Origin of the sequence: Geosporobacter subterraneus DSM 17957, from assembly GCF_900142145.1 — a bacterium.
Taxonomy (GTDB): Bacteria; Bacillota; Clostridia; order Peptostreptococcales; family Thermotaleaceae; genus Geosporobacter; species Geosporobacter subterraneus.
On the sequence record NZ_FQZV01000022.1, the window covers coordinates 1 to 57,671 of the forward strand.

The window sequence follows — 57,671 nt, forward strand, 5'->3', positions numbered from 1 at the left end:
TAAATACCTAGATTTTGTACAAACAAGACCATAGCATTTTCCTAAGTTTACCATGGCAACATTACCAAAAAACAACTAAAGGTGAGAATACCCCGCCCATAGAAGTATTTTTTATCCAAAAAAAACTCTAAGAAAGGCGGTATCTCACCTATGAAAAGTATATCATTCAAACTAGATGAGAATAAAGTGGTAAATACTTCTGCGTGGCTTGTTTCCTTAATTCAATTTGCTAATAAACTTAACTTCTTTGATGCTTTTAAATATTTCAACCTAAAAATGAAAAGCGTCAACTATACAAATCTGAACAGATTACAAACACTAGTAGCTTCCATTGTAATGGGGTGCAACTACACTAGTGATATCAATGAAAAATTAGTTCCTGATACAACGGCTGCTAAACTCCTAGGAATGAATAAGTTTCCTGATCAATCTCAAATTAATCGTTTCTTGAGTAGGTTTGATGAGACTAATATAGATCAACTAGAATTCATTCATCACAACTTCTTTATGGAAAATGCCCTAGCTCTATCAAGTAAAGATCCTGTCATTGTAGACTTTGACATGAGTGGCCTTGTAGCTTCTGGCAGAACCTATGAATTAGCTGAAAAAGGCTACTTTCCTAGAAAAAGAGGCGAAAAGGGCTATCAACTATCTACTGCTTTTGTAGGGGATACAGGTGAAACCGTATCTATGTTCCTTGACCCAGGTAATACCTCCTGCACCAGTAGATTTGAAGATTTATTAAAATCAACTACCCTTAAATTCAGGGAACATGTATCTAAAGATAACTTGATTATTCGAGCTGATTCAGGCTATGGCTCCTTTGAAAATATCCAATTACTTAAAGCTACAGGAGCCAAATTTGTAGTAAAGGGCTTTTCAACTCAGCAATCTAAAAACCTTGCAAAATCAGTGCAAAAACACCAGTGGCAAAAAATTAATATCCAAGTACACGTTGCAGAAATCCCTAGCTCTACAGGTTTAAGAATTATTGTTTGTGAATTCGTTGGTAAGGATGGAAAAATTAAATACTCTCATTTACTCACCAACATAGGCTCTGAAGAAATGGATGCTATTGAACTATTTCACTTTTACAATGAACGACAAACCATAGAAGCCTTCTTTAGAACCTGTAAAGAAGTATACGGCATTAAGAATTTAAGAACATCTAAATTTTATGGAATCTACGGATTTTTGTGGTTAGTATTCATCAGTCATAACTTGATTACTTTGATGAAAAATACAGCCTTTAGCACTTCTAAGCTTAAGGATATGGGTATTAATTCACTGATAAAAAAACTAGGGACAATTTCTGCTAAGGTAATAGAATTAAAAAATCATGTTGAGATTATTATACCTAGCCTATCAGAACTGGCAAAATTATTTGTTGAAGCATTACAGCCTAAGTATGTTCAATTAAGTTTCCATGATTTTCTAAATACAGCTTAGTTATTTGTACAAAACTTAGGTAAATAGATTATATGATGAAAGTGCAATAAAATATTACTCATAAGTAAATTTATAAAGTTTGTTTATTAAAAGAGCTTAAGATATATAAGGGGGGATTGAATGAGAATACAGGAGCTGTTTCAGAAGGGTGTTTCATTTGTTGAGTTTGTGAATCAAGATAAAGATACCTATCAAGAAAAAACGCTGGAAATATATCATCAAATTATTTTGGAAGAATCTTTACAAGAAGCGATTCAGCGAATCAGCAGACCCATCAATGTGTTAGTTTTTGCAGAAATCTGGTGCCCTGATTGCATGATTAATGTGCCGGCTCTACAGAAAATTGCAGATTATAACAGTCATTTCAACATCCGTATTGTGTCCAGAGAGGGTAACGAGGCTTATATGGAAAGGTATCGGATCAACGGAAAACCTAAAATACCTACCTTTGTTTTTATGGAAAAGGATTTTACGGAAATTGGGGCTTTTATAGAACAACCTCAAATGATTAAAGGAATTGAAGCTAAAGGGAATCAGGTAGAGATTATTGTAGCCAAGCGTAAGTACAGAAAAGGAGAATATATTTCTGAGACCATACGAGAAATACTAGATATTTTGGGATAAATATAGAATAGTGGACGGCATTTTGCTGTCCTTTGTTTTTTATTCTATTAAAAAAACAAAGGGAGAAAATGAAAATCCTATTAAATCCTTCTTCTATTCGCCAAAATCCGATAAATAGGTTTTGACAACCAAAATGGCAAGTGATACAATATTTGGTACACGAATAAAGTGCAACATACTAAATATTGTTATTGGAGGTGTATTCATGCAACTCTCAGAAAATGCATTGAAGGTACTCGAGAAGAGATATTTGGCAAAGGACGAAACAGGAAAAACCATAGAAACAGTAGATCAGATGTTTTGGAGAGTAGCCATCCATATTTCCAAGGCGGATCATATATATAAGCCCGATGCAGATATTCAAGGGTTAGCGGAGCAATTCTATCAGATGATGACCAACTTAGAGTTTTTACCAAACTCACCTACACTGATGAATGCAGGAAGGGAGCTAGGGCAGCTTTCTGCCTGTTTTGTACTGCCGGTAGAGGACACGATGGAGGGCATTTTTGACGCAATAAAAAATGCAGCAATTATTCATAAATCCGGGGGCGGTACAGGTTTTAGCTTTTCCAGACTCCGTGCAAAGGGAGCTACAGTAGCCTCAACAGGTGGCGTTGCTTCCGGCCCTATAAGTTTTATGAGGGTCTTTAATGCAGCTACAGAGGCTGTTAAGCAGGGTGGAACCCGAAGAGGCGCCAATATGGGTATTTTAAGGGTAGACCATCCGGATATATTAGATTTTATTAAATGCAAGGAAAATAATGAGGAAGTTACAAACTTTAATATCAGTGTTGCCATAACCGAAGCTTTTATGGATGCAGTAGAAACCGATGAAACCTATCCTCTCATTGATCCCAAGACCGGAGTCCCTATAGGCGTGCTAAAAGCCCGTGAAGTATTTGAGCAGATTGTACATATGGCCTGGACTAATGGAGAACCGGGAATTATTTTTATTGATCGATTAAATCGGGATAACCCTACGCCGCAGCTGGGGAGCATAGAAAGTACAAACCCTTGTGGTGAACAGCCGCTGCTTCCTTATGAGTCTTGCAATCTAGGCTCCATTAATCTAATGCGAATGCTCAAACAAGAAGGCAGTAAAAGAGTTATAGATTATCCTAAGCTTGAGGAGACAGTCCATCTGGCGGTTCACTTTTTGGATAATGTTATTGATATTAATTGTTATCCCCTTAAAGAGATAGAGGAGATGACTAAAAGCACAAGAAAAATTGGTTTGGGTGTTATGGGCTTTGCGGATATGTTAATTGCTTTAGGAATACCCTACAATTCTGAAGAGGGTGTGAAGATGGGTGAAGAGTTGATGGCATTCATCAATACAAAGTCTAAGGAAGCATCTATGAGGCTTGCTGAAGAAAGAGGGGTATTTCCAAGTTATCCAGGAAGCATCTATGAAAAACAAGGTGTTCGGCTTAGAAATGCTACTACGACCACCATCGCCCCTACAGGAACAATCAGTATCATAGCAGGAACCTCCAGTGGAATAGAGCCGCTCTTTGCTCTATCCTATTTTAGAAATGTTATGGATAACGATAAGCTGGTAGAAACTCATCCAATCTTCGAGGATATAGCCAGAACAGAAGGCTTTTACAACAAGGAGATTGTGGAAAAAGTGGCGTCCCAAGGATCAGCAGCGGAAATCATGGAGATTCCTGAAAAATACCGAAATATATTTGTTACAGCCCATGATGTATCTCCCTATTGGCATATTCGCATGCAGGCTGCATTTCAAAATCATGTAGACAACGCGGTTTCTAAGACGATTAACTTCCCACACCATGCCAGTAAAGAAGATGTCCATCAGGCTTATCGTTTAGCTCACCAATGGGGATGTAAGGGGATTACCATTTACCGTGACGGAAGCAGGGAAGGTCAGGTGCTAAATATAGGAACTATTAAGAAAGAAGAAGCCGCAGCAGCTCCTGTAAATAAATTGGATATTGTGCCGAGGCCGAGACCGGATATTACTACAGGATTAACAGAAAAGGTACGAATTGGGTGCGGAAATTTATATATTACTGCAAATTATGATGATGAAGGAATTTGTGAGGTATTTACAAATCTTGGAAGAGCAGGAGGCTGCCCAAGCCAGAGTGAAGCTACCAGCCGATTGATTTCTATTGCCCTGCGTTCGGGTATCCGCGCTGAATCTATCATCGAACAACTTAAAGGTATTCGATGCCATTCAACCTTAAGACAGAAAGGCAAGGATCAAAAGAACATTAAAGTACTATCTTGTCCAGATGCAATTGGAAGAACACTGGAGAAAGTATTGAATATGTGTGTCAAATCTGACGAACCCAACGTATTGGATATTGCGCTGGCTATGGAGGAAGAAAAGAGTGACGGCTGCAGCAGCAACTGCTCCTTATGCAGCATGTCTGAGTTTTGTCATAACGAATACCGGGAAGAACTTACCTTAGGTTTGGATAGTACGGATAAAAAGGGAGATACCCATTGTCCAGATTGCGGAATGAAGGTTGAGCATGAAGGCGGCTGCATGATCTGCAGAAGCTGTGGTTTTTCTAAGTGCGGGTAAACTACCTTTGCCATATATTTATCTTTGTTCACAGATATCTAAATAAGCCTGTTGCATATAATTTTAAATTAATATACAGTATATTTATAACTAGTTATTTTATGATTGGGAGGACGAAGGATGAAAATTAAGCTATTGGAGCCACTAGGAGTAGATGAAAAGATTATTGATGAGCTTTCATCGGGATTAATAGCACGAGGACATGAATTCGTATATTATAATGAAAAAACGACAGATATTGATGAATTAAAAAAAAGGGTTGAAGATGCGGATGTATTAATGATTGCGAACAATCCACTACCCAATGAGGTAATTAAGTCTGCAGAGCATCTAAAGATGCTGTCTGTTGCATTTATAGGTATTGATCATGTAGGACAAGAGGAATGTAAAAAGAAAAACATCATCATCTCTAATGCCGCCGGATATTGTGATGCAACTGTAGCAGAGCTTGTGATAGGATTGACCATCAATGTATTAAGGAATATGAATGCGGGAGATGCTGCCACCAGAAATGGAAGAACAATTGCGGGACTCATAGGGAATGAAGTGAGCGGAAAGACCGTTGGGATTGTTGGAACAGGAAGAATAGGCAGAAAAACCGCTGAACTTTTTAAAGCTTTCAATTGTAAGCTGCTGGGGTATGATGCCTTAGCGTCAGAAGATGCTAAGAATATTGGGATAGAGTATGTATCCATTGAAGAATTGTTAAAAGAAAGTGATATTGTTTCCCTGCATTTACCGTTAACAGGGGAGACCAGGGGATTTTTAAATGCTGATAAAATCTCATTGATGAAGAAGACTGCAATACTAATTAATGCAGCGAGAGGCCCTATTGTAGATAATTCAGCATTAGCAGCTGCACTAAATGAGAATAAAATAGCAGGAGCGGGACTGGATGTATTTGATATGGAACCGCCGATTCCAGAGGATTATCCATTACTCCATGCAAAGAATACAGTTTTAACGCCTCATGTAGCATATGCCTCTGAGGAATCAATATATAGAAGAGCAAAAATAACCTTTGACAATGTGTATGGCTGGTTAGAAGGCAAGCCAACGAATGTTATGAAATATTAGCAGGAGATTCAAACACGTTGCTGTTTCGAGAGCAAGTCATAGGGATTCTAGTGAATAGAAAATAATACTGTAAAAGTAAATGATATTTTAGGTATAATTAAGACAGGTATGGAAATGCCTGTCTTTTTTACTAAAAAAAGCCCAGAAGGATATGGAAGTGATTAGCGTTATAGAAATAAACATATCATAAAAAACAGAATTCATATGAATATTTTAAAATTGTCTACATAAAAAATTTACTAAGCAAAGGATGGTGCAAATATGAAGGTAAAGTTAATTTATAATCCTGTTTCCGGTCACGGAACCTTTAAAAATCATTTGGATTATATTATAGATCGCTTTCAGCAGGCCGGGATGCAGATTGAACCCTTCAGAACCGGAAGGAAAGAAGAGTTAGATAAAATGATTGCTTCCATGAATGCAGAAGCGTATAAAAAAGTACTCATTGCTGGCGGCGACGGCACGATTAATCAGGTTGTAAACAGCCTTTTGAAACATGATATTGACTTACCTCTAGGAATTTTCCCGGTTGGAACTGCCAACGATTATGCTGCCTATTTCAATCTTCCCCATGAAATCGAAGATATTGTGGATATTCTTTTGGGAGATCATTATACATTATCTGACATCGGGCTTGTGAACGAAAAGTACTTTGTCAATGTGGCAAGTCTGGGAGTATTGATCGATATTAGCCAAAGAACAAATACTGAACTTAAGAATAGTTTGGGGATTTTAGCCTATTATTTACATGGTATAGGAGAACTGCCAAAGCTCAAACCTGTTCAGATACAGGTAAACAGTAAAAATCTAGCATATGATGGTGAGATCCTCTTTATGTTGATCATGAATGGTAAATCTGCTGGAGGCTTTAATAGGATAGCACCCTGTGCATCGGTTGATGATGGATTATTAGATGTTTTTATTTTCAAGAAATGTCCCATCTATGAATTAGCGCCCATGTTGCTGTCAGTGATTAACGGAGAGCATATTAACAATCCAAACGTTATTCATTTTAGGACCCAGGAACTGACTGTAGATACAATAAATGAAGTAGGAACTGACCTAGATGGGGAAGAGGGGCCGTCCTTTCCTTTAAAAGTTACTGTGATCCCTAAAAAACTAAAGATCATTACATAGACCATATTTAAAAAATGAAGTTTTACTGATGACATGAAAGAGAAATAGTCAAATTTCAGTGCCAGGGGGAGTGATGATGTTGTTTGCCAAAAAAATAACCTTTATATACCTATGTATATGCTTATTTTGTCTAATCATCATTTTCAAAGAAATAGCGGGCGGATATACACAACCGATAAAGGATGAAAAGGGAGATATCATACAGGAGAGCATAACTTCATTAGAAAAGGTCATGCTAGGGGATATGGAGCAGTGGATTCTCATCCGTGGGAAAGATATAAAGAATCCTATATTGTTGTGGCTTCATGGAGGCCCTGGTGCTGCCCAGATGCCCATATCATATTATTTTAACAGCAGCTTGGAGGAGACCTTCACTGTGGTTCACTGGGATCAGCGAGGTGCTGGAAAGTCAAACCCTGGTGACTTTGATGAGGAGACTATGAGGATAGAGCAATTTATCTGTGACGCCCATCAATTGACGAAATACTTGCAGACTAGATTCGGAAAGGAAAAAATTTACTTATTAGGGCACTCCTGGGGGGCAAAGCTTGGTATTCTGCTGGCAGAGGAATACCCTGAGGATTATTATGCCTATATCGCGGTGAGTCAGCCAGTGGATACGAAGATGAGCAATGAGGTTGCCTATGGATGGCTTAAGGAGCAGGCGGAAGATAAGAAAAACAAAAAGGATATAGTGCTTCTTAATGAACTGGAGCTTTCCCAACTGGAGGATCATAAAAACTATGTTGTCTTCGCAGGTTTAGTAGACCGATATGGCGGGGGCATGGATATTGGGATGGGCAAGCTGGCTACAATTGCCCTCCGTGCGCCAGAGTATCGCCTATCGGACTATATTCGCTGGATTAGAGGCGCATCAAGAGGCAGCGGGCCTATGTGGGAGCAGTATATTGATACGAATCCCATAGAGAGGGTAACTGCATTATCACTACCAATTTACTTTTTCTCTGGAAGAAAAGATTATAATACACCTTTTGAACTGGTTGGCCAGTACTATATAAAACTAAATGCACCTGTAGGAAAGCAGCTGGTTGTGTTTGAAGAATCTGCCCATGCTCCCTTTATGGCCGAGCCTGAGAAATTCTATCAGGAAATGTTGAGAGTAAAGGAAGAAACCTATCCCTATTAGGATATAAACTTACAGAATACTGCCTTCGTGAAATATAGAGACTTCTGGTATAAGCCAGGAGTTTTTATTTGCGTTAAGATATACCTGCATGTATATATGCGAATATAAAATATTTGGAGAAAAACCCATTTATCGGAAACTTATGGTATAATATTTTCGTAAAATCTACTGTGAGGTAATTATATAGATAATTGCTCTATCAAGAAATATAATCGTAGGGAACGGCCTCTGTGCCGTTCCGAAAAACGGGTAGACACAAGGCCTGCCCCTACATGAGTATATTTATTTTTAACGGCGTAAATCTATATGGACTGACCTTTTGTAGTTTATTTTTTTAAACAAGTACTTGTCCATAAAAGGGGGAATTCATTATGATGCATTTGGTTTATTGTGATGACAAAGAAAAAGTTCTAGAGAAAATTCTTGCCGGAGAAAAAACGATGGTTGTCAGAGGCGCAGCTGGGAGAAAAATTCCACATAGCAGGGTATTTGAGGGTGAAACGATATATTTTATGAAAAAAGGAACGGGAAAAATTTCTGCAACAGCCACCGTTGAAAGTGTTCAAAATTATGTTAAATTGACAGAAGATGAAATCGTAAAAATACTTGAGGATAATCAAAGTAAGCTCAATCTATCTAACAAGCAAAAAGAAAGATGGCATAAAAAATGCTTGTGCTTGGTTGAATTTAAAGATGTTAAGAAAATTAATGCGCTAGACTTTGACCATCAGAGCAATATGGACGACTGGCTAATTATAGAAAAAATTGAAGATGTAGTAGTAGGTACAAGCATTCCATACAATTATGACAATTCAAAGTTTTAATAAAGCTGATGATCAAAGATTCAACAGATCAGAACACATTATGTACAAGCTATGGCACAACAGTAGATAAATGCGTCATAGTACGGTTCTATATGGTTGTCATCCTGAGTGAAACGAAGGATCTTGGCTTTAAATCATAGACCCATTCGTTGCGCTCAGGGTGACATTCTTATAGTGGTGACAGATGTAGGGGCGAACATTGTGCGCCCCTACTTTACCAACATGCTGCTGTAGGGTAGATCTTAATTTAAGGAAAAACAATTCATTTTGAAAGTAATACCAAAAGGATTAAATTCAGTTTTATCTCTGTTTCTGCTGCATTAAACGCTATAATTTCGCGGTAAACCAATACACCCCATAAACACAAACTTGAAGAAAGAGGCAGAAAAATAGAGGCCTGCCTTTTAAAAGACAAGCTCTAATCGCAATAACCTCCTCTTCAGTTCTTCCATGATTTTCCTCTCTTCTATTTCACTCTCAGCTTCATAGGTGACACTTAGACGAAGATAGGCACCCGCATCATCCCAGGGAACCGTAGAGATAAAAGCATTTTTAAGTAAATATGCTGCTGCCTCCTCTGCATCTTTAAAGGAGACTCCGGATTTAGTTCCCTTTGGGATAGGAACATAGCAATAAAAGGTTGCTTTTGGCTTTTCAACATCAAATCCAATTTCTTTTAATACCTCTGCCAATAGGCTGTGTCTTCTGCTGTAACGCTCACAGTTTTTTCGAACAATTTCAGGTTGCTTCAGAGCGCAGATTCCAGCTTTTTGTATGGCCATAAACTGCCCAGAATCTGTATGGGCTTTCACAAAACCATAGGCTTCGATAATCTTAGGATTCCCTGCTAGGAATGCCAGCCGCCAGCCGGTCATATTAAAGGATTTGGATAGAGAGTGTATTTCTACCCCTACTTCTTTGGCTCCCGGTAGGGATAAAAAGCTTAAAGGTTTTTGCTCATCAAAGATGATGGCACCATAGGAGGCGTCTGACACTACCACAATATGATTCTTAAAAGCGAAATCAACAACCTCTTCATAAAAAGCTTTGGTAGCGATTTGTCCGGTAGGATTGTTGGGATAATTGATATATAGAAGTTTAGATCTTTTTAATATATCTAGTGGAATACTTGAAAAATCAGGATAAAAATGATTCTCTCTGTACAAGGGCAAAGGATAAATACTGCCTCCAAGGTGCTGTGTATAGGTACCCATTACCGGGTAACCTGGTACGGTAGTAAGGGTGATGTCTCCCGGATTGATGAAGCACAGAGGGAGCATTGCCAAAATAGACTTAGAGCCAATGCCATGCAAAACCTCGTGGTGAGGATCAATGTCACTCACGCCAAAAAACTTTTCTAAAAACTGGCTGGCCGCTGCTTGAAAAGGGAAAATGCCATTATCAGCATACCAACGGTTTTCAGATTTACCAGCTTCCTCATATAAAGTACTTACAATGGAGGTATCCGCTGGCAAATCCGGTTCCCCCACGCCCAAGTCGATGATCGAGATATGAGGATACATGGCCTTTACAGCTGCTTTCATTTTTTTTATTTTTGCAAATTTATAGCTTTTTTTCGAAGGTTCAAAACCGATGCCGCCCAGTCGTTCAGCGATGTTTTTCTGTATAAAGCTCACTTAGAGTGCCCCCTTTATTACAAAACAATAATAAGAAAAGCAATTTGCTATCATAATATTCCTGTGAAAAAAAAGTGTTATTGACAGACAAGAATCAAATACTAAATTCTCAACAAAAATAGGGTGTCAAGGGGTATTTGGATATAAAAGTGAGAATACTAAAAGGGAAAGCAAAAACTACAGGAAAGGACCTTGAAAAGAATGAAAAAATTTGGCTTGTGGCTGATCATACTCGCCTTAACAATAGGATTTGGAAGAGTTAATCGAAATTATATACGGAATCAGCTGATATTGACCCAAGAAGAAAACGAGTATACGGTAACGATGAAAAGAGATCTACTATGCTTGATGATGGCATATCCGGGCCATATAACAGGTATAGAGGCTGAAGATGGAAAAGGGGTATTTATTGTCATGCGATCAGGGCGTAGAATTCTGTATGATGATAAGAAGGAAAAAAGCTTTCAGGAAAAGCTCAGTAGCCCTGATTTACAGGATATGCTGGAACAAATTTATCCTTTAGAGGATATACAGAGTCTAATGCCTCCTAATTTTGATCCGGGAAGGATTCGTGTCTATTCATTTTTACATGAGGTTTATGGCGGTTCAAAAGCTCAAGTGGAAGGTAATCTGACAAATGTAAAGGCGGGACCCCAATATATTTTATTTAATAAACAAAACGGTGCAGCGGAAGCACTGGACATGGTCATGGATGAATTAGTACCGCTGGCAGGAAGCAATCCTAAAATCTATCCTTTTGTATTTCCAATGAGCGGCACCTTTAATTATAGAAATATCGCAGGTACAGGACAATTAAGTCCCCATGCCTTTGGAACAGCAATAGATCTTGCGAGAAATAATAAGGATTACTGGAAATGGGCAACCCGGGAGGAAGGTGAAAAAAGACTGGCGGTATATCCCCGGGAAATTGTAAAGATTTTTGAAAAGAATCGCTTTGTATGGGGTGGAAAATGGACACACTTTGATATTCTCCATTTTGAGTACAGACCAGAGCTAATACTAAAGGCCCGGTACTTTTCAGGGCAAGCAAAACCACATCAGCTTTGGTATGAGGGATTAACTTCAATGGATGATACTACAAGAAGCTATATTCAGATGATTGAGAGCGCACTGGATTAAAAAATAAGCCTGTAATAAGTACAGGCTTATTTTTGTGCAGATTTTTGCAACAGAGACCATAGGAGCATCGAAGGTCTACTTTCAACAACGAAGTAAATCAGTGATGATACTATGGTATGAATTTGTTTAAGGATCATAAATTTGTATACAAAGGACATAGTACAAAAGATTTAGTGATAGAAAAAAAAGAGATTTTAGACCATCCTAATCTAAAAAAACAAGTTTAAAGAAAAAGGAGGACATAAAAATTCATATAATAGGAGAAATATAATAAATAAGCGTTGAAATTTACGCCAGAATTTGATACAATACATTCAAAATTCATAATTTGGCACAGAAGAGAAGTAGTAGGCATCAGCATTGCTCATAGAGAGTCATCGGCCGGTGGAAGATGGCAGCAGTGTATTCCGAACTCGTCTCAGAGCTGTTAGGGTGAAATGGATTTAGTAGCTCTAGCCGGATTCAATCCGTTATCATGTTTGAGGGGGCAGTGAAAAGCTGTCAAATAGAGTGGTACCGCGAGCCTTTCGTCTCTAAAGCAGATGAAGGCTTTTTTGTTTATTAAAATTCCCAGAAGGAAGTGAAAATTTATGGTTGGATATAATCCAAAAGAAATTGAAAAGAAGTGGCAAGAGATTTGGGATCAGGAGGGATGTTTTTATGCTTCCGATGACAAGTCAAAGGAAAAGTTTTATGCTTTAATTGAATTTCCTTATCCATCAGGACAGGGACTTCATGTAGGACATCCGAGACCCTATACTGCGCTGGATATTGTGGCAAGAAAACGCAGAATGCAGGGCTACAATGTATTGTATCCCATCGGATGGGATGCCTTCGGACTGCCTACGGAAAACTATGCCATCAAGAATAAGATTCATCCGAGGGTGGTGACAGAAAGAAATGTTGAACGTTTTAAGAGTCAGTTAAAAGCCCTAGGCCTTTCCTTCGACTGGTCAAGAGAAATCAACACTACCGATCCGGATTACTATAAGTGGACCCAGTGGATTTTCTTAAAGCTTTTTGAAAAAGGTCTGGCTTATAAAAAGGAGGCGGCGATCAACTGGTGTACCGACTGTAAGGTAGGATTGGCTAATGAGGAGGTAGTCAACGGGGTTTGCGAGCGCTGTGGTGCTGAGGTTGTCCGAAAGATTAAAAATCAGTGGATGCTGAAAATTACAGAATACGCTGAAAAACTCATTCAAGATTTAGATTTGGTAGACTATATTGAGCGTGTAAAGATTCAGCAGAAAAACTGGATCGGAAGATCCGAGGGAATGGAAGTAGATTTTAAGATCACCGGGGGAGAAACCATCACAGTTTATACCACACGTCCCGATACGCTGTTTGGAGCTACCTATATGGTGATTGCACCGGAACACCCTTTGATTGAAGAATTAAAGGATCATATCAAAAATCTGGATGAACTAAAAGCCTATATAGAGAATGCCAATAAGAAATCAGATTTCGAGCGTACAGAGATGGCGAAGGATAAGACCGGTGTGAAAATTGAAGGCATCGGAGCAATCAATCCGGCAACGAAAGAAGAGATTCCTATTTTCGTTTCAGACTATGTATTAATGTCCTATGGAACCGGAGCGATTATGGCGGTACCGGGTCACGACGACAGAGACTGGGAATTTGCCAAAAAATTCGGTCTGCCTATCGTGGAAGTCGTTTCCGGCGGAAATATCGAGGAAGGTGCCTATACGGATAATGAAGAGGGCATTCTGGTGAACTCTGATTTTATCAATGGGCTCAAGGTAAAGGAAGCTAAAGAGAAGATCAGCCAATGGCTAGAAGAGCAAGGCTTAGGGAAGCGTAAGGTAAATTATAAGCTGAGAGATTGGGTATTCTCCCGTCAGCGTTACTGGGGAGAGCCGATTCCGCTGATACACTGTGAAACCTGTGGCTGGGTACCGGTTCCAGAAAAGGAGCTGCCGCTGCTGCTGCCGGAAGTAGAAAGCTACGAACCAACGGATACTGGAGAATCTCCACTGGCAAAGATCACCGATTGGGTTGAGACCACTTGTCCAAAGTGCGGCGGTCATGGACACCGGGAAACCGATACAATGCCTCAGTGGGCGGGATCTTCTTGGTATTTCCTAAGATATGTTGATCCTCACAATAAAGAAGCCTTTGCAAGCAAGGAAAATCTGGACTACTGGTTGCCGGTGGACTGGTACAATGGAGGTATGGAGCATACCACGCTGCACTTGCTGTACTCAAGATTTTGGCATAAATTTTTGCATGACTGCGGAATCGTTCCGACGCCAGAGCCTTATCAAAAGAGAACCTCCCACGGTATGATTCTAGGGGAAAATAATGAGAAAATGTCTAAATCAAGAGGCAATGTTGTAAATCCTGATGATATTATCAAAGAGTTCGGTGCAGATACCTTCCGTGTATATGAAATGTTTATCGGAGACTTTGAAAAGAGTGTGCCATGGTCTCAGAATGGTGTGAAAGGCTGCAGACGATTCCTAGACCGTGTATGGAAGCTTCAAAGCCTGGTGGTGGAAGGCGATGGGTTTTCACCAGAACTTGAAACCAATATGCACAAAACCATCAAAAAGGTTAGCGAAGACTTTGAAACCTTAAAATTTAATACCGGCATTGCCGCCCTTATGACTTTGCTGAATGATTTTAATAGTGCTGGAAAGGTTACAAAGGGGGAAATGCGTGTATTCTTGCTATTATTGTCTCCAGTAGCACCGCATATTGCTGAAGAGCTTTGGATGAAGCTGGGTTTTGAGGGCATGATCCACCAGCAGTCTTGGCCAAAGTGGGATGATGCCAAAACCATAGAGAAGATGATTGAGATTGCTGTACAAATCAATGGTAAAGTTCGTGGCAAGATTGTGATTCCTTCCGATGGTACACAAGAAGATGCAAGAAAATTGATGGAAGCCGATGAGAAAATATTTGAGTTTATTGAAGGCAAGAAAATTGTAAAAGAAATCTACGTACCGGGCAGAATTTATAATATTGTGGTACAATAAGAGAGATGGTATTGAGGCTTCAGCCTCAATACCATCTTTTGCATTTTTATCGAGAGGATGAAATTATAGACTTGAAGCAAGAAATTATTCTATCGGTACGGAATCTGGTTGAGTTTGTACTTCGAGGAGGAGATCTGGACAGCCGGTTTATGGGCAGCAGCCGCGCAGTAGAAGGGACAATGGCCCATCAGAAGCTCCAAAGATCCTATGGAGAAAACTACACGCCAGAGGTTGCTTTAAAATACACCCTGCAATACCAGGAACTCGTACTTACCCTTCAAGGAAGGGCCGACGGGATTTTCAGGGAAGAAAATGGGGTGGTGATCGATGAGATTAAAACCACCATGAGACCCCTTGAGGAAATAGAGGAGGGGAACCTGCTTCATTGGGCCCAAGCCAAGTGCTACGGGTATATTTATGGTGTTCAAAACCAACTGGAAGAGATCAGTCTTCAACTCACCTACTATCACTTAGATTCGGAAGAAGTGAAACGGCTGCGCAAAACCTTCTCTTTAAACTTTGATTATATTTTCCGACCCTTCTTTTTTAGGATTTTATTTTATAGGGGCCCTGATTCTATTGGAAAAAGGAGACAATACCTTAGAGTATCTGATTGCTACACCCCTGCGTACTTGGGAATATCTTGTTTCAAAGATGATCTCCCTGACGGTTTTAGCTGTATTGGCAGGAACCATCATCGCCCTATTCTCAAGGGGAAAAGCTGTAAATTACTACCTCCTGTTGGGGGGGATTGTGCTTACTTCTTTCCTGTTTATACTGATTGGGTTTGTGGCAGTAGCTAAATTTAGAACCGTAAATGAGTATGTAATGACCTCCGTTCTCTATATGATGGTTTTGCCGCTGCCCTTATTAGATTTTTTCGGTATTCTTCAGAGCCCGCTCTTTTATTTGTTTCCAACCCAAGCATCGCTGCTGCTGTTGAGACGCTTTGTCCATCGGATAAATTAATAAAATAAGGGAAAGAGGATACTGCTCTTTCCCTTATTTTTTCTGATTCAATCGGATAAAAAAGCTGCGCTCTGCCCGTGGCGGAAGAATGGAGGAGCCTTTTCCCCGAGGTGTAATTTCTTCTTCCGGAAGCCTTGTCTCTCGGGCAATGATGGCCCGGACCTTAGGACCGCAGAAATGACCCTGGCACATGCCCATGCCTGTACGCGTACGCCTCTTGATGGCATCCATGGATTTAATAGGGATGCCTCTTTGAAGAGCATCTACAATCTCAGCCTCAGTGACCTGCTCGCATCGGCATATGATGTTCTGCGTGGGATCCTTATGATCGATGGAACCCTGAAAGCTCTCATCCTTAGGGATAATAATAGCCTTCCGGTAGGGATTAAAATCCCTTTTTGGTGTTAAAGTCAAACCTGTATTCTTTAATATTTCTGCTACGCGGAGGGCAATGGCTGGAGAGGCTGTCAGCCCAGGAGATTCGATGCCTGCCGCGTTGATAAAGCGGGGAACCCTGCTTTCCTCGATGATAAAGTCATCACGGTTGCTGGTAGCACGGATACCGGAAAAGGAAGTCAATGCCTTTCGCATATCAAAGTTGGGGATAGAGATTCTTGCCGTATCTACTACATATCGTATCACTTCTTCAGTAGTTCCTACATCCTCCCGTTCTCCAATTTCCTCAGCGTTGGGACCGATCATTAGGTTTCCGTGATAGGTAGGCGTTACCAAGATGCCCTTCCCAAGCTTTGTTGGCACTTGAAAAATGACAGTTCTTGCCAGATGGCCCTGACTTTTGTCCAATAGTATATACTGGCCTCTGCGGGGAATAATAGTAAAGTCTTCTATGCCTGCCATACGGGCCACTTTATCGCTATAAACACCGGCAGCATTGATTACTGCGCGGCTTTGAAGGGTTTCTTTTTGTGTGTGGATTTCAAAATAATCTTCTCTTGCCGTAATGGCGGTTACTTCTGATTCCAGCTTTAATTCTACCCCGTTGGCAATACTATTTTCCACCAAAGCGATGACGAATTCATAAGGAGAAGTGATACCTACGGTACTGCAATATAAAGCCCATTTCACTTCAGGATTGATATAAGGCTCTATTTCCATGATCCTCTCGCGGCCGATGAGTTCTATGCCCTCAGTACCGTTTTTGAGTCCGTTTTCATAAAGCTTTTGCAGTTCAGCATAATCACTATCGGAGAAACCGATAACCAAGGCTCCTGTTTGACGGAATCCAAAATTCAATTCTTCATTGAGTTTGGGATACATCCTGTTTCCAATAACATTGAGGGAGCCCTTTAGGGTACCATGTTTTGCAGCATAACCGCCATGTACAATACCGCTATTGGCTTTAGAGGCCCCGCAGCTGATATCTTCTTCCTTTTCCAATAAACAGATCTTTAGCTCGTAGCGAGAGAGTTCTCTTGAAATGGCGGCACCTACTACACCGGCACCAATAATACATACATCGTACACATAAATCCCCCCATCTAGTTTACTAAGTTATATTTTTGATACCCCTTAAAAGTAAAAAAATTCTCTCAAATAGAAGAAAATATTTACAATTGGTATTAGTACCTGGTATTATAAGCATATAATATAAAGTAAAAGGAGGGTTTTGTATGAGTAAAATCCAAATCGTTACCGACAGTACAGCCTATATCCCGAAAGAATATGCCCAGGAACACAATATAGAGATTGTACCCCTTTCTGTTAACTTTTCCGGAGAAATAAATGATGAAGGCTTTCCCGGTGAATTTGAAGAGTTCTTTCAAAAACTGAAAACTTCTTCCGTTTTTCCTACTACATCTCAGCCCTCAATTCAGGCTTTTTCAAGTGCTTATGAAAAGGCCATTCAGGAGGGAAAAGAGATTATTACCATTGTGATTTCGGAAAAGCTAAGCGGTACTTTTAACAGTGCATCGGTAGCAGCCCAAATGACAGCTCCTGACAAAATCACCGTGGTAGATTCAGAAACATCTGCCTCTAATCTCAGGCTGCTGGTTGAAAAGGCACACACTTGGGCAGAGGATGGAAAATGCAGAGATGAAATTGTAGAAATGCTGGAGCAAGAAAAAAAACGGATGGGGATCAATATTACAGTAGATACACTGGAATATTTGAGGAAAGGCGGAAGACTAAGCAGTACCCAAGCCTTTATCGGTTCAGTGTTGAATATTAGACCGATTATAGGCTTAGTGGAGGGCAAGCTGGTGCCTATAGGAAAGGCCCGGGGTAAAAGCAAAGCGGTGGAAATGATGATTGCCAACATCCCGGCGGAAGTAAAACAAATCAGCATCTGCCATACCCTCAATGAGGAAGAGGCTAATGAACTGAAGAAAATAATGGAAGAAAAGTTTAGAAACGCCTGGATAACCGTTGATGAACTGGGGCCTGTGATTGGTGCCCATCTCGGTCCTAAAGCAATAGGCATTTGCTTTAAATGGTAAACCCAAAAAAGAAACAGTGAAATGTTCACTGTTTCTTTTTTGGGTTTTAAAACAATAGGGATCACAATTTATTTTCAAAAAGACGAAAAAATTTTAAAAAAGACAGTAGCATCCTGCGGACAAGACGAATATCTTGTACTAGGACACCGAGGGTAGTCCAAAAGCAAGTAAACTAAAATGAATATAGAGGAGGAATATAAGTTATGCCATGGAACAGATACAATATGCCAAAGGTCCTAGGACCATCGGATCCGAAATCCTTGGTAAAATCTGCTTGTGCAAAGGTTATTGGCGGTACTGCAGTCGATTGTGTGAATACACCGGTACCTATTAGACCGCTTGTAACAGGTGCAGTAGCAAAAATACCCGTAGTACTGGCTGAATTAACTGTACAGATTAATGTTAATACGATCATTAGCTTACCAGAGCCTGCATTAGAAATTAAAGACATTAAAAAGCACTTGAAGATTACTCAGTGTCTTTTGCTTCAGGATACCAATATGCTGTTCATTAAAGGATTTATTAGAAAGAATATCCAATATGCTACTCCAAAATGCTCAAATAAGGAAGGGGTTTGCGGAGATATCAAACATTGTACCGTGGATGCACCTTTCAGCTGCACAACTCCGATAACCTTTAATGGTATTGATCCTCTGCCAATTATACCGAGTGAAACCTCTGAATTCCGTTACTTTAGAAAACAGGACATCAAAGGACCAGACTTCGCAGATAAAGACCATCTACTGTCTTCCGATTTGTCAGAGTTTAACCAAATCAGCACAGAGTACTTCAATGAGCTTCCTTTCTGTGAGCTGATCAGCAGCAGAATCGTTGAATTTGATGAATTCCTCAATCCAACTCATCCAACCAAAGGGGAGTTCCCATTTGAAGAAAGATTGTTCAAAAAGATTGAAGAAAAAGCAGTTATTTACTTGACCCTTAAGATATTACAAAAACGGCAAGTTGCAGTTCCGCCGCTGGGAGCCGTTGAAGATGACGACTATTGCTAAGAACTGCTAAGAATAAGTGTCAAAAGAACTGGAAAGCAAATAAAAGATTCTTATGTCAAAAAGGATGTCTATTAACAAAGACATCCTTTTTAAGCAAGATAATAAGTTTTATCATTAGATCAGATATTACTGATTTGCATCAGCCGGCGGGGTAAACACTCTTTGAGCCAATTCCGCGTCCAACATATATAATGCATTGGTATCATTGCCAATTCGCTCTAGTTTTTTAATGATACCATTGAAGGTGGATTCTTCTTCCACCTGCTCATCAATAAACCATTTCAAAAAGCTGATGGTGGCATGCTCTCTTTCATCCATGGCGATATCCATAAGATCATAAATTCGTTTGGTTACAAACTGTTCATGTACATAACCTTTTTGGAAAGCATCCAGCATAGAAGTGTATTGATTTTCAGGTTGGTCTAATGCTGAGATCGTTACCCTTCCATTTCGCTCTATAATATAATCGAAAAACTTCATGGCATGGAATTTTTCTTCTTCAGCCTGTACCCTAAAAAAGTTGGCAAAGCCGTTCAAATCCTCTGAAGCACAATAGGCCGCCATTGCCAGATAAAGGTTTGAAGAAAAAAGCTCATATTTTACTTGATCATTTAGTTCTGCAAAAAGTTTCTCGCTAATCATGTCATTTCCTCCTGTATTAAATATTATTTCTGAACAAAGAAATCCAATAGTGCCTATAAATGGTTTCCTTACTAGATATAGTTTACCATATTATGGACATTGGATAAATAGATATCTTTGTTGTTTTCCATTACTATTGTACCCTTATCCGGTGATTAAAAACAAATATAAAGTTTTAAAGGGAAAAAAAGTGGTATAATGAGATGATAGAAGCTTTTGAATATTGTTTGAGGTTGGGAGGAGAAAGTATGAAGACCTTAGAGAATAAGAAAATAATTGCCTTAGTAGAGTCAGAATTTGAAGACTTAGAGCTATGGTACCCTCTATTGTATTTGAGGGAAGAGGGTGGCCAGGTTGATGTGGTAGGACCAAAGGCAAAGGAAAAATACATAGGCAAGTATGGTGTCCCTGTGATTTCAGACTTTGCCTTTACAGATATTCAGGCTGCAGATTATGATGCTATTCTAGTTCCGGGAGGATGGGCTCCGGACAAATTAAGAAGGTATCCAGAGGTTTTGGCAATGGTTCAGTACATGGATGATCAAAAAAAACCCATTGGGCAGATCTGTCATGCAGGTTGGGTATTGATTTCTGCAAAAATATTGAAAGGTAGAAAAGTGACCAGTACTCCTGGAATTCGCGATGATATGGAAAATGCAGGAGCCATATGGCTTGATGAAGCGGTTGTTGTGGATGAGCATATTGTCTCCAGCCGCAGACCGCCGGATTTAGGAGCTTATATGAAAGCTTTTACGGCGGTATTGACAGCTAAATAGTTCATTTATAGACTCTATACCTGATAAATTGTGGTATAGAGTTTATTTATAAGAGAAATACAGCCTTGTCTTATGCTTCTTATAAATTATGTACAGCCCTGTGTCCTGTTCAGGCGGTGAATATGATCACCGGCGAGAATCTGCAAAATACAAAGGACAAAAAGGTCAGAATCGAGGAGAATATATGTTTAGGCTGCGGCCTATGTCTTCGAAGCTGTCCTACAAAGACCCTAACCCTACGATCGAGGGAAAGGCGGGTTATTACACCGGTAAAATCTACCCATCGGGCTGTGGTTATGGCTATAGAGCGGGGAATGCTGCATCACCTTATCTTTGATAATCAGGCCTATAGAAGTCATCGTGCCATGGCTGCCATTTTAGGAGTAATATTGAAATTGCCGCCTATAAAGCAGGCTATGGCCAGTCAACAGATAAAGTCCCATTACCTTGATCGTATCATGAGACACTTCTGCCGCAACTAAATTTAGCATTTCGAAATATGTTGTAAGAAGGGAAAAAAGCATATACAATATACATATAAAAAGTCTTATACATAAAGGGTGAATGATATGAACACAATGGAAATCATGAATCTAGCATTGGAGCTAGCAGAACTAAAGGAGATTCCTTGGGATTCCGGCACGCTGGTTGAAGGAGATAATATCCGGAAAATACTGTTTGGAATTGATATGGAAACTCAAGAACTTTTGTTAGGAAAAGAATTAGGCGTAGATTTGGTGATTAGCCATCATCCTCACACCGGTGAACAGGATGTTTACTTTCATAAAGTCTTGGAGGTACAAATCGACAAAATGATGTCCTTTGGAATTCCTATTAATAAGGCCCAAAAGGCATTGAGGAAAAAGGTCAACAGCCTTGAAAAAAATGCCCATGCAAGAAACTACGATCGTGTTCAATCAGCGGCTAAGCTATTAAAAATGCCTTATATGAATATCCACTTGCCGGCGGATCGAATCACAGAGAGATTCGTACAAGGGTTTATTGATCAAAAACTAGGAAATCATCAGAAAGCAACCCTTAAAGATGTTATAGATGTACTCATGGAAATTAAGGAGTATCAGAATACACCAGCAGGACCTGTAATACGTGTAGGCAGAAACGATGATTATGCCGGGAGGATAGCAGTGCTGATGGCGGGTGGAACCAACGGAGGGGCTGAGGTTTTCAAGGCCTATTTTGAAGCTGGTGTCGGTACCATTGTGTGTATGCATATTCCAGAGGATGTTCGGGAAGCGGTTGAAAAGCAGAATATAGGCAATGTCATTGTAGCAGGACATATGGCCAGCGATTCTATCGGACTGAATATCCTGATCAAGGAATTGAGAAACAAAGGATTAGAAGTAATTACTATGTCTGGTATCATCGGATAGTTTTTTTTAGGAAACTAAATAAAATAACTGTTAGATATGGAAAGTCTGTGAGTGGTGGAAAACAACGCCGTCCACAGACTTTTTTATTGTCTAAGAACAAAACAGTTATAATTATTGACCTGTGACTGATAATTCTAATCTATCTTCCGATCGACGAGGACGTCGATCCCTACCTTCCTGTATTATGCTTATGTAGGAAACTGTGCCCTCACAGTTCCGTTGAATGTTAAAATTCTCAATCACACTACTGTATGGAGGTTAAAAATTCAAATAGGATTTTTAGATATTCAATGTATAATGAAATCTCCTTATGGAATAATATAGTAAAACAGTAAATCATTAGACAACTATCCATATAAAAAAATTTAACTAAAATATAACAAAATATAAAAACTAAAAGGAATTTTCTGAATAGTATAGAATATTATAGGTATAGTTGTCCAAATATGACAAGAAATATTGAAGCGAGGGGGATCTTAAATGAAGGAATATCAAAGCGACAAAATACGGAATGTAGCATTAGTAGGACATGGAGGCTGCGGGAAAACGATATTAACCGAATCCATGCTATTCACCACGAAGGTTACAAACAGACTTGGTAAAGTCGAAGATGGAAACACTGTATCAGATTTTGATAAGGAAGAAATCGCCCGTAAAATTTCAATTGGTACCTCTTTGATTCCTATTGAGTGGAAGGACTGTAAGTATAACATTCTTGATACTCCTGGATACTTCGACTTCATTGGTGAGGTACAAAGTGCATTAAGAGTTGCCGACGGAGCCGTAATTGTCATGGATGCATCTTCAGGAATAGAAGTTGGGACGGAAAAGGTGTGGAAATACACCGTTGATAGAAAGATGCCTAAATTTATATTTATTAATAAGATGGATAAGGAAAACATTAATTTTGATAAATTATTAAATGATTTACGTGAGAAATTTGGTAAAGGCGTAGCACCTTTTGCCATTCCTTTAGGGGATGCAAACAACTTCAAGGGAATCGTAAACGTTGTGGACATGGTAGCCCGGGTATATGATGGAAAAGACTGTACAGATCAGCCGGTTCCGGAGGATATGATGGACAGTGTTTCATCTGTACGTGAAATGCTGATGGAATCTGTCGCAGAAAGCGACGAAGTTTTAATGGAAAAGTATTTTGGCGGTGAAGAGTTTACTACAGAAGAGATCCATGAAGGTCTTCGCAAAGGCGTTTTAGGTGGAGAAATTGTACCTGTACTACTAGGCTCAGGTGTCAACAATATCGGTATTCACACTTTAATGAATATGATTAGCGACTATATGCCTTCTCCAAAGGATATTAAAGTAGTTGAAGGCATTCATGCAAGGGAGAATAAACCTGTACAAAAGAATATTGATGAGAGTGATCCATTCTCTGCATATGTATTTAAGACCATCGTTGACCCCTATGTAGGAAAAATCTCATTATTAAAGATATGCTCCGGCAAATTGACATCAGATATGGAAATTTATAACCCTGAGAAGGATGAAATAGAAAAGGTAGGAAACCTCTTCCTGCTCAGGGGCAAGAACCAGATCAATGTCAGCAAGGTAGTAGCGGGTGATATTGCAGCCATTGCAAAATTGCAGTATGCATCTACCGGAGATACCCTTTGCGACAAAAACCATCCTGTTAAATTTGACAAGGTTGCATTCGCTGAACCGACTCTTTTCATGGCTGTTGAGCCAAAGGCAAAAGGAGACGAGGAGAAAATCGGGCTAGGTCTAAATCGTCTGACAGAAGAAGATCCTACCTTCATGGTAGTTCGAAATGCTGAAACCAAACAAACTCTTATCGGCGGTCAGGGAGATATGCATATCAATGTTATTACCAATAAGCTAAAGCATAAATTTGGTGTAGACGTACAGTTGGCAGAGCAAAGAATCCCATACCGTGAAACCATCAAGGGCAAGGCGGATGTACAAGGGAAACACAAGAAACAGTCCGGTGGTCATGGGCAATATGGTGACGTAAAGATTCGTTTTGAGCCCGCAGAGGAAGAATTTGTATTTACAGAGGAGATTTTCGGAGGGTCTGTTCCTCGACAATATATACCCGCTGTAGAAAAAGGCTTGAGAGAATGTCTGGAATCTGGTGTTTTAGCCGGATATCCAGTAGTAAATGTAAAGGCTACACTATATGATGGATCCTACCATGATGTAGACTCCTCAGAGATGGCCTTTAAGATTGCTGCCTCCATCGCTTTCAAAAAAGGTATGGAGATGGCTAAACCCGTATTGCTGGAGCCGGTGATGAAAGTGGAAATTGTTGCACCGGAAGATTATATGGGCGATATTATGGGGGACATGAATAAGCGACGTGGTAGAATCCTAGGAATGGAGCCCTTAGGTGACGGTACGCAAAAGGTTATTGCGGAGGCGCCACAGGCAGAACTCTTCAAGTATGCTACCGATTTGCGATCTATGACTCAGGCTAGAGGAAGTTTTACGATGAGATTTGAGAGATATGACGAAATGCCCCAGCATTTGAGCCAAAAAATCATTGATGGGGCAAAATCAGACAAATAAATGGACGGGGCTTTGGCTCCGTCTTTAATCTGTTATTGGATTGGGGGAGATCAATCATGAGGGTTTCTTTTATTTTTCAAATGGGTCCGCTGATCAAAAAAGAGTATATCCGAGAAATGTATTTAAGTGAAGATGAGTTGTACGGATTGCTGAATTGCAGTAAAGTGGAGTATCCCATTCGAGTAGGGGGGAGTGTAAGGCTGACGAAGGCTGTGGTAGAAGAGTCGGTTTTTAGCCTTAAGGAGGATGAACCGGTACTACAGGTTTTATTAAAGGAGATAGATTATTAAGGGGCTCAAAAAAAAAAGAGCTCTTTCTTAATTCCAGCAGACGAAGCATAATAAATGGAGGATTACAGAAAATAAATAGGAAAAAAAGAAGGAGGGATGTATATGTCAGATCATTATATAAATTTTGAAGGTGAATTAGGTATGAGTGCCAACGACAGGCTGATGGATATCATTCAATCTGTTGGTATGGAAGATAAACTCATTATTACTGTAGAGAAATATGATGATGACCGTTCCGATTATCTTTTTGCCATATTGGAGAATCATGGCTTTGAGGTACAGACAAAAGGAGGCGGAGATGGCAAGGAGTACCAAATTATTGCCCATAAAAAAAGAAACTAGACAAAGCCAATCCTATGATTGGCTATTTTTAAAAGTGGTAAAAATATAAAGAAAGTCCATAATTTCTAAAAAAAAATGTGAATATTAAAGAAAATTCCAGAAAAACAATCTGAAAACAGCCTTGAAATTAAGAAATAAATTACTTAAAATAAGATCAAAGAAAGTCAAAGCGAGGTGATGGATGTGTCAAGAATTAGTGACATCATCGAAGGCTTTATCAAGGAGCTATTGGAAAGTGCCAATAATCAGGCTGTTGAAATTCAACGGAACGAACTGGCCAACTATTTTAACTGTGCCCCTTCTCAAATTAATTATGTCCTGACCACCAGATTTACGCTGGATAAGGGTTATATTATTGAGAGCCGGAGAGGCGGCGGAGGATATATTAAGATCCTTCAGCTCAACATAGATAAAAATCAGTTGCTGCGACTGCTCTTGGAAGAAATCAATGAATCAATCAGTATGATGCGGGCAGCGGCCATGGTCAGTATGCTCAAAGAAAAAAGATTTATCAGTGATCGGGAAGCAGAAATTATTGCAGCAGCCATCAGCGATCGGAGCATTAATGTACCGATGAATATTAAGGATACTGTAAGGGCAGGGATACTGAAAAATATATTGATGGTTTTATTTCATTATGGCGGGAGGGAATAAGATGCTGTGTGAAAGCTGCAACAAGCGAAATGCAACGGTTCATGTGACAAAAATATTAAATGGGAATAAGACAGAGCTTCATCTCTGTGAACAGTGTGCGAAACAAGGTGAGGAGATGCCCTTTGATGCATCCTTTACCATCAACAATTTTCTGACAGGGCTGCTGGATTCTATACAAGACTCTCCGATTAAAGTGGACTACATCAAAACCACAAAATGTGATCACTGCGGTATGACCTACGGCAAGTTTAAGCAGCTGGGCAGGTTAGGCTGTGCACAATGCTACACTGCTTTTCAGGAAAAGCTGATCGAATTAATAAAACGGGTACAGGGCAATGAGGTACACTCCGGGAAAATGCCGAAGCGATCAGGGGGCGTAATTCGCTTGAAGAAAGAAATCAAAAAACTGAAGGTTCAATTGGATGAGGTAATTCGCAAGGAAGAGTTTGAAAAAGCGGCGGTGTTGCGGGATAAGATTCGAGAACTGGAAAGTCAGATTCAGGATATGAACTAGGGAGGTGGGCTTATGACGAAATGGATAGAACAGTCTGGACCCGATGGGGATATTATTATTAGCAGCAGGATTCGTCTGGCAAGAAATCTACAGGAGTATCCTTTTCCAGTAGCACTGACAAAGGGAAAAAGCAAGGAAGTTATTAAGAAGGTTGGAGACGTAATCCTTGAGGGAAATACAGTCTTAAAGCATGATTTTCTTTTGCAGGAAATGGAAAGTCAGTCTGCGCTGGAAAGACAGGTGCTGATGGAGAAACATTTAATTAGCCCCAATCTAATGGAAAACCATGAAAGGAGTGCAGTGCTTTTAAATAAAGATGAATCTGTCAGTATTATGATTAATGAAGAGGATCATATACGTATCCAGTGCCTGCTGCCTGGGCTTCAGCTGACGGAGGCCTGGGATACGGCGGATAAGCTGGATGATGTATTGGAAGAGAGCCTCCACTATGCTTTTGATGAGCAACTGGGATACCTAACCTCTTGTCCTACTAATGTGGGAACAGGCATCCGGGCATCGGTGATGGTGCATCTGCCAGCCCTTAGTATGACTGGATATATCAATCGGGTACTGCAGGCAGCTAATCAGATTGGCTTGGCTGTAAGGGGATTATACGGGGAAGGAACGGAATTCGTAGGGAATGTGTTTCAGATCTCTAACCAGATTACCTTAGGGAGAAGTGAAGAAGAAATTATTGCTAATCTAAAAGATGTTACAAGACAAATAGTACAGAAAGAAAGAGATGCTCGAAGTACTTTGCTCAATAGCAATCGGTTGGGGTTAGAGGATAAAATCTATCGATCCTATGGAATATTATCCAATGCCAGAATCTTAACCTCTCAGGAATTTATGACACTTTTGTCTGATTTACGTTTAGGGGTAGATTTAGCAATATTAGAGAATGTAAAAATAGAGGGGCTAAATCAGTTGATGGTTATGACGCAACCAGGCTGCCTGCAAAAATCTGCAGCAAAAAACCTAAGCGCACATGAAAGAGATGTTCGCAGAGCAGCAATTGTACGAGAAAAGCTGGGAAGCAAAGGTTAGTAGAGAAAATAGTTTTTATAACTTTGCATTTAAATTGAAAAGATAATAATAAGATGATCTTCAATGTTATGGAGGTGCTATATATGGCTATGTTTGGCAGGTTTACAGAAAGAGCTCAGAAAGTTATTCTGCTAGCTCAGGAAGAAGCTCAACAGCTTCGACATAATTATGTTGGGACGGAGCATTTGCTGGTGGGATTAGTAAAAGAAGGTGAAGGAATTGCTGCGAAGGTGCTAACCAATATGGGGGTCGGACTAGAGCCGCTGAAGAAGAAAATAGAGCAGGTTATAGGTATTGGAGAAGAAGAAGGAACACAACTATTAGGCTTTACCCCTAGAACGAAGAGAGTATTTGAGCTAAGCTTTGCAGAAGCAAGGAGATTGGGACACAATTATATCGGAACCGAGCATTTGCTGCTGGGGCTGATCCGTGAGGGAGAAGGAATTGCAGCAAAAATATTGGTAGACAGCGGTGTAAATCTGGCGAAGGCTAGAGAAGAAGTTATGAAGATGCTGGGAAATCCTACACCCCGTGATGCAGAAACGCCTGCTTCTGAGGCGACAGGAAGAACTACCACCCCCAGCCTGAATGAATATGGAAGAGATCTGACAGAAATGGCCCGAGAGGGAAAACTAGATCCTGTAGTAGGGAGAGAGAAAGAAATTGAAAGAGTTGTACAGATTCTCAGTCGAAGAACCAAGAACAATCCATGCCTCATCGGCGAACCGGGAGTAGGAAAGACAGCGGTAGCAGAAGGATTAGCCCAGCGCATTGTAGAGGGCAATATCCCGGAAATTCTTCGAAATAAACGGGTAGTTACTTTGGATTTAGCTTCTATGGTAGCAGGAGCGAAGTATCGCGGCGAGTTTGAAGACCGCTTGAAAAAGGTAATGGAAGAACTTCGAAAATCCGGAGATGTAATTTTGTTTATCGATGAGATGCACACGATCATTGGAGCAGGGGCTGCAGAAGGAGCCATAGATGCTTCCAATATTCTGAAGCCGGCTTTGGCAAGGGGAGAACTCCAAGCTATCGGTGCTACAACCTTAGATGAATACCGAAAGCATATTGAGAAGGACCCTGCCCTAGAGCGTAGATTCCAACCGATTACTGTAGAAGAACCAACGGTAGAAGAAACCATTCAAATTTTAAAAGGTTTGCGGGATCGCTATGAAGCCCACCATCGGGTAAAGATTACCGATGAAGCATTACGGGCTGCCTCTGAATTATCCCATCGATATATTACCGACCGTTTCTTGCCTGATAAGGCCATTGATCTCATCGACGAGGCGGCTTCCCGTGTTCGATTGCAGACTGTAACCCAACCGCCGGAATTAAAGGACTTAGAGGAAAGGCTGGAAGAACTGTCAAAGGAAAAAGAAGAAGCCATTAGCGCTCAAGACTTTGAACGGGCAGCCAGGGTCAGAGATCAGGAGAAGAAGATAAGAGAAGAACTTCACGATAGAAAAACCAACTGGAGAACTACAACCAACCACCAGGAGATGGTAGGAGAAGAGGAAATTGCCCAAATCATTTCCCAGTGGACTGGAATACCAGTGAAAAAACTGGCACAGGAAGAGTCAGAAAAGCTATTGAATATCGAGACGATCCTACATCAGCGGGTTATCGGACAGGAAGAAGCAGTAAAAGCGGTTTCAAAAGCGATCCGAAGGGCTAGAGTAGGCTTGAAGGACCCTAAGCGGCCTATTGGTTCCTTTATCTTCCTAGGACCTACCGGAGTAGGAAAAACGGAATTATCTAAGGCACTGGCTGAGGCTATCTTTGGAGATGAGGATGCTATGATCCGCATTGACATGTCGGAATATATGGAAAAACATACGGTATCTCGGTTAGTCGGTTCCCCTCCTGGATATGTAGGCTATGATGAAGGAGGTCAGCTGACAGAAAAGATCCGCAGAAAGCCTTATTCCGTCATACTGTTTGATGAAATTGAGAAGGCTCACCCTGATGTGTTTAATATTTTGCTGCAAATTCTGGATGATGGCCGATTGACCGATGCCAAGGGACGATTGGTAGACTTTAAGAATACCATCGTAATCATGACTTCGAATGTAGGTGCCCACACGATTAAAAAGCAGAGGACCTTAGGATTTGCAGGCGTAGAGCAGGATGAAAAACAGAGTGCCTATGAAAAGATGAAAGAGAATATCATGGATGATCTAAAGAGAACCTTCAGACCGGAATTCCTAAACCGAATTGATGATATTATCGTATTCCATGCCCTAGAACAGGAGCACATTCAGCAGATCGTAGATTTGATGGTAAGAGATCTAACCAAGCGATTGAAGGGGCTTGATATTCAGATTCAGGTAGATGAGGCTGCGAAAAAGCTGCTGGCAGAAAAAGGCTTTGATCAAGCCTTTGGTGCAAGACCGCTGAAGCGGGCGATTACGAAAATGCTGGAGGATGAACTCTCCGAGGAAATGCTGCGTGGCAATATCTCAAAACATGACGAAATCATCGTTGCCGTAGAGAATGATCGGTTAGTATTTCATAAAAATCAGCGAAAAGCAGCAATGAAGTAAAAAATGACAGACAGTCTTGTCTGTCATTTTTTACTTCAAAATTGACGAGAGTCAATTTTGTTTATGGGTATTGTATACAGGAAAAAAATATGATAAGATTATCCCTATAGTCTCTAATAAAAAAACAATTGTATCCTATATGCATACGAATGAGGTGAGAATGTGGCAGATAAAAAATACCTGATTATCGATACGGAAATTCTTCCGGAGGTTTATGAAAAAGTGTTGGAAGTGAAAGAACTATTAAGAACAGGCCGGGCAAAGGGCATAACGGAGGCTGTGCAAATGATAGGAATTAGTCGCAGTACTTTTTACAAATATAAGGACTTTATTTTCTCATCCTCGGAAGGAACCAAAGGACAAAAGGTGACGGTTACATTGCTGCTGAGCCATACACCTGGTATTCTATCGAATTTGCTGAATAAGCTCGCTTTTTGGAATGTGAATATACTGACTATCAACCAGGATATTCCCATTAACAATGTTGCAAACGTCAGCATCACCTTTGATATTTCAGAGGCTAAGACAGGTATTGATGATTTGATGGAGGGATTAAGCAGCATAAAGGGTGTGGTGAAAGCAGAACTTATTGCAATGGAATAAGAGAGAAGTCAATGTAATCATGGAAGCATGAAGCAGGAGCTGTTTTATAGAGGATAGATATGATTTATGATTTGTGAATAATATTACTAGGTTAGGAGAGATTGCAAAATGAGATGGCAAGGTTTGATTCATCATTATCGGGCATATTTGCCCCTTGGACCTGAGGTAGAGCCGATTACCCTTTGTGAGGGAAATACACCTTTAATCCGGGCTGCCAATTTAGAGAAGGAAATGGATGGATTAGAAATCTACTTAAAATATGACGGTTTGAATCCGACCGGGTCCTTTAAGGATCGCGGTATGACCATGGCAGTGACAAAAGCAGTAGAAGAAGGGTCTAAGGCAATCATTTGTGCTTCTACAGGAAATACTTCCGCAGCAGCTGCAGCCTATGCTGCCAAAGCAGGCATCCGCTGCATCGTCATCATTCCAAATAAAAAAATTGCTATGGGGAAACTGGCCCAAGCCATTGCCTATGGAGCAGAAATCATTGCCATAGATGGCAATTTTGACGATGCCCTTCGTATGGTTAAGGAGATATCTGAAAAGCATCCAATTACCCTGGTGAACTCTATCAACCCATATAGGATTGAGGGACAGAAAACTGCTGCTTTTGAAATTTGCGATCAACTGGAAGCGGCACCGGATTATTTGTCTATTCCTGTTGGGAATGCAGGGAATATTACAGCATACTGGAAGGGCTTCAAAGAGTATCTGGAAAAAGGAAAGAGTCAGGGACTGCCAAAGCTTTTAGGATTTCAGGCAGCGGGTGCAGCGCCTATCGTAGAAAATCGGGTTTTTGAGAATCCGGAAACGATTGCAACGGCTATTCGTATCGGAAATCCAGCCAGCTGGCAGAAGGCAGTGACCGCATTAGAGGAATCTCAGGGGATGATCCATAAAATCACAGACGAAGAAATTCTGGAGGCCTACCGCTTGATTGCCAGCAGAGAAGGTATTTTTGCTGAGCCTGCTTCCTGTATTTCAGTAGCAGGGCTGTATAAGCTTTATCAGGCAGGCCTTATAGAAAAGGGTAAAAAGGTGGTATGTGTCCTCACTGGAAACGGACTAAAGGATCCGGATACTGCAGTAGAGATGGGCGGAGAGTTTAAAGCATTAAAGGCCGATTTTGAAACCATAGAAAAGGCTATTATAGGGTAAGTTTATGGTGCAGGGAAAATTAACCATAAAGGTACCCGCTACCACTGCAAATCTAGGGCCTGGATTTGACAGCATGGGTATGGCTTTGCAGATTTATAATGAGATTGAGATAGAGCCGATCGATCAAGGCATAGAAATTATAGGATTCGACGGTGTGCCCCCGGAGGACAACCTAGTTTACGCAGCTATGGAGAAAGTACTGACACGATATAAAAGGCAAGTGGGCGGAATCCGGATAATTGGCAAGCAATTTGATATACCTATGAGCAGAGGCCTTGGCAGCAGTGCAGCTTCCATTGTAGCAGGAATCCTGGCTGCCAATCATTTCATGGATCGGATTTTAGGGGTAGAGGAGATCATTAATATAGGAACGGAAATGGAAGGACATCCGGACAACATCGTGCCGGCGGTACTAGGTGGTTTGACCATATCCATCATGGATGGAGAGGATGTGGTTTATTCTAAGGTAGATATTCCGGGGAGTCTGAAATTTGCAGTGATGGTGCCGGACTTTAAACTTTCTACCCACGCAGCAAGAAGTGCTTTGCCGTCTGCCTATGAAAGGAAGGATTGTATTTTTAATATATCCCGGGCCTCTCTCTTGGTTGCCGCCATGCAAAAGGGAGAATTGGAAAAGCTTCGTGTTGCTACGGGAGACAAGGTGCATCAGCCCTATCGTGCCCGCTTGATTCCGAATATGTATGATATTTTTCAGAAAGCAGAAGAATTGGGATCAAAGGCTGAAGTAATCAGCGGCTCCGGTTCTACCCTCCTTGCCATGGTAGATAGAGATAATCATGGCTTTAGTGCAAAGATGAAAAACTATTTAGACAGCTTGCCCGGCCAGTGGACGATTCAAATGCTTGAAGCTGATGAAAATGGAGCTTTGTGCTATTAAGGATTAGGGGTTGAACTTCTAAAGACTCATCCTAAGATTCTCTCGACTCCGGGACAAGGTTACTTTTTCTGAAAAAGTTGGCGGAGAAAAATGACCTTGATAGTCGCTGTTCGGAAGCTTAGGAGGAATTTTTATAAAAACATGACTTCATTAACATTCCAAGGATTTTATGAACCAATAGTTCGTAAAATCTTTTCTTTTTAGGGATCATTGACGCTTTGGAAATGAAAGTATAAAATCAGTATAGATAGGAGATAGTTCTAATAACCTTAAGGAAACCGTTCATGTGGGAGGGTCAGATGGCAAAAAAAGCAAAAAGCGTTTTTGTATGTCAAAGCTGTGGTTATGAAAGTCCCAAGTGGATGGGGCAATGTGTATGCGGTGCATGGAATTCTATGGTTGAGGAATTAGGCAGCAGCGGTGTTGTATACAAAAAATCAGCCACCATAACCAGTTCGGTTAGACCACAGCCTATTAAGGAAATTAAGTCAGGCTCTTATGACCGTTTAGATACCCAAATGGGGGAACTCAACCGGGTTTTAGGCGGGGGGTTGGTTAAAGGCTCTTTGACCCTGATATCCGGTGAGCCTGGAATTGGCAAATCCACCTTGATTCTTCAGGTCAGCAGTGTCATTGCAGAGAAATATGGAACGGTACTCTATGTATCGGGAGAGGAATCAGAGGAGCAAATCAAGATGAGAGCCGAGAGGCTGGATGCCTTATCAGATCGGTTGTTGGTTGTATCGGAAACCAATGTAGAGGTGATCGAAGGCTATATACAGGAACTCCATCCGACCTTCATTATTATAGATTCTATTCAAACCTTATTCAAACCAGAGCTGACTTCAGCCCCTGGGAGTGTTTCACAGGTTCGTGAATGTGCCAACCATATTATGCATATTGCAAAAACGAAGAATATTCCCGTATTTATTGTGGCTCATGTTACCAAAACCGGTGAACTGGCCGGACCGAGAATACTAGAACATTTGGTAGATGCCGTGCTTCATTTTAACGGGGAGAGAAGTCAGGAATTTCGTGTGGTTCGTGCACTGAAGAATCGTTTTGGAACGACCAGCGAAATTGGTGTTTTTGAAATGAGGGAAGAAGGCTTAATAGAAGTAGACAACCCGTCGGAAATGTTTTTGGAGGGGCTTACGCCCAATGTAGATGGGGCTATGGTGATTGGCGGATTAGAGGGAACCAGACCCCTGCTGTTGGAAATTCAAGCTCTAGTAGCACCTACCAGTTTAGGCTTTGCAAGAAGAACCGCCATCGGGGTAGATGTAAACCGGTTAAATCTTATTATCGCAGTGCTGGAAAAAAAAGTCGGGCTTCCACTGACTAATCAGGACGTGTATGTGAATGTAGTAGGAGGGCTAAAACTGGAAGGAACATCTGCAGATTTGGGCGTGGCCCTAACGATCTTTTCCAGCATGAGGGGACTTCCCATTCCGACCACTACTACCATAGCCATTGGAGAAATCAGCTTAACAGGAGAACTAAGACCTGTGGCCAATGCAGAGAAGATTGTAAAGGAAGCTGCAAAAATGGGCTTTTCAAAATGCATATTGCCGGCTAAAAATTTAAAGAAGCTTCAGATTCAGGAGCCTATCGAACTGATTGGAGCCCATTTCGTAAAAGATGCCATCGATACCATGTTTTTCAGCAAGGAGCATCCTTTTTAAGGCTATCGAAAATGATCCAATGATATCTAAGAAAATATAAGACATAAGTGAGCGGCTATTTGATCCTTTTGTTGTCGTTCTTAGCGAGTGAAGATAAAGAATCCGTTTAGAAACTTGTATGTTTGAGCAAAGCGAGTTTACAAGTTTTAGGATTCTTTGGCGGAAGGAGCTTTAGAACGACCAAAAGGGCAAAACTAGCGAATCTATGTCTTTATTTTCTAGATAATCTATTATAGAAGAACTAATTCTCTAGTATAATTTTATCAAAATGCAGAAAAACCCTTTAAAGGAAGATATAGGTGTACTATAATAGATAGGGCATAGGAAAAAGAGACTGGGAGGTCAATGGGATTGGTGCGAGATGATAGAGTGAAGGAAGACGGAATTATGGAATCTTTAAGGATTCTTGCTCCAGGGACACCACTGCGGGAGGGCCTGGAAAATATTCTGAAGGCAAAAACCGGGGGCCTGATTGTTGTTGGAGATAATGAGGATGTAATGAATCTGGTAGACGGCGGATTTGCCATCAACATAGATTTTTCTACAGCCTATATCTATGAATTGGCTAAAATGGATGGGGCCATTATTTTAAGTTCTGACGGAAAGAGGATTCTGTATGCCAATACCCAGCTCATTCCCGATCCATCTATACCTTCCTCAGAGACGGGAATTCGTCATAGAACGGCGGAAAGGGTTGCAAGGCAGACAGGGCTTATGGTGCTGTCCATTTCTCAGAGAAGAAATATTATTACCCTTTATAAGGGTTATTCAAAATATGTGCTCCAGGATACCAATAAGGTTTTAACGAAGGCTAATCAAGCCATTCAGACATTGGAAAAATATAAGAAAGTATTGGATCAAGCTATGACCAGCCTGAGTGCATTGGAGTTTGAAGATCTGGTAACCATTCATGATGTGGCTACCGTTCTTCAGCGGACAGAAATGGTTATGAGGATTGTGACAGAAATAGATAAGTACATTTGCGAGCTGGGGAATGAAGGCCGTTTGGTAAACATGCAGCTGGAGGAGCTTTTAGATAATGTGAAGGAAGACGGCAAGTATGTGATTGAAGATTATCGGGTACTTGGAGATGGGCTAGATTATGCCTCTATTACAAGACAAATAAAAAATCTATCTTCAGAAGAACTGCTGGATTTATCGATTATTGGCAAGATTTTGGGCTATAGCGGAGGATTAACACCTCTGTTAGATACTCAGGTATCCCCAAGGGGTTATAGGATTCTCAATAAGATACCGCGGCTCCCCATGTCCATCATACAAAATGTGGTCCTGCATTTTAAGGACTTTCAAAAAATACTTAAGGCCTCCATTGAGGAATTAGATGATGTAGAAGGTATTGGTGAGATTAGGGCCAGAACGATCAAGGAAGGTTTAAGAAGGGTTCAAGAGCAAGTGATTATGGATCGTCACATCCGATAAATAAAATCGTTCAGAATACAAATAAAACAACACCAGAGTTTCCTTGGTGTTGTATATTTTTTGGATGGTTCGAGAGAAAGACCGATGCCTAATAGAGGCTGTACTTGCCTAAGGTGTCGATGTTTTTTAATTGGCTTTTTAAGATGTCATCCAGCTGTAAGTCTAATGTGTTGCATAGAGCTGCCAGATAGAATAGATGGTTTCCCATTTCCTTTTCGATTTTGTCCCTGCATACATCACAAGGGGCGCCATCTATGTGACTACTCATATAACCAGATAATTCTTCGTAAGAAGCATCATCGGGAATGTTTTGCCTCTCAGCACTGATTTTAATGCAGCCGCAGCTGGTAGCTGACTTTACAACAGCGCGATTAACCTTTGCACAGCTTTCCTGATATTTGGTAACCACATCTAATATGCTTTTGTGGCGAACGAGAACCTTTGAGACAGAATCTTGAAATTTGTTGAACGTTGTGGAATCCATTCTTTGAACCACCTTTATACCATATTTTATCTGTTTCACGTCTATTTTAGCATAGAATATTGAAAAGTGAAAGGCTAATCGATAAAATGTTCAGCTAAATCCATTTGCAGTTTTTTCCTTGTATATAAAGCATTGTTGGGAGGATGAAAAACCTGAAATAAAAACAAAAAAGTAAGTTGACAATAAATTCTCTCTGTGATAGAATAATAATTTAAACTTGACAAAACCTATTTTTTCCTATATACTTATAATCAGGCAATGTAATATTTTAGGAGGGTTTGTTAAATGTTTAATATCGGCGATAAAGTTGTTTATCCTATGCATGGAGCGGGTATCATTGAAGCGATAGAGGAAAAAGAGATCCTTGGAAAGAAAAGAAAATATTACATCATGAAAATGCCTTTGGGAGATATGAAGGTCATGATTCCCCTAGATACAGTTGAAGATATAGGAATTAGAGAGATTATTTCTCTTAGTGAAGTAGATCAAGTGATTGCAGTTTTAAGTGATGATATCTCAAAAATGCCAAAGAATTGGAACCGTCGGTATCGGGCAAACATGGATAGGATAAAGAGCGGAGACATCTACGAAGTTGCCGAAGTAGTAAGGAATTTGATGCTGAGGGACCGGGAGAAGGGGTTATCCACAGGGGAACGAAAAATGCTGAGCAATGCAAAACAGATTTTGGTCAGTGAAATCGTCTTAGCAAGAGGAATTGAAGAAAAGGCAGCGGAGGAATTGATAAACGGTGCGGTTCAATAAGGATAGAGCTATGTGAAGCGTCAGTGTGACGCTTCTATTTATGTCAAGGCAAAAGGATCAAAGAGGAAATATAAGGCAAATGTCCTGACTCTTATTATTGAAAACCTATTGAAATACCCGATTATTTAGTTATAAAATAGAATTAGCATGGTTATACTGTTATGATAGGAGGTGAAATATGAATGTTCAATAAAATCATTAGAGGAGCATTAGCCCTAGCAGGTGCTTCAGCAGGATATGCAACCGCTGTATTACTGACGAAGCTTGTAGGCATCCAGCAGCTGGTAGAGGTGCCTGAGATTACACCTATTATGGAATTGATTATATATGGTATGGGTGCATTCGCCGGTGGAATCATATTTTTTATTATTACTCCATGGCTGATGGAGAAAGGCTTAAATTCAGCCAACTGGGTTGAAGGAGAATTACAGAAAATACCGACCACTGACATGGTCATTGGATCTCTAGGACTCATCATAGGCTTGTTTATCGCCTATTTAATAAGCCAACTTTTAATGGGAATACCGATACCATTTTTAGGAACAATCCTATCAGTACTCTTATATATCTTTTTAGGATATCTGGGTGTAAGCATTGCCACAAAGAAGCGGGATGACCTTTGGAACCTTGCAGCCCTCTTTAAGAAAAGCGGAGCAGGCAAGGATAAAGCAGGAGCCAAGAAAGAATACAGAAGTCAGCCTAAAATACTGGATACCAGCGTAATCATTGACGGAAGAATTGCAGATATTACACAAACCGGATTTGTAGAAGGGCCCATTGTAATACCAGAGTTTGTTTTAGAGGAGCTTAGACACATCGCAGATTCGTCTGACAGCCTAAAACGTAACAGAGGGCGTCGGGGGTTAGACATTCTAAATAGAATTCAAAAAGAGCTTCAAGTAGAGGTTCAGATTACTGACAAGGATTTTGAGGATGTAGCAGAGGTGGACATTAAGCTTTTAAAGCTGGCTCAGTTTATGTCAGGAAAAGTAGTGACCAATGATTATAATCTCAATAAGATTGCTGAGCTGCAGGGAGTTCCCGTGCTGAATATTAACGAATTGGCTAATGCAGTAAAACCGGTGGTGCTGCCTGGGGAAGAAATGATTGTTCAGGTAATCAAGGAAGGAAAAGAGTCTGGACAAGGGGTTGCATATCTAGACGATGGCACCATGATAGTAGTAGAAGGTGGAAGGAAACATATTGGCGAAACCATGGGGGTTTTAGTAACCAGCGTACTGCAAACTGCAGCTGGTAGGATGATCTTTGCAAAACCTAAGTCGATGGCTGACAAAACGGCATAATACATTATTATAAGAAGAGCAAACCCGGTTTTTACCGGGTTTTGCTTTTTCTGAAAAGAACATAAAAAAAAGTAGAATAAGTGAACCAAATTGTGTAAAATGGAAAAGGGTCCAATGATCTGTAGGATTCCATAAAAGGAATCATTCATAATTTTTAGTTTTTTTGGATAACCCTATAGTTAAGTATACAAAAAAGGAGTTACGAATAGATGAATTCAGCTATTATACTAGCAGCAGGAAAAGGGGCCCGGATGAAGGCAGAGTTAAATAAGCAGTATCTGGTTTTGAAGGATAAACCTATCATTGCCCATACCCTAACTGTGTTTGAAAACTGTTCACTCATCGATGAAATCATATTGGTAATCAATCCTGAGGAAAAAGAAATATGCAAGAAGAGGATTTTGGAACGGTTTAAATATAAGAAAATAACCCAGCTTGTCAGTGGCGGTTCAGAGCGGCAGGAATCGGTACACAATGGTCTCAATGCTGTGGATCAGAGGGCGGAAATTGTGCTGATACACGATGGAGCACGTCCTTTAGTAACTTCTAAGATCATAGAAAGGTGTGTTCAAGGAGCCAAAGCCTATGGCGCCGTATCCGCAGGCGTACCGATTAAGGAAACCATAAAGATTATGACTAAGGATCGGTTTGTTCAATATACACCTAAACGGGAGGATGTTTGGATTACGCAAACGCCTCAGGCTTTCCGGATTGACATCATCAGGGAGGCCCATGACTTTGCCATTCGTCATGAAGTGCTGGGCACCGATGATGCCATGCTGGTGGAGCATATGGGCGCCAAGGTCAAAATGGTAGAAGGAGACTATGAAAATCTCAAAATTACAACCCCTGAAGATTTAATTGCAGCGGAAGCAATTTTAGGTTATAAACGAAGAATATAATCAAAAAGAGTCAATAATTTCTAATAAAATTATTGACTCTTTTTGATTGCTTCTACAAACCTTGACTTAGACTCTTGATCCTTTCATCCAATAGCTTTGCAGTATTATAGCCCATTACATTCTGCCTATAATTGAGTGCGGCAATCTCGATGATGACAGCCAGGTTTCTGCCGGTACGGACAGGCACAATAATCTCGGGGATTTGGACACCCATGATTTCTCTGTATTGGTAAGCGTCACCAATACGATCGTAGTAGGTTTCTTCATCCCAAGGTTCCAAATGGATAACCATTTCTATAGATTTCTGTAAACGAATGGCTTGCAGACCAAAAAGAGATTTAATATCCAAAATACCGATACCTCTGATTTCCAGCAGGTGTTTCGTCAGCTCTGAGCCTGTACCGACTAGGGTGTCTGGACTCGGCTTTTTGATAACTACATTATCATCTGCAATAAGCAGATGGCCGTTTTTAATAAGGGCTAAGGCAGTTTCACTCTTGCCAATACCGCTTTTTCCTGTGATTAGTACACCTACGCCGAATACATCTAATAAAACTCCGTGATAATTCATGGTTTCTGCTAATTCATGGAGCAGATAGGAGGTGAGATTTACATTCAAAAGAGAAGTAGAGGTATTGGTAGCAAGAAGCCAACGATGATACTTTTTTGAGGCTTTTTGAATCTCAATTGGAACTGTGTTTCCGTGGGTGACAATGACGCAGGGAATCTCGTGGGATAGGAGAGTTTTAGCGGCTTTTGCTTTCTTTGCAGGGGATAGACTTTGAAAATAACTGGTTTCTGCGTTGCCTAATATCTGAATCCTTTTTTGTCCAAAATATCCATAGAATCCGGCTAACTGAAGGCCGCATCGATTTAACTCATTCTCAGTAACCAGTAAATCAGGATCTCCTTCATTGCAGACTGTTAACTGAAACTCTCGAATAATTTCTTGTATGGATACGCCCATATATAAAACCCCTTTCAAATAATCAGTTATTTTATATAAAAAAAGAAAAAAATTATCTAAAGTTTGACATTGTGTTCACAATATTTATGATGGGTTATTCTCAAGATCAGAAATTATGTAAAAATAGAAGTATAGGCAAGATGATTAAATATAAAGAATTATACCCTGAACGGTAAATGTTTTCAACATGGGCTGTCAGGGTTATTTTTTTGAAAATAACGAGAAAAACCGAAACCAGAGAAATTAAGGACTTAAAAATGAAAGATTAAAATAGGATGAATAAGGGTTATTGATTTAAAACATATAACCCCCAAAAAATCATCTATGAGAATCCCAAAATGTTAGTTAATTATTACACAAAGTAAGTTGTGAGGCGGGATTGACTAGTAAAAATATTTAGAATATAATGTCATAAGAAATAATGTGCAATATCAGAACAAATGTAAAAATAAAAGGATGGGAGTATTTGAATGAAAAAAATTCTTGGAGATATTCGTTTGATGGTGAAATGCTGCATCCTATATTATGAAGAGGATTTAGGACAGCAAGAGATTGCCAAACTTTTAGGCATCTCAAGACCTACGGTATCAAGGCTTCTAAAGGAAGCTAAAGAAAGCGGCATTGTAAAAATTGAAATAAATCGGGGCTTCCAATCAGATTATCAGTTGCTTGAGAGAAAACTGGAAAAACACTTGGGCTTAAAAGAAGTAATCATCGTTGAAGATAAACTGGATGCAGCGGTGCAAAAACTTGAGTTAGCAAATGCTGCAGCAAAGTATTTGGAACGTACCATTGCAGATGGAGATGTGGTTGGTGTATCTATGGGGACTACCATTAAAGAAATTGCCCAGTACGTAAAAAATACCAATACTCTTCAAGTGACCTTTGTGCCCCTAATCGGGGGAGTAGGGCAAGTCGGCATCGATATTCATCCAAATCAAATTGTGCTTGAGCTGGCAAAGGCCTTTGGCGGTAAATTTTCTCTGCTGCATGCTCCTGCTGTAATATCCGATATTGGAATTAAGGCTAATTTACAGAAGGAGAAAGGCATTAAGCACATCCTGCAGCATATTCAACAAACGAATATTGCTGTTGTAGGCATCGGTGTACCTACGGACAAAAGATCGACGATGATGGCAACAGGATATTATGATGAACAGGATATGAAGTCACTGAAAGAAAAGAAGGCCGTGGGAGATATCTGTTTGCAGTTTTACGATATTAGGGGAAATACGGAACCCTTTGAGTTTAACGAAAGAGTATTTGGAATTGAAATCGCTCAGCTGAAATCTATTGACAAGGTAATCGGTGTAGCTGGCGGTGAAGAGAAAGCTCAGGCAATCTTAGGCGCTGTACATGGCAAATATATCAACGTTTTGGTAACGAATTACAGCTGCGGCAAAAAGCTCTTAAAATAAGGGAGATGGATTTATGGATAAGATTTTTGTCATTGCTTTTGGATTACTTATATTACAGGGAGTTCTTTCCTTTAATCAGATAAAAAACTATCAGATACGCATCAAAGAACTAAAAAAGAAGGGACTTGTAGGGATCGGGAGAGAAAAAGGCTTGTTGCGAGCTGGGAATATAACGATTTTAGTCTGCAACAAACAGGGGAAGATCATTGCAGCTGAGAAAATGGAAGGCATAACAGTATTTAGCCGTTTTCGAGAAATCGATTCTCTGAAGGGTATGACGCTGCAGCAATTGAAGGAGATATATACCGATAAGAAAAAAAATATAGGAGCTAAAGCGATGCTCCAAGCAATTGACAGCCTGGAAACCGCCACGAAGGTCAACGGACAGGTGCTTTAATCATCCACATAAACCACAATAAAAGAAAGGAGGGTAGAGCTCTTCAGTTTTACAAATCCATAAGGCTAAAGGCAATCAATCATTATGAATGAGAAGGGGGAAAAAGCATGTTAACAACCTTAGCAAATTTGGCTGACAGCTTCATCGGGCTCTTCCGAGAAGGGGGAAATGTTTTTGTTAGCCTTGTAACGGGGATTTTGCCCACACTGATTGTACTAATCACCGCTGTCAATGCACTCATTAAAATTATTGGTGAGGAAAAGGTACATAGGGTTGCTCAGGCAGCTACTAAAAACTTCATTACAAGATATACGGTTTTCCCGGTACTGGCAGTATTTTTCCTAACAAATCCAATGTGTTATTCTTTTGGTAAGTTTTTAGAAGAAAAATATAAACCGGCATTCTATGATGCAGCAGTTTCTTTTGTTCACCCGATTACGGGTCTTTTCCCACATGCCAATGCAGGCGAGCTGTTTGTCTATATGGGAATTGCACAAGGGATTCAGGAACGCGGGTTACCGCTGGGTGATTTAGCGGTAAGATACTTCTTAGCAGGGGTTGTAGTGATCTTCTTAAGAGGGGTTTTAACAGAAAGAATCACTGGCATCATGATGAAACGTGCCGTAAAAAATGCATAGGGAGGGATTAAGATGAGTGATGCTTTGGCAACCTATAGAGCCGTAAAAATTGAAAAGGGCAGCAGCGGATGGGGCGGTCCACTAATCATTCAGCCTACCGCAGTGAGAAATAAGATTGTATCCATTACTGGTGGAGGCGTTGATCCCGTAACACAAAAAATAGCAGAGCTGACAGGAGGGATTCCGGTAGATGGATTCAACACGGGAGTACCTGACAGCGAAATAGCAGTAGTTGTGGTGGACTGTGGCGGAACGGCCAGATGCGGTGTATATCCTAAAAAGAGAATATATACGGTTAACTTGACCTCCGTAGGTGCATCAGGGCCCCTGGCACAATACATAAAAGAAGATATCTATGTTTCCGGTGTAAAGGAAAATAATATCAGCCTTTATGAAGGAAGCGTAGAACTAGAAGAGGAAATCGTTGAAGCGGTTAAGGCAGCACCTTCTAAAGCTGCTTCTGGCGCACCTGCAAAGGGAAATTTCCTTACTAAAATGGGGAAAGGTGTAGGAGGTATAGTCGGCAAACTATATCAAGCGGGAAGAGAAACGGTAGACCAGGTCATTAAAAATGTCATTCCATTCATGGCTTTTGTGAGTATGCTGATTGGTATTATTTTGAAATCAGGGATTGGTGATTGGATTGCCAATACCATATCACCCTATGCAGGGACACTGCTCGGATTGTTAGTGATATCCGTAGTTTGTGCAATACCTGTATTGTCGCCATTGTTAGGGCCTGGAGCGGTAATTGCACAAGTAGTAGGGGTTTTAGTTGGTGTTGAGATTGGAAAGGGGAGCATTCCACCTCAATATGCATTGCCAGCTTTATTTGCTATAAATCCTCAAGTTGGATGCGACTTCATACCTGTAGGCCTTAGCTTGGGAGAAGCTACGCCTGAAACAATCGAAGTCGGGGTTCCTGCAATTCTCATGTCAAGGTTAATTACAGGACCTATCTCCGTACTCATAGCCTATGCATTTAGCATAGGGCTCTATTAGCAGCTAGCTTAGGGGTGTAATGCTCCCTAGGAGTATTATACCCCAAAATTTAGACAAAAACTAAGTATTTTTGCAAATGGGGGATTATATGAAGTATCAATCAACAATAAGTGGTTTAGGGGAGCTAGCCCTAGATTTTGCAGCGGATAATCTATTGATTTTTTTCAATGAAAACGCGCCGGCAGAATTAGCTGAAATCTCTATTCTGCATACAATAGAGGAACTTTCTGAAGATATTGAGGTTGGAGATGTGATTATACTCTCTAACCAGGAATATAGGGTTACTGCTGTTGGCGAAGAGGCAAATAAGACCTTTAGACAAATGGGACATTGTACTTTTAAATTCACGGGAAAGTCAGAGGCAGAACTTCCGGGACATATAGAGCTGCAGGGCAATCGGATGCCTGATATAAAAGTTGGAGATCTATTAATCGTTAAATAGCGGTACGCAAAAGGAAATGGAGTGGTGGATATGTTGGGGATTAACTATAAATTAAAGGCATTGGAGCAACGGGGAGAAAAGATTATGGTAGGCATTGTAGGTGCCGGCCAAATGGGAACAGGTATGGTTAGTCAAATGATGCTGATGAAGGGGGTCAAGCCTGCGGCCCTCATTGACATCAATATTGAGAGTGCAATCAAAGCCTATAAAAATGCAGGGATCAAGGAAGAGGATTATCGGGTCGTCAACAGTTTAAGTGAGGCAAATCAATGGATGGAGCAGGGAAAGTACATTATTTCAGATAATGCAGAAATTGCATCGAAAGCAAACTTAGTAGATGTAACAGTGGATGCCACAGGAGTACCAGAGGTGGGTGCTAAGATAGCCATCGAATCCATTACCAATAAAAAACACATTGTAATGCTCAATGTTGAAACCGATATTGTTATCGGACCACTGTTAAAAAAGCTGGCAGATAATGCAGGAGTAGTATATACAGGATCAGCCGGAGACGAACCGGGTTCAGTGAAAGAATTGTATGATTTTGCCAGTGCCCTTGGATTTGAAGTGAAGGTGATTGGCAAGGGGAAGAATAATCAATTGGATTTTGACGCAAATCCTGATTCCGTGCTGGAGGAGGCAACCCAAAGAGGGGTGAGCCCTAAGATGCTGACCTCCTTTAAGGATGGAACAAAAACAATGGTTGAAATGACAGCAATGTCTAATGCCACAGGATACATACCCGATATCCGAGGAGGACATGGGGCTGTGGGTACCGTTGAAGAGCTGCCTAAATTATTTAGATTAAAGGAAGAAGGCGGTATTCTAAATCAATATGGGGTTGTGGACTTTGTCAATGGGGTTGCACCAGGTGTGTTTGTCATTGTTTCCAGCAGCCTGCCGGAAGTGAATCATGAGATGCAGTACTTGAGCATGGGGCCAGGACCAAACTATGTTCTCTATAGACCCTATCATCTTTGCAGTTTGGAAACGCCATTGTCAGTAGTCCTAGCCGCATTGGATAAACAGCCCACCATCGTTCCGATGAAAGGACCTGTTTCAGAAACAATTACCGTAGCAAAGAAGGATTTGGAAGCCGGGCAGCGGCTGGATGGAATTGGGGGGTATACAGTATACGGAACCATAGAGAGAGCAGACGCAGCCAAAGGGATGGGAGCACTGCCCCTTGGCCTAATAAATAAGAATACTATCCTTAAACAAAGTGTTAAGAAAGGCGATTTAATTACCTACGATATGGTAACGCTAGACCAAGATTCTCTAATTGTTCAGCTGCGAAAGCTGCAGGATACGTTCTTTTAATATAGGAGAGCACAAATTCTTTTCCCAAGGAGGAGGTTTGTGCTCCTAATTTAAAAAAGGGAGTCAAGAATATGTATAAAATGGTTGCAATAGATCTGGACGATACGCTTCTGGATAATGATAATCAAATATCCCGGCAAAACAAGGAAGTCATTGAGCGATTGCTGGATAAGGGGATGATTGTAACAATCATTTCTGGGAGAAGCTATGCTTCAATAAAAAGGTATGTAGATTTATTAAGACTTAAGCACTTATGCGGAAGTTTAAATGGTGCAAGCATTATCCTGCCGGAGAATGATGAAATAGTATACCGGAGGGCCATTCATCATGATATCTGCCGTGAATTAATCATAGAAATCGAGCCTTTAGGGGTTCATATAAATTACTATCATGACAGCAAGGTACTGTCTAGTAAACAAACAAAACAAGCGGAAGCCTACATGCAGCTAACCAATATTGAAATAGATTATGTGTCATCGCTGAAAGAATACAGCCGAGAATATGCTGCAACAAAGATTTTACTGATTGATGACAATGAAAAGCTAGAGCCTATTCGACAAAAAATTTCTCCAAAATTTATTGAAAATGTGAATATCTCCTATTCTAAGCCCATATTCCTGGAAATTTTCAACAAGGATGTCTCTAAAGGCAAAGCGCTACAGTATATTGCAGAGTATTATGGGATTCAACGGGAGGAAATTATTGCAATCGGAGATGGGGAAACAGATATTTCGATGATTGAATATGCCGGCATAGGTATTGCTATGGGAAATAGCAGTCAGAGGGTCAAAGAGAAAGCCAACTACATTGCAGAGACAAATCAACAAAATGGAGTGGCAAAGATTTTAGAAAAGCTTATTTTGAACAGATGAGAGGAAGAGGTGATAGAAATGACAATCAGTAAAGCAACTTTAGAAGAAATGTACAAAAAAATGCTTCATGTACGAAAGTTTGAAGAAAAGGTGGCCTACTTTTTCTCAATGGGAATGGTCCATGGCACTACTCACCTGTATGTGGGGGAAGAAGCTACTGCTGTAGGGGCTTGCAGTGCATTGGAAGAGAAGGATCTGATTACAAGTACCCATCGGGGACATGGTCACTGCATTGGTAAGGGTATTGATTTGAACAAAATGATGGCAGAACTATTGGGTAAAGAGACCGGATATTGCAAAGGTAAAGGAGGATCAATGCATATTGCTGATCTCTCAAGGGGAAACCTGGGAGCTAACGGAGTAGTAGGCGGGGGGATTCCTATTGCAGTAGGGGCAGCATTGACAACGAAAATGAAGAAAATTGATCGCGTGGTGCTATGCTTTTTTGGGGACGGAGCTGCCAATGAAGGAAGCTTTCATGAATCCCTGAATCTGGCTGCCGTATGGAATTTGCCCCTTATTTTTGTTTGTGAAAACAATCTTTACGGCATGTCTGTGTCTACGGCCCAGTCCATGAAAATCCAGAACATTGCTGACCGCGCTGCAGCCTACGGCATTCCAGGAAAGGTTATCGACGGCAACGACGCTGTAGCGGTATACAATACAGTGATGGAAGCCAAGGAATACGTAAAGGAGCATGGGCCTATATTGATTGAAGCCAAGACCTATCGTTGGTCAGGACATTCTAAAAGCGATGCCAATGTTTACCGTAGCAAGGAAGAAATCGCTGAATGGCGGAAAAAGTGTCCTATAGAAGGATTGAAGAAATATATGCTGGAAACGGGAGTTTCTACGATAGAAGAACTGAAACGCATAGAGAAAGAAGCTGTCCAGGAAATTGAACAGGCAGTAGAATTTGCACAAAATAGTCCTTATCCATCACTAGATACAATCATGGACGATGTATATGCGTAAGGAGGGAGAAATCATGAGAGAAATAACCTATGCACAGGCAATCAATGAGGCTATGCGTGAGGAAATGAGAAAAGATGAAAATGTCTTTCTCATGGGTGAGGATGTAGGACTATATGGCGGGGCTTTCGGGGTTTCTGTGGGTATGTTTCAGGAATTTGGTGAGGAGCGGGTAAGAGATACACCTATTTCAGAAGCAGTAATTGCAGGAGCTGCAGCAGGTGCTGCCGTTACTGGCATGAGGCCCATTGCGGAAATAATGTTTAGTGATTTTATGACGATTGCTATGGATCAATTGGTAAATCAAGCGGCAAAAATGCGCTATATGTTTGGCGGAAAGGCTAAGGTTCCTATGGTGATTCGGACTCCCGGGGGTTGTGGTACAGGGGCTGCAGCACAGCATTCTCAAAGTTTGGAGGCGTGGTTCTGTCATGTGCCGGGGCTTAAGGTAGTGATCCCTTCTACGCCTTATGACGCAAAAGGTCTTTTGAAAGCGGCCATACAGGATGACAATCCTGTTGTATTTATAGAACAAAAACTTCTCTATCGAAAGAAGGGGCCTGTACCTGAGGAAGAATATACGATACCTCTTGGTAAAGCAGATATCAAACGCATGGGTAAGGATTTGACGATCATCAGCTATGGAAGGATGATTCCCCCTTGCCTGGAGGTTGCAGAAGAGGTGGCAAAGGAAGGAATTGAAGTAGAGGTTGTAGATCCCAGAACCCTTCTGCCGCTGGATCGGGAAACACTTATTGCATCTGCTATAAAAACCGGAAAAGTACTCATTGTTCATGAAGCTGTAAAAACAGGAGGTTTTGGCGGGGAAATTGCAGCGGTGATTGCGGATAGTGATGCTTTTTTTTATTTGGATGCACCGATTCGAAGACTGGCAGGACTAGATGTACCGATTCCTTACTGTCCGGAATTGGAAAAAAACGTAGTGCCTACCCATGAAACGATTAAAGCGGCCATTTATGAAATGATGGAATGAGGAGGGGGTTCTATTGGCTACCAAGATCATCATGCCTAAGGCCGGTATGGCCATGGAAGCAGGAACCATTGTCAAATGGTTAAAGCAGGAAGGCGAAGTAATAACCATAGGCGAACCACTGCTGGAAATTCATACGGATAAGGTGAATATGGAAGTAGAGGCGCCATCCGACGGAGTCCTTCTTAAAATATTGGGACAAGAGGGGGATATCATTCCTGTAACCCATACGATTGGATATATAGGGGAGCTGGGAGAAACCCTAGGGGAAGAGATGGAAATGGGTGAACAAGGGAATAAGCCATTGGCTGAAACCACAGTGCAGCCGGAACTCCCCCAAGAACGGCCACAGAAGCCAGGGTTTACAAATGCAGAGGGGAAGATCGCTGCGACGCCATTGGCCAGAACCCTTGCAAGGGAAAGGGGAATACACTTAGGAACCTTAAAGGCCACCGGAAAGTACGGAGAGATAAGAGCACGAGATGTTTCTTTGATGCAATCGGCAGCTATAACCCCTTTAGCAAAAAGAATTGCGGAGAAAAACAATATTGATGTAGAAAAAATTCAAGGAAGCGGATATCGGGGAAAAATAAGAAAAGAAGACTTGATTCAAGAGAATGAAGAAATTCCAATGATGGAAATAACAGCAAAACAGGATACCGGTGAAAGAAAGGGGCTCCATAGGAAGCCACTGGCAGGCATGAGAAAAATCATTGCAGAACGTATGCTGTCCAGCCATTTGCAGGCCCCTCCTGTTACATTGAATACGAAGGCAGATGTGACAGCACTGACCGATCTTAAGGAGCAGCTATCGACTCAGGTTTCGTTAAAAGTATCCTACAATGATTTTGTTATAAAAGCAGTTGCCTTAGCTCTCCAAGAATACCCTAATATCAATGTTCGGATAGCCGAAGAAGAGATCTTATACAGAAAAGAAATCCATATCGGCATGGCCGTTGCACTGGAAGATGGATTGATTGTACCTGTCATCAAAGATGCAGATAAGCTCACCATTAGGGAACTGGCAGGGAAAACAAAAGAACTGGCTGGAAGAGGCCGGGAAGGCAAATTATTGCCTAGTGAAATAGAGAATGGAAGCTTTACTGTCAGCAATCTGGGTATGTATGATATTCTTTCCTTTACACCCATCATCAATCAGCCTGAAAGCGCAATTTTGGGCGTATGTGCCATCGAGGAAGAATTAAAAATGATGGAGGGAAAAATCGAGAACAGGAAGATGATGGGATTGAGCTTAACTGTCGACCACCGTGTCATAGACGGGGCACAGGGGGCCATTTTCCTAAAACGCATTAAAACTCTTTTAGAAAACCCTTTAGGGATTTTGCTGTAAAATGTGAAACAAATCTGGGAAAGAGGAGTGGGGAAAATGGTGACGGATGTAACAATGTCAAAGGAAGGAATGGACGGGGAAAATGACGTTTTTGATGTTATTGTAATTGGGGGAGGGCCTGCGGGTTATGTTGCAGCAATTAAAGCAGCCCAGTTAGGGGGAAAAGCTGCACTCATTGAGAAGGATACCCTCGGTGGTACTTGCTTAAATAGAGGATGTATCCCCACTAAGACCTACTTAAAGAACGCAGAGATTATGGAACAAATCCAACAGGCAGTCAAAAGGGGAATTATGATCGAAAACCCCACTGTACAGATTGATATGTACAAGGCGGCAGCGTACAAGAATAGCGTGGTAACTGCGCTGACCTCTGGAATTGAGGGGCTGCTCGAGACTTACGGAATATCTATGTATAAAGGTGTTGGAAAGCTGCTGGAGAACAGAGAGGTTTTAGTAGATAATAGGGTTCTTTTGAAAGGAAAGAAAATTATTCTGGCTACCGGATCAAAACCTATGGAACTGAGTAGATTGAAAAAAGAAGGTATAGAATTGCTTGACAGCGATAAAATCTTAGATTTGAAAGAGGTGCCAAAGCGTTTAGCCATCATTGGCGGCGGTGTGATTGGTGTGGAAATGGCCATGATTTATCGTGCCTATGGAAGTAAGGTGACAATGATAGAAATGGCCGATGCTATTCTGCCTAAAATGGATAAAGATATCTCTTCAACCCTCTTGAAGGTCTTCAAAAAAAAGGGCATCAAGGTGATTGCTTCAGCACAAGTGGAAGATATTGAGAAAAATGAGGAAGGGCTGATTTTACGTCTGGGAGAGAAGGGAGAAGTTCAAGCCGATGAGGTCTTGGTTTCGGTAGGAAGAATGGCAGACTTGGATGCAGTTTCCCATATTCCATTAGAACTGGAAGCGGGCAGGGTTTGGGTAAACGAATATATGGAAACCAGTGTTTCGGGTATTTATGCCCCAGGAGATGTCAATGGAAGAAATATGCTGGCCCACGCTGCCTTTAAGATGGGCGAAGTGGCAGCAGAGAATGCCATGGGACATAGGGTTGCTCTGAATTTGAATATGGTGCCGAGCTGTGTCTATACAACGCCTGAAATTGCAGCCGTAGGGCTGACGGAAGAGGAAGCCCGTAAAAAATATGATATTCTCATTGGAAAGTTTTTTTTCGGGGCTAATGGAAGGGCACTGGCATCCGGTGAGAAAGTCGGGTTTGTAAAAGTCATTGCAGATAAAGCCTATGGAGAGATTCTAGGGGTACATATCTTAGGCCCTGGTGCAACTGAGATCATTAATGAAGCTGCTGCACTGATGGATATGCAGATTACTGTATATGAAGCGTCGCAGATTATTCATGGGCATCCAACCTATTCAGAGGCATTTATGGAGGCCTGCGCAGATTGTATTGGGAAATCGATACATCTGCCACCTAAAATATAGTTACTAGGAGGAATTCTTATGTACAGCAAAGTAGTTATCGTGACAAATAAAACAGGATTGCATGCCAGACCTGCATCTGAGTTTACGAAAAAAGCTTCCAGTTTTAAAGCCGATATAACGATTGCCTATAAAGATAGAAAAATCAATGGAAAAAGTATTGTAGGGGTGTTATCTGCAGGAATCACCTGTGGCAGCGAAATCCTCATAGCAGCCGAGGGAGAGGATGAACAGCTGGCGGTGGACTCTTTAGCAGCACTAATTCACACAAATTTTGGAGAATAGGAAAGATATGACAGTCTATGAATAATATTATCCTTATATTGCATTTTTTCTAAGGCAATATTTTTAAAAATAAATCATAACAGGAATGCAATAAAATTACTATTCAAATGGGAGAATATAGAATATGATAGTAATATAATCGGATTTAGCCGTCAAAACTATGATAGGGCAGTGAACAGATACTCTTAGGAATGAGGTGTTTGTATGAATATTACAAAAATGCAGGCCGATCTTTATTGCATAAACTGTAATAAAAATACCCTCCATGAAGTGGTGTATCTTGGAGAAAGTATCGAGAAAATTTCTTGTATCGAATGTGAGACTTCTCTTGAAATCGACGAGAAGTTAGTGCTGTCAACTTATGCTGCAGACATATTAAGCAGAGTCACCAGCAAGCCGGAACGGATGAATAAGGAAATGCGGGACGATCTGTCAAAGTTTCTATGCTCTATTCCGATTCGCGTGGTTACAAAACCCTATCGTATGATAAAAGAGTTTAAAATTCTTAAGGATATGACGGGAGAAAAAAAGGAATAGCTTGCTTTGCAGCTAAAAAGACAACCTATAGGAAAAAATGACAGGGGGGACTGCTGATGATTAGAGTGGGAAGTGGATTCGATGTACACCAATTGGTAGAGGGCAAAAAACTGATTTTAGGTGGAGTGGAGATTCCTTTTGAAAAGGGGCTTTTGGGACATTCTGACGCCGATGTATTGCTCCATGCGGTAAAGGATGCCTTGTTAGGGGCAGCGGCACTAGGAGATATTGGACGACATTTTCCAGACAGCGATGAAAGGTATCGGGGTATATCCAGCCTCAAGCTTTTGCGGGAGGTCAAGATTAAACTTGATGAAAAAGGATTTCGGGTAAACAATTTGGATGCTACCATCATCGCTCAAGCACCAAGGATGGCGCCTTTTATAGAGGCTATGCGTGAAAACATTGCCCAAACACTGGGAATTCCTCTAGAAGATATTAACATAAAGGCAACAACTACAGAAAAACTAGGCTTCACCGGTCGAGGGGAAGGAATTGCAGCCCAAGCTGTTGCAACAATTCTTTCTATCTCAGATCGGGATTAGAAAGCGAATAAAGCGTTGACAATCTAAGATGAATTGGTTAAGATATATTTAAATCTAATAATTAAAGACGAAGATGGGGACTAGTAGAAGGTTAAACCCTGGTAGAGAGCAGAATCCCGCGGCTGAAAGGATCTGCAGGAAGCACCTTGCGAACCCACCCCGGAGTTTTGGACTGAAGCGAGTAAGTCTTAACGGTATTGGCCCGTTACAGCCGAGTAAAGAGGATCTTCTAAAGAAGATTAATTAGAGTGGTACCGCGGAAAATAAACCTTTCGTCTCTACAATGCTGTGGAGAAGAGAGGTTTTTTGTTTTGTGTATATTTCGTAGCCTTAGAATACTTGTGAAAGGTAAAGTTTAACCTCATATAAAGAGAAAGGAGAAAGCGTATGGCAAAAAAAGAAAAGGAGTTTGTTCAAGATATCACCCCTATGGAAGTAGATTTTCCACAATGGTATACCGATGTAATCTTAAAAACGGATTTGGTGGATTATTCACCGGTAAGAGGATTTATGGTAATCAAGCCCTATGGCTATGCTATTTGGGAGAATATCCAAAAATATATGGATAAGCGGTTTAAGGATACAGGACATAAAAACTGTTATTTTCCACTGCTGATTCCAGAAAGTTTGCTAAAGAAAGAGGAAGAGCATGTGGAGGGCTTTGCGCCAGAGGTGGCTTGGGTTACCCATGGAGGTAAAGAGGAACTCCCAGAAAGACTATGTGTTCGCCCCACTTCCGAAACGATTATCTGTTCCATGTATGCAAAATGGTTAAAATCCTATAGAGAACTGCCCTATCTATATAATCAATGGTGCAGCGTGGTAAGATGGGAGAAAACCACAAGACCCTTCTTAAGAACTTCTGAGTTCCTATGGCAAGAGGGACATACATTGCATGAAACCTATGATGAAGCTCAGGCGGAAACCTTACAAATGCTGCAGATCTATAAGGAAACCGCAGAGGACCTGATGGCTATACCAGTAGTAACAGGGAGAAAGAGCGACAAGGAAAAGTTTGCTGGTGCCTATGCTACTTATACCATGGAAGCCTTAATGCATGACGGAAAAGCCCTGCAGGCAGGAACCTCCCATAACCTGGGACAGCACTTTACAAAGGCATTTGAAATTACTTTCTTAGATAGGAATGGAGAAATCCAGAACCCATATCATACTTCATGGGGTGTTTCTACAAGATTAATCGGCGGCATCATCATGGTTCATGGAGATAACCGAGGACTGGTACTGCCTCCTAGAGTGGCACCCATCCAGGTAGTTATGATTCCGATTGCCCAGCATAAAGAAGGGGTTTTAGATAAAGTTTATGAATTAAAGAAAGCCCTAGGGGATGAAATTCGCATCGAAATTGACGACAGCGAAAACTATTCACCTGGCTGGAAGTTTAATGAGTGGGAAATGAAAGGTGTACCGATCCGGATTGAAGTAGGACCTAGAGATATTGAAAACAATCAGGTAGTTATCTTCAGAAGAGATACTTTAGAAAAGCAGTCTGTTTCTATGGACGGATTAAAGGAAACTGTAGAAAAGCTCCTGGACGATATCCACGAAAGCCTGCTTGAGAAGGCAAGAAAGCTTCGGAATGAGAAGACCTACTATATTACAGACTTTGAAGACTTTGCAAAGAAAATGGAAACTGCTCCTGGCTTTGCTAAGGGAATGTGGTGTGGCAGCAGGGAATGTGAAGACAACATTAAGGCAAAAACCAGTGCTACTATCCGGTGCATTCCTTTTGAACAGGAGGATCTGGGAGATAAGTGTCATTTCTGCGGCCAGGAAGCAAAGCATATGGTTTATGTGGCAAAAGCATACTAGTCTATCCAAAGGAGACAGCGAGCAATCGCTGTCTTTAGATTGTTGGTAAAGGATATTTCTTAGAAACCCCTCATAAGCTTCCGAACAGCGACTTTGACGAGGTTACTTTTTTCAACTGCTTTGTTCAGTAAAAGTGGCCTCGTCACGGAGTCGAGAGGATCTTATGAGGGGTTTCTCGGTAAGTGCAGGCAATAAAGGATGGCTGTTTTGTTTTTCTGCTAAGCATGTGACAAATTTCTTGATTGGAAAAAATTTTTGGGGTATAATAAGCTAATATACTGGAAATAGTTGAAAAAACGAACTTGTTTTCAATACATAGACTTACATTGAGCATAGGGAGGTAAAAGGATGTCAATAAAAACCAGATTTGCCCCGAGTCCTACGGGATTTGTTCATATTGGAAGCTTGAGAACTGCACTGTACAATTACTTGTTTGCAAAGAAGCATGGCGGAAAGTATCTCTTGAGAATAGAAGATACAGATCAAACCCGTTATGTAGAGGGTGCAGTAGAAGGGATGATTCGGGCACTGTCTTGGGCAGGAGTCAATCACGATGAAGGTGCTGTAATTGAAGGGGATCACATCGTGCAAAAAGGAGAAAAAGGTCCCTATATACAATCAGAGCGTTTAGATATATATCAAAAATATATTCAGCAGCTGCTGGAAAGCGGACATGCCTATTACTGCTTCTGCTCTAAGGAGAGAATCGATGCGGTACGTGAGGCACAGAAAGAAAAGGGGCTGATGGCGAAATACGACGGCCTGTGTAGAGGGATTTCCTTGGAAGAGGCTAGGGAAAGAGCAGCGAAGGGTGAACCCCATGTCATCCGTCTAAAACTGCCCCCTAATCGAGATATTCATTTCCATGACATTGTCAGAGGACATGTGACCGTAAATACTGAGGATATGGATGATCAGGTGCTGATGAAGTCTGATGGCTTCCCAACCTATCACTTTGCAGTAGTTGTAGACGATCACCTGATGGAAATCACCCACGTAATCAGAGGTGAGGAATGGCTGCCTTCTACGCCGAAGCATGTATTTACCTATGAGGCCTTTGGATGGGAAGCGCCGCAGTTTGTACATCTGCCCAACATCTTAAATGCAGATAAAAAGAAATTGAGCAAGCGGCAGGGAGATGTAGCCGTAGAGGACTTCATAAGAAAAGGCTACTTGCCGGAGGGCTTAGTGAACTACATTGCCCTAGTAGGCTGGAGTCCGGAGGAGAATAAGGAAATCTTCTCAATGGAAGAGCTGATCGAGCAATTTTCCCTAGAGCGGGTATCTAAGAGCGGCGGGGTTTTCGATACCGACAAGCTAAATTATATCAATGCCCATTATATCAAAGAAAGCAGCGACCAACGGATTACAGATTTGGCCATACCTCATTTAATCCAGGCGGGATATATTACTGAGGCAGAGGCTGATGAAAAGTATCCGTGGCTGGTAGACATGGTAAGGGTGCTGAAAGGATATCTTTCTTATGTAGGAGAGATTGTAAATAAGGTGGATTTATTCTTTAAAACCGAAATCCAACCAGAAGATCACGAGGCGGAAGAACTTTTAAAACTGGAACATGTGCCGCAGCTGGTAGAAGTCTTTAAGCAAAAGGTATTGGCTGCTGAAGTGATCGATGAGGAGTTTGGCAAGCAGGTTTTCAAAGAGATTCAGAAGGAAAAAGGTATCAAGGGACAGAACCTCTTCCGTCCGATACGGGTTGTGTTAACCGGAAGCGCCCATGGACCGGATATGCCGTTAATTATAAAAGTTTTAGGGAAACAAAATATTCTTTCCCGCATAGAATATGTAAAAGAACATCTACTATAAACAAAGCGAAAGACATGGAACAGGAGAGTAAGTAAAAAGAGCCTGACAGAGAAAAGCTATCATTGGCTGAGAGTAGCTTGAGGGGATATTTTACTGAAGTGCACCTGGGAGTTGCTGCCCGAAGGATCAGTAGGCACGGCCGGTTTGCACCGTTATATGCAGTTAAGCTGAGGCATTAGCCTAAGCAGAGTGGAACCGCGGATTATCTTCGTCTCTGTATACTTGGAGACGAAGATTTTTTATTTTAATGAAACAGTTTTGTATGACCGGTGAGATAGACTAAAATTTCTTAATCGTGCAACGTGTAACGTGATATGATGATATCTGTTTTTATCCAAATACTAATTGAGGAAAATAATAAGGTAATAATTTGAATGTTATATTGAGGAGGGAATTGGTGTGGGTAAATTTTTTCAGATGATCAACGAAGATATTAAAGCAGTAATGGAGAGAGATCCTGCTGCAAAAAATAAGCTGGAAGTTTTGTTATGCTATCCCGGTATTCATGCGATTATAAATCATCGTATAGCCCATAGCTTGAACAATAGGGGATTTGTCGTATTCGCCCGTGTTATTTCCCAGATCAGCAGGTTTTTTACGGGTATAGAGATCCATCCCGGTGCTAAAATAGGAAGAAGACTGTTTATTGACCACGGGATGGGGGTTGTTATCGGAGAAACCGCAGAGATCGGAGATGATGTAACCATTTATCAAGGGGCAACCTTAGGTGGAACGGGAAAGGAGAAGGGAAAAAGACATCCCACCATTGGGAATAATGTAGTAATCAGCAGCGGCGCCAAGATACTAGGTCCTTTTAAAGTAGGAGACAACTCAAAAATAGGTGCCGGGTCCGTAGTTTTAAGGGAAGTACCTCCAAACTGTACCGTTGTAGGGGTACCAGGTCATATTGTAATTAAAGATAATAAAAAGTTAAAGAATATGCATAAGGAAGAAATCGATTTAGATCAGGTACGGCTGCCAGATCCGATTGCTGAAGAGTTGGAATGCTTAAGAAAACGAATTGTGGAACTTGAAAAGAAGATTTTTGAAAAGGAGAGATAAACATGAGATTATTCAATACCTTGACAAGAAAAAAAGAAGAATTTATCCCTATGGTACCAGAGGAAGTAAAAATGTATGTTTGCGGTCCTACGGTCTATAACTATTTTCATATCGGCAATGCCAGACCCTTTGTGGTATTTGATACCCTCAGAAGATATTTGGAATATAGGGGTTATAAGGTAACTTATGTGCAAAATTTTACCGATGTGGATGATAAAATTATTAATAGAGCCAAAGAAGAAGGCATTAGCCCGGAAGAGGTTAGCGAGAAATATATTGTTGAATATTTTAAAGATGCTGAAGCCTTAGGCATTCGAAAAGCTGATATCCATCCAAAGGTTACAGAGAATATTCAGGAAATTATCACCTTCGTCCAAAAACTGATTGATAAGGGCTATGCCTACGAGATAAATGGGGATGTATATTTTGATACTACCCGGTTTGAAGACTACGGGAAGCTGTCAAAGCAAAACCTGGAGGATTTAGAAGCTGGCGCCAGAATTGAGGTCAATGAAATTAAAAGAAATCCTATGGATTTTGCTTTATGGAAGGCGCAAAAATCCGACGAGCTGGCATGGGATAGTCCGTGGGGTAAAGGAAGACCCGGGTGGCACATCGAGTGTTCTGTAATGTCTACAAGATACCTGGGCGAAACTATCGATATTCATGCAGGGGGACAGGATTTGATTTTCCCCCACCACGAAAATGAAATTGCACAGAGCGAAGCTTGCAGCGGGCATTCC

General features: G+C 40.9%; 53 protein-coding genes and 3 other annotated features (1 of these 56 running past the window's edge). Of the genes, 48 read left to right on the plus strand and 5 right to left on the minus strand.

What is annotated here, in order from left to right:
- Window positions 1-150: 150 nt before the first annotated feature.
- The 7 genes from BUB56_RS09290 (at window position 151) to BUB56_RS09320 (ending at window position 8,815) form a co-directional block, all read left to right on the plus strand.
- Entirely contained in the window at window positions 151-1,449 is a 1,299-nt protein-coding gene (locus tag BUB56_RS09290; protein WP_110941041.1) for a transposase, read from the plus strand.
- A 120-nt stretch (window positions 1,450-1,569) separates the two neighbouring features.
- Entirely contained in the window at window positions 1,570-2,073 is a 504-nt protein-coding gene (locus BUB56_RS09295; RefSeq protein ID WP_110941042.1) for a thioredoxin family protein, read from the plus strand.
- A gap of 205 nt (window positions 2,074-2,278) precedes the next feature.
- Window positions 2,279-4,630, plus strand: a complete 2,352-nt coding sequence (locus tag BUB56_RS09300) for a vitamin B12-dependent ribonucleotide reductase (RefSeq protein ID WP_110941043.1) — start codon at window positions 2,279-2,281, stop codon at window positions 4,628-4,630.
- A gap of 120 nt (window positions 4,631-4,750) precedes the next feature.
- Complete coding sequence (locus BUB56_RS09305; RefSeq protein ID WP_110941044.1) at window positions 4,751-5,707, plus strand: 2-hydroxyacid dehydrogenase; 957 nt, start codon at window positions 4,751-4,753, stop codon at window positions 5,705-5,707.
- 261 nt (window positions 5,708-5,968) lie between these two features.
- Complete coding sequence (locus BUB56_RS09310) at window positions 5,969-6,844, plus strand: YegS/Rv2252/BmrU family lipid kinase (RefSeq protein ID WP_110941045.1); 876 nt, start codon at window positions 5,969-5,971, stop codon at window positions 6,842-6,844.
- A gap of 76 nt (window positions 6,845-6,920) precedes the next feature.
- Complete coding sequence (locus BUB56_RS09315; protein WP_110941046.1) at window positions 6,921-7,991, plus strand: alpha/beta fold hydrolase; 1,071 nt, start codon at window positions 6,921-6,923, stop codon at window positions 7,989-7,991.
- 371 nt (window positions 7,992-8,362) lie between these two features.
- Window positions 8,363-8,815 carry a hypothetical protein gene (locus BUB56_RS09320; protein ID WP_110941047.1) on the plus strand — a complete coding sequence of 151 codons (453 nt, stop codon included), beginning with the start codon at window positions 8,363-8,365 and terminating at the stop codon, window positions 8,813-8,815.
- A 404-nt stretch (window positions 8,816-9,219) separates the two neighbouring features.
- On the opposite strand, the gene BUB56_RS09325 is transcribed toward BUB56_RS09320, so the two are convergent.
- A complete protein-coding gene (locus BUB56_RS09325; RefSeq protein ID WP_110941048.1) occupies window positions 9,220-10,452 on the minus strand; it encodes an LL-diaminopimelate aminotransferase in 1,233 nt (410 codons plus the stop codon).
- A gap of 201 nt (window positions 10,453-10,653) precedes the next feature.
- Between BUB56_RS09325 and BUB56_RS09330 the strand changes: the two genes are divergently transcribed.
- From BUB56_RS09330 to BUB56_RS20490, 3 genes are all read left to right on the plus strand, one after another.
- Complete coding sequence (locus BUB56_RS09330) at window positions 10,654-11,592, plus strand: M15 family metallopeptidase (RefSeq protein WP_110941094.1); 939 nt, start codon at window positions 10,654-10,656, stop codon at window positions 11,590-11,592.
- A 325-nt stretch (window positions 11,593-11,917) separates the two neighbouring features.
- Window positions 11,918-12,130, plus strand: a binding site (T-box leader).
- Between the two features lie 52 nt (window positions 12,131-12,182).
- Window positions 12,183-14,591 carry a leucine--tRNA ligase gene (gene leuS, locus BUB56_RS09335; RefSeq protein ID WP_110941049.1) on the plus strand — a complete coding sequence of 803 codons (2,409 nt, stop codon included), beginning with the start codon at window positions 12,183-12,185 and terminating at the stop codon, window positions 14,589-14,591.
- Window positions 14,592-15,170: 579 nt separating this feature from the next.
- The gene (locus BUB56_RS20490; protein ID WP_456297986.1) at window positions 15,171-15,560 is read left to right on the plus strand and encodes a fluoroquinolone export ABC transporter permease subunit; all 390 of its coding nucleotides are present in this window, start codon (window positions 15,171-15,173) and stop codon (window positions 15,558-15,560) included.
- Between the two features lie 33 nt (window positions 15,561-15,593).
- On the opposite strand, the gene BUB56_RS09345 is transcribed toward BUB56_RS20490, so the two are convergent.
- Window positions 15,594-17,045 (minus strand): NAD(P)/FAD-dependent oxidoreductase, encoded by a 1,452-nt coding sequence (locus BUB56_RS09345; protein ID WP_110941051.1) that lies wholly within the window; start codon window positions 17,043-17,045, stop codon window positions 15,594-15,596.
- A gap of 146 nt (window positions 17,046-17,191) precedes the next feature.
- On the opposite strand from BUB56_RS09345, the gene BUB56_RS09350 reads away from it, so the two are divergent.
- Both BUB56_RS09350 and BUB56_RS09355 read left to right on the plus strand, forming a co-directional pair.
- On the plus strand, window positions 17,192-18,019 hold the full coding sequence (locus BUB56_RS09350; RefSeq protein WP_110941052.1) for a DegV family protein: 828 nt from the start codon (window positions 17,192-17,194) through the stop codon (window positions 18,017-18,019).
- A gap of 203 nt (window positions 18,020-18,222) precedes the next feature.
- A complete protein-coding gene (locus tag BUB56_RS09355) occupies window positions 18,223-19,029 on the plus strand; it encodes a CsxC family protein (RefSeq protein WP_278319477.1) in 807 nt (268 codons plus the stop codon).
- 126 nt (window positions 19,030-19,155) lie between these two features.
- Here the strand turns inward: BUB56_RS09355 and BUB56_RS09360 are convergent, their stop codons facing one another.
- Window positions 19,156-19,671: a ferritin gene (locus tag BUB56_RS09360; RefSeq protein WP_110941053.1), complete on the minus strand. Its 516-nt coding sequence runs from the start codon at window positions 19,669-19,671 to the stop codon at window positions 19,156-19,158.
- Between the two features lie 248 nt (window positions 19,672-19,919).
- On the opposite strand from BUB56_RS09360, the gene BUB56_RS09365 reads away from it, so the two are divergent.
- The 15 genes from BUB56_RS09365 (at window position 19,920) to disA (ending at window position 35,565) form a co-directional block, all read left to right on the plus strand.
- Complete coding sequence (locus BUB56_RS09365; RefSeq protein ID WP_110941054.1) at window positions 19,920-20,447, plus strand: type 1 glutamine amidotransferase domain-containing protein; 528 nt, start codon at window positions 19,920-19,922, stop codon at window positions 20,445-20,447.
- 65 nt (window positions 20,448-20,512) lie between these two features.
- A complete protein-coding gene (locus BUB56_RS09370; protein ID WP_278319478.1) occupies window positions 20,513-20,929 on the plus strand; it encodes a 4Fe-4S dicluster domain-containing protein in 417 nt (138 codons plus the stop codon).
- Between the two features lie 87 nt (window positions 20,930-21,016).
- Entirely contained in the window at window positions 21,017-21,838 is an 822-nt protein-coding gene (locus BUB56_RS09375) for a Nif3-like dinuclear metal center hexameric protein (RefSeq protein WP_110941056.1), read from the plus strand.
- A 480-nt stretch (window positions 21,839-22,318) separates the two neighbouring features.
- Window positions 22,319-24,385 carry an elongation factor G gene (gene fusA, locus BUB56_RS09380; protein WP_110941057.1) on the plus strand — a complete coding sequence of 689 codons (2,067 nt, stop codon included), beginning with the start codon at window positions 22,319-22,321 and terminating at the stop codon, window positions 24,383-24,385.
- Window positions 24,386-24,441: 56 nt separating this feature from the next.
- Window positions 24,442-24,675: a hypothetical protein gene (locus BUB56_RS09385; protein WP_110941058.1), complete on the plus strand. Its 234-nt coding sequence runs from the start codon at window positions 24,442-24,444 to the stop codon at window positions 24,673-24,675.
- 102 nt (window positions 24,676-24,777) lie between these two features.
- Window positions 24,778-25,017 (plus strand): hypothetical protein, encoded by a 240-nt coding sequence (locus BUB56_RS09390; RefSeq protein ID WP_110941059.1) that lies wholly within the window; start codon window positions 24,778-24,780, stop codon window positions 25,015-25,017.
- 183 nt (window positions 25,018-25,200) lie between these two features.
- A complete protein-coding gene (locus BUB56_RS09395) occupies window positions 25,201-25,671 on the plus strand; it encodes a CtsR family transcriptional regulator (protein WP_110941060.1) in 471 nt (156 codons plus the stop codon).
- 1 nt (window position 25,672) lies between these two features.
- A complete protein-coding gene (locus tag BUB56_RS09400; RefSeq protein WP_110941061.1) occupies window positions 25,673-26,185 on the plus strand; it encodes a UvrB/UvrC motif-containing protein in 513 nt (170 codons plus the stop codon).
- A gap of 12 nt (window positions 26,186-26,197) precedes the next feature.
- Window positions 26,198-27,232 carry a protein arginine kinase gene (locus tag BUB56_RS09405; RefSeq protein WP_110941062.1) on the plus strand — a complete coding sequence of 345 codons (1,035 nt, stop codon included), beginning with the start codon at window positions 26,198-26,200 and terminating at the stop codon, window positions 27,230-27,232.
- Window positions 27,233-27,315: 83 nt separating this feature from the next.
- Complete coding sequence (locus BUB56_RS09410; protein ID WP_110941063.1) at window positions 27,316-29,778, plus strand: ATP-dependent Clp protease ATP-binding subunit; 2,463 nt, start codon at window positions 27,316-27,318, stop codon at window positions 29,776-29,778.
- A gap of 162 nt (window positions 29,779-29,940) precedes the next feature.
- Window positions 29,941-30,381, plus strand: a complete 441-nt coding sequence (locus tag BUB56_RS09415; protein WP_110941064.1) for an ACT domain-containing protein — start codon at window positions 29,941-29,943, stop codon at window positions 30,379-30,381.
- A gap of 108 nt (window positions 30,382-30,489) precedes the next feature.
- A complete protein-coding gene (gene thrC, locus BUB56_RS09420; protein WP_110941065.1) occupies window positions 30,490-31,542 on the plus strand; it encodes a threonine synthase in 1,053 nt (350 codons plus the stop codon).
- Window positions 31,543-31,546: 4 nt separating this feature from the next.
- Window positions 31,547-32,440, plus strand: coding sequence for a homoserine kinase (thrB, locus tag BUB56_RS09425; RefSeq protein ID WP_110941066.1), 894 nt, complete (start codon window positions 31,547-31,549; stop codon window positions 32,438-32,440).
- Window positions 32,441-32,739: 299 nt separating this feature from the next.
- Window positions 32,740-34,125, plus strand: a complete 1,386-nt coding sequence (gene radA, locus BUB56_RS09430) for a DNA repair protein RadA (RefSeq protein ID WP_110941067.1) — start codon at window positions 32,740-32,742, stop codon at window positions 34,123-34,125.
- A 351-nt stretch (window positions 34,126-34,476) separates the two neighbouring features.
- Window positions 34,477-35,565, plus strand: coding sequence for a DNA integrity scanning diadenylate cyclase DisA (disA, locus tag BUB56_RS09435; protein WP_408606951.1), 1,089 nt, complete (start codon window positions 34,477-34,479; stop codon window positions 35,563-35,565).
- Between the two features lie 88 nt (window positions 35,566-35,653).
- Here the strand turns inward: disA and BUB56_RS09440 are convergent, their stop codons facing one another.
- On the minus strand, window positions 35,654-36,049 hold the full coding sequence (locus BUB56_RS09440) for a nucleoside triphosphate pyrophosphohydrolase family protein (protein ID WP_110941069.1): 396 nt from the start codon (window positions 36,047-36,049) through the stop codon (window positions 35,654-35,656).
- Window positions 36,050-36,334: 285 nt separating this feature from the next.
- Here BUB56_RS09440 and BUB56_RS09445 point away from each other — a divergent pair, with 285 nt between their 5' ends.
- The 3 genes from BUB56_RS09445 to ispD all read left to right on the plus strand — a co-directional run bounded on the left by BUB56_RS09445 (window position 36,335) and on the right by ispD (window position 39,017).
- On the plus strand, window positions 36,335-36,811 hold the full coding sequence (locus BUB56_RS09445; protein WP_110941070.1) for a CarD family transcriptional regulator: 477 nt from the start codon (window positions 36,335-36,337) through the stop codon (window positions 36,809-36,811).
- Window positions 36,812-36,993: 182 nt separating this feature from the next.
- The gene (locus tag BUB56_RS09450; RefSeq protein WP_110941071.1) at window positions 36,994-38,115 is read left to right on the plus strand and encodes a PIN/TRAM domain-containing protein; all 1,122 of its coding nucleotides are present in this window, start codon (window positions 36,994-36,996) and stop codon (window positions 38,113-38,115) included.
- Window positions 38,116-38,324: 209 nt separating this feature from the next.
- Window positions 38,325-39,017, plus strand: a complete 693-nt coding sequence (gene ispD / locus BUB56_RS09455) for a 2-C-methyl-D-erythritol 4-phosphate cytidylyltransferase (RefSeq protein WP_110941072.1) — start codon at window positions 38,325-38,327, stop codon at window positions 39,015-39,017.
- 52 nt (window positions 39,018-39,069) lie between these two features.
- Here ispD and hprK read toward each other — a convergent pair whose 3' ends face one another.
- A complete protein-coding gene (gene hprK, locus BUB56_RS09460; RefSeq protein WP_110941073.1) occupies window positions 39,070-39,984 on the minus strand; it encodes an HPr(Ser) kinase/phosphatase in 915 nt (304 codons plus the stop codon).
- Window positions 39,985-40,454: 470 nt separating this feature from the next.
- Here hprK and BUB56_RS09465 point away from each other — a divergent pair, with 470 nt between their 5' ends.
- The 18 genes from BUB56_RS09465 to cysS form a co-directional block, all read left to right on the plus strand.
- Complete coding sequence (locus BUB56_RS09465) at window positions 40,455-41,402, plus strand: sugar-binding transcriptional regulator (RefSeq protein ID WP_110941074.1); 948 nt, start codon at window positions 40,455-40,457, stop codon at window positions 41,400-41,402.
- Between the two features lie 13 nt (window positions 41,403-41,415).
- A complete protein-coding gene (locus BUB56_RS09470) occupies window positions 41,416-41,799 on the plus strand; it encodes a transcriptional regulator GutM (protein ID WP_110941075.1) in 384 nt (127 codons plus the stop codon).
- Window positions 41,800-41,906: 107 nt separating this feature from the next.
- A complete protein-coding gene (srlA, locus tag BUB56_RS09475; protein ID WP_110941076.1) occupies window positions 41,907-42,437 on the plus strand; it encodes a PTS glucitol/sorbitol transporter subunit IIC in 531 nt (176 codons plus the stop codon).
- A gap of 12 nt (window positions 42,438-42,449) precedes the next feature.
- On the plus strand, window positions 42,450-43,439 hold the full coding sequence (srlE, locus tag BUB56_RS09480) for a PTS glucitol/sorbitol transporter subunit IIB (protein ID WP_110941077.1): 990 nt from the start codon (window positions 42,450-42,452) through the stop codon (window positions 43,437-43,439).
- An 88-nt stretch (window positions 43,440-43,527) separates the two neighbouring features.
- Window positions 43,528-43,881 carry a PTS glucitol/sorbitol transporter subunit IIA gene (locus BUB56_RS09485; RefSeq protein ID WP_110941078.1) on the plus strand — a complete coding sequence of 118 codons (354 nt, stop codon included), beginning with the start codon at window positions 43,528-43,530 and terminating at the stop codon, window positions 43,879-43,881.
- Between the two features lie 30 nt (window positions 43,882-43,911).
- A complete protein-coding gene (locus BUB56_RS09490; protein ID WP_110941079.1) occupies window positions 43,912-45,201 on the plus strand; it encodes an NAD(P)H-dependent oxidoreductase in 1,290 nt (429 codons plus the stop codon).
- A 71-nt stretch (window positions 45,202-45,272) separates the two neighbouring features.
- Window positions 45,273-46,073: a Cof-type HAD-IIB family hydrolase gene (locus BUB56_RS09495; protein WP_110941080.1), complete on the plus strand. Its 801-nt coding sequence runs from the start codon at window positions 45,273-45,275 to the stop codon at window positions 46,071-46,073.
- Window positions 46,074-46,091: 18 nt separating this feature from the next.
- Window positions 46,092-47,048, plus strand: coding sequence for a thiamine pyrophosphate-dependent dehydrogenase E1 component subunit alpha (locus BUB56_RS09500; protein WP_110941081.1), 957 nt, complete (start codon window positions 46,092-46,094; stop codon window positions 47,046-47,048).
- A 13-nt stretch (window positions 47,049-47,061) separates the two neighbouring features.
- Window positions 47,062-48,039, plus strand: a complete 978-nt coding sequence (locus BUB56_RS09505; protein ID WP_110941082.1) for an alpha-ketoacid dehydrogenase subunit beta — start codon at window positions 47,062-47,064, stop codon at window positions 48,037-48,039.
- A gap of 13 nt (window positions 48,040-48,052) precedes the next feature.
- Entirely contained in the window at window positions 48,053-49,387 is a 1,335-nt protein-coding gene (locus BUB56_RS09510; RefSeq protein ID WP_110941083.1) for a dihydrolipoamide acetyltransferase family protein, read from the plus strand.
- A 36-nt stretch (window positions 49,388-49,423) separates the two neighbouring features.
- A complete protein-coding gene (gene lpdA, locus BUB56_RS09515) occupies window positions 49,424-50,845 on the plus strand; it encodes a dihydrolipoyl dehydrogenase (protein WP_110941084.1) in 1,422 nt (473 codons plus the stop codon).
- A gap of 18 nt (window positions 50,846-50,863) precedes the next feature.
- Window positions 50,864-51,127, plus strand: a complete 264-nt coding sequence (locus BUB56_RS09520) for an HPr family phosphocarrier protein (protein WP_110941085.1) — start codon at window positions 50,864-50,866, stop codon at window positions 51,125-51,127.
- Between the two features lie 204 nt (window positions 51,128-51,331).
- Entirely contained in the window at window positions 51,332-51,664 is a 333-nt protein-coding gene (locus BUB56_RS09525; protein ID WP_110941086.1) for a bh protein, read from the plus strand.
- A gap of 59 nt (window positions 51,665-51,723) precedes the next feature.
- Window positions 51,724-52,209, plus strand: coding sequence for a 2-C-methyl-D-erythritol 2,4-cyclodiphosphate synthase (gene ispF, locus BUB56_RS09530; protein ID WP_110941096.1), 486 nt, complete (start codon window positions 51,724-51,726; stop codon window positions 52,207-52,209).
- A gap of 61 nt (window positions 52,210-52,270) precedes the next feature.
- Window positions 52,271-52,492 (plus strand) — a binding site (T-box leader).
- A gap of 104 nt (window positions 52,493-52,596) precedes the next feature.
- A complete protein-coding gene (gene proS, locus BUB56_RS09535) occupies window positions 52,597-54,039 on the plus strand; it encodes a proline--tRNA ligase (protein ID WP_110941087.1) in 1,443 nt (480 codons plus the stop codon).
- A 348-nt stretch (window positions 54,040-54,387) separates the two neighbouring features.
- A complete protein-coding gene (gltX, locus tag BUB56_RS09540; RefSeq protein WP_110941088.1) occupies window positions 54,388-55,866 on the plus strand; it encodes a glutamate--tRNA ligase in 1,479 nt (492 codons plus the stop codon).
- Window positions 55,867-55,872: 6 nt separating this feature from the next.
- Window positions 55,873-56,085 (plus strand) — a binding site (T-box leader).
- Window positions 56,086-56,265: 180 nt separating this feature from the next.
- Window positions 56,266-56,928, plus strand: a complete 663-nt coding sequence (cysE, locus tag BUB56_RS09545) for a serine O-acetyltransferase (RefSeq protein WP_456297987.1) — start codon at window positions 56,266-56,268, stop codon at window positions 56,926-56,928.
- Window positions 56,929-56,930: 2 nt separating this feature from the next.
- Window positions 56,931-57,671, plus strand: partial view of a cysteine--tRNA ligase gene (gene cysS / locus BUB56_RS09550; RefSeq protein ID WP_110941089.1) — the 5' portion only. 654 nt of this gene lie beyond the right edge of the window; the window shows 741 of its 1,395 coding nt (coding positions 1-741); the start codon lies at window positions 56,931-56,933; the stop codon falls past the right edge of the window.

Bases quoted from the DNA above. Each gene is read 5' to 3' on its own strand.
- BUB56_RS09485 (WP_110941078.1), top strand. From the start codon at position 43,528: ATGAAGTATCAATCAACAATAAGTGGTTTAGGGGAGCTAGCCCTAGAT.
- BUB56_RS09445 (WP_110941070.1), top strand. From the start codon at position 36,335: ATGTTTAATATCGGCGATAAAGTTGTTTATCCTATGCATGGAGCGGGT.
- BUB56_RS09355 (WP_278319477.1), top strand. From the start codon at position 18,223: ATGCCATGGAACAGATACAATATGCCAAAGGTCCTAGGACCATCGGAT.
- srlA (WP_110941076.1), top strand. From the start codon at position 41,907: ATGTTAACAACCTTAGCAAATTTGGCTGACAGCTTCATCGGGCTCTTC.
- lpdA (WP_110941084.1), top strand. From the start codon at position 49,424: ATGGTGACGGATGTAACAATGTCAAAGGAAGGAATGGACGGGGAAAAT.
- BUB56_RS09330 (WP_110941094.1), top strand. From the start codon at position 10,654: ATGAAAAAATTTGGCTTGTGGCTGATCATACTCGCCTTAACAATAGGA.
- BUB56_RS09310 (WP_110941045.1), top strand. From the start codon at position 5,969: ATGAAGGTAAAGTTAATTTATAATCCTGTTTCCGGTCACGGAACCTTT.
- BUB56_RS09490 (WP_110941079.1), top strand. From the start codon at position 43,912: ATGTTGGGGATTAACTATAAATTAAAGGCATTGGAGCAACGGGGAGAA.
- thrB (WP_110941066.1), top strand. From the start codon at position 31,547: ATGGTGCAGGGAAAATTAACCATAAAGGTACCCGCTACCACTGCAAAT.
- proS (WP_110941087.1), top strand. From the start codon at position 52,597: ATGGCAAAAAAAGAAAAGGAGTTTGTTCAAGATATCACCCCTATGGAA.
- BUB56_RS09465 (WP_110941074.1), top strand. From the start codon at position 40,455: ATGAAAAAAATTCTTGGAGATATTCGTTTGATGGTGAAATGCTGCATC.
- BUB56_RS09300 (WP_110941043.1), top strand. From the start codon at position 2,279: ATGCAACTCTCAGAAAATGCATTGAAGGTACTCGAGAAGAGATATTTG.
- BUB56_RS09400 (WP_110941061.1), top strand. From the start codon at position 25,673: ATGCTGTGTGAAAGCTGCAACAAGCGAAATGCAACGGTTCATGTGACA.
- BUB56_RS09390 (WP_110941059.1), top strand. From the start codon at position 24,778: ATGTCAGATCATTATATAAATTTTGAAGGTGAATTAGGTATGAGTGCC.
- BUB56_RS09500 (WP_110941081.1), top strand. From the start codon at position 46,092: ATGACAATCAGTAAAGCAACTTTAGAAGAAATGTACAAAAAAATGCTT.
- BUB56_RS09290 (WP_110941041.1), top strand. From the start codon at position 151: ATGAAAAGTATATCATTCAAACTAGATGAGAATAAAGTGGTAAATACT.
- fusA (WP_110941057.1), top strand. From the start codon at position 22,319: ATGAAGGAATATCAAAGCGACAAAATACGGAATGTAGCATTAGTAGGA.
- BUB56_RS09385 (WP_110941058.1), top strand. From the start codon at position 24,442: ATGAGGGTTTCTTTTATTTTTCAAATGGGTCCGCTGATCAAAAAAGAG.
- radA (WP_110941067.1), top strand. From the start codon at position 32,740: ATGGCAAAAAAAGCAAAAAGCGTTTTTGTATGTCAAAGCTGTGGTTAT.
- BUB56_RS09295 (WP_110941042.1), top strand. From the start codon at position 1,570: ATGAGAATACAGGAGCTGTTTCAGAAGGGTGTTTCATTTGTTGAGTTT.
- leuS (WP_110941049.1), top strand. From the start codon at position 12,183: ATGGTTGGATATAATCCAAAAGAAATTGAAAAGAAGTGGCAAGAGATT.
- BUB56_RS09365 (WP_110941054.1), top strand. From the start codon at position 19,920: ATGAAGACCTTAGAGAATAAGAAAATAATTGCCTTAGTAGAGTCAGAA.
- hprK (WP_110941073.1), bottom strand. From the start codon at position 39,984: ATGGGCGTATCCATACAAGAAATTATTCGAGAGTTTCAGTTAACAGTC.
- BUB56_RS09440 (WP_110941069.1), bottom strand. From the start codon at position 36,049: ATGGATTCCACAACGTTCAACAAATTTCAAGATTCTGTCTCAAAGGTT.
- gltX (WP_110941088.1), top strand. From the start codon at position 54,388: ATGTCAATAAAAACCAGATTTGCCCCGAGTCCTACGGGATTTGTTCAT.
- BUB56_RS09470 (WP_110941075.1), top strand. From the start codon at position 41,416: ATGGATAAGATTTTTGTCATTGCTTTTGGATTACTTATATTACAGGGA.
- BUB56_RS09350 (WP_110941052.1), top strand. From the start codon at position 17,192: ATGAGTAAAATCCAAATCGTTACCGACAGTACAGCCTATATCCCGAAA.
- thrC (WP_110941065.1), top strand. From the start codon at position 30,490: ATGAGATGGCAAGGTTTGATTCATCATTATCGGGCATATTTGCCCCTT.
- srlE (WP_110941077.1), top strand. From the start codon at position 42,450: ATGAGTGATGCTTTGGCAACCTATAGAGCCGTAAAAATTGAAAAGGGC.
- BUB56_RS09405 (WP_110941062.1), top strand. From the start codon at position 26,198: ATGACGAAATGGATAGAACAGTCTGGACCCGATGGGGATATTATTATT.
- ispD (WP_110941072.1), top strand. From the start codon at position 38,325: ATGAATTCAGCTATTATACTAGCAGCAGGAAAAGGGGCCCGGATGAAG.
- BUB56_RS09320 (WP_110941047.1), top strand. From the start codon at position 8,363: ATGATGCATTTGGTTTATTGTGATGACAAAGAAAAAGTTCTAGAGAAA.
- BUB56_RS09360 (WP_110941053.1), bottom strand. From the start codon at position 19,671: ATGATTAGCGAGAAACTTTTTGCAGAACTAAATGATCAAGTAAAATAT.
- BUB56_RS09525 (WP_110941086.1), top strand. From the start codon at position 51,332: ATGAATATTACAAAAATGCAGGCCGATCTTTATTGCATAAACTGTAAT.
- BUB56_RS09505 (WP_110941082.1), top strand. From the start codon at position 47,062: ATGAGAGAAATAACCTATGCACAGGCAATCAATGAGGCTATGCGTGAG.
- BUB56_RS09495 (WP_110941080.1), top strand. From the start codon at position 45,273: ATGTATAAAATGGTTGCAATAGATCTGGACGATACGCTTCTGGATAAT.
- BUB56_RS09450 (WP_110941071.1), top strand. From the start codon at position 36,994: ATGTTCAATAAAATCATTAGAGGAGCATTAGCCCTAGCAGGTGCTTCA.
- BUB56_RS09315 (WP_110941046.1), top strand. From the start codon at position 6,921: ATGTTGTTTGCCAAAAAAATAACCTTTATATACCTATGTATATGCTTA.
- BUB56_RS09520 (WP_110941085.1), top strand. From the start codon at position 50,864: ATGTACAGCAAAGTAGTTATCGTGACAAATAAAACAGGATTGCATGCC.
- BUB56_RS09305 (WP_110941044.1), top strand. From the start codon at position 4,751: ATGAAAATTAAGCTATTGGAGCCACTAGGAGTAGATGAAAAGATTATT.
- BUB56_RS09410 (WP_110941063.1), top strand. From the start codon at position 27,316: ATGGCTATGTTTGGCAGGTTTACAGAAAGAGCTCAGAAAGTTATTCTG.
- BUB56_RS09375 (WP_110941056.1), top strand. From the start codon at position 21,017: ATGAACACAATGGAAATCATGAATCTAGCATTGGAGCTAGCAGAACTA.